The organism is Flavobacterium sp. 90 (assembly GCF_004339525.1).
Lineage (GTDB): Bacteria > Bacteroidota > Bacteroidia > Flavobacteriales > Flavobacteriaceae > Flavobacterium.
On sequence record NZ_SMGE01000001.1, the window covers coordinates 3,344,945 to 3,402,229 of the forward strand.

The 57,285-nt window shown below is 32.8% G+C and carries 59 protein-coding genes, 6 tRNA genes and 1 riboswitch (2 of these 66 only partly in view); of the genes, 20 read left to right on the forward strand and 45 right to left on the reverse strand.

Annotation, left to right across the window (positions count from 1 at the left end; all coding sequences use genetic code 11):
- A protein-coding gene (locus tag C8C83_RS13940; RefSeq protein WP_233209678.1) for an N-acetyltransferase crosses the window boundary here: on the forward strand, positions 1–4 show its 3' portion. It extends 308 nt beyond the left edge of the window; only the last 4 of its 312 coding nucleotides appear in the window; the start codon falls outside the window, past its left edge; it ends in the stop codon at positions 2–4.
- Here the strand turns inward: C8C83_RS13940 and C8C83_RS13945 are convergent.
- Genes C8C83_RS13945 through C8C83_RS13955 form a run of 3 tightly spaced genes read right to left on the reverse strand, consistent with a single transcriptional unit; the run spans position 1 to position 3,926 of the window.
- Positions 1–1,431 (reverse strand): anion permease, encoded by a 1,431-nt coding sequence (locus tag C8C83_RS13945; RefSeq protein ID WP_121329089.1) that lies wholly within the window; start codon positions 1,429–1,431, stop codon positions 1–3. The genes C8C83_RS13940 and C8C83_RS13945 overlap by 4 nt on opposite strands.
- A gap of 21 nt (positions 1,432–1,452) precedes the next feature.
- Positions 1,453–2,613, reverse strand: a complete 1,161-nt coding sequence (locus C8C83_RS13950; protein ID WP_121329090.1) for a porin — start codon at positions 2,611–2,613, stop codon at positions 1,453–1,455.
- 53 nt (positions 2,614–2,666) lie between these two features.
- The gene (locus C8C83_RS13955; RefSeq protein WP_121329091.1) at positions 2,667–3,926 is read right to left on the reverse strand and encodes a hypothetical protein; all 1,260 of its coding nucleotides are present in this window, start codon (positions 3,924–3,926) and stop codon (positions 2,667–2,669) included.
- 266 nt (positions 3,927–4,192) lie between these two features.
- Between C8C83_RS13955 and C8C83_RS13960 the strand changes: the two genes are divergently transcribed.
- Genes C8C83_RS13960 through C8C83_RS13970 form a run of 3 tightly spaced genes read left to right on the forward strand, consistent with a single transcriptional unit; the run spans position 4,193 to position 7,702 of the window.
- Complete coding sequence (locus tag C8C83_RS13960; protein WP_121329092.1) at positions 4,193–5,575, forward strand: TolC family protein; 1,383 nt, start codon at positions 4,193–4,195, stop codon at positions 5,573–5,575.
- A gap of 13 nt (positions 5,576–5,588) precedes the next feature.
- Complete coding sequence (locus tag C8C83_RS13965; protein WP_121330045.1) at positions 5,589–6,542, forward strand: biotin/lipoyl-binding protein; 954 nt, start codon at positions 5,589–5,591, stop codon at positions 6,540–6,542.
- 2 nt (positions 6,543–6,544) lie between these two features.
- A complete protein-coding gene (locus C8C83_RS13970) occupies positions 6,545–7,702 on the forward strand; it encodes an ABC transporter permease (RefSeq protein WP_121329093.1) in 1,158 nt (385 codons plus the stop codon).
- Positions 7,703–7,819: 117 nt separating this feature from the next.
- Here C8C83_RS13970 and C8C83_RS13975 read toward each other — a convergent pair whose 3' ends face one another.
- The 8 genes from C8C83_RS13975 to C8C83_RS14010 all read right to left on the reverse strand — a co-directional run bounded on the left by C8C83_RS13975 (position 7,820) and on the right by C8C83_RS14010 (position 16,307).
- The gene (locus C8C83_RS13975; RefSeq protein ID WP_132011792.1) at positions 7,820–8,863 is read right to left on the reverse strand and encodes a hypothetical protein; all 1,044 of its coding nucleotides are present in this window, start codon (positions 8,861–8,863) and stop codon (positions 7,820–7,822) included.
- Positions 8,864–8,867: 4 nt separating this feature from the next.
- A complete protein-coding gene (locus tag C8C83_RS13980; protein ID WP_121330046.1) occupies positions 8,868–10,721 on the reverse strand; it encodes a TonB-dependent receptor in 1,854 nt (617 codons plus the stop codon).
- 26 nt (positions 10,722–10,747) lie between these two features.
- Positions 10,748–10,948, reverse strand: a riboswitch (cobalamin riboswitch).
- Positions 10,949–11,015: 67 nt separating this feature from the next.
- Positions 11,016–11,552, reverse strand: coding sequence for an alpha-ribazole phosphatase (gene cobC / locus C8C83_RS13985; RefSeq protein WP_121329094.1), 537 nt, complete (start codon positions 11,550–11,552; stop codon positions 11,016–11,018).
- Positions 11,537–12,328: an adenosylcobinamide-GDP ribazoletransferase gene (locus C8C83_RS13990; RefSeq protein WP_121329095.1), complete on the reverse strand. Its 792-nt coding sequence runs from the start codon at positions 12,326–12,328 to the stop codon at positions 11,537–11,539. The genes cobC and C8C83_RS13990 overlap by 16 nt, the downstream gene beginning before the upstream one ends.
- Positions 12,329–12,376: 48 nt before the next feature.
- The gene (locus C8C83_RS13995; RefSeq protein WP_121326054.1) at positions 12,377–13,351 is read right to left on the reverse strand and encodes an integrase core domain-containing protein; all 975 of its coding nucleotides are present in this window, start codon (positions 13,349–13,351) and stop codon (positions 12,377–12,379) included.
- A 161-nt stretch (positions 13,352–13,512) separates the two neighbouring features.
- Positions 13,513–15,192: a nicotinate-nucleotide--dimethylbenzimidazole phosphoribosyltransferase gene (cobT, locus tag C8C83_RS14000; RefSeq protein ID WP_121329096.1), complete on the reverse strand. Its 1,680-nt coding sequence runs from the start codon at positions 15,190–15,192 to the stop codon at positions 13,513–13,515.
- Positions 15,193–15,315: 123 nt separating this feature from the next.
- Entirely contained in the window at positions 15,316–15,822 is a 507-nt protein-coding gene (gene cobU / locus C8C83_RS14005; protein ID WP_121329097.1) for a bifunctional adenosylcobinamide kinase/adenosylcobinamide-phosphate guanylyltransferase, read from the reverse strand.
- Positions 15,823–15,944: 122 nt separating this feature from the next.
- Entirely contained in the window at positions 15,945–16,307 is a 363-nt protein-coding gene (locus C8C83_RS14010) for a DUF5522 domain-containing protein (RefSeq protein WP_121329098.1), read from the reverse strand.
- Positions 16,308–16,486: 179 nt separating this feature from the next.
- Between C8C83_RS14010 and C8C83_RS14015 the strand changes: the two genes are divergently transcribed.
- The 3 genes from C8C83_RS14015 to C8C83_RS14025 all read left to right on the forward strand — a co-directional run bounded on the left by C8C83_RS14015 (position 16,487) and on the right by C8C83_RS14025 (position 19,567).
- Entirely contained in the window at positions 16,487–17,629 is a 1,143-nt protein-coding gene (locus C8C83_RS14015; protein WP_121329099.1) for an ABC transporter substrate-binding protein, read from the forward strand.
- A gap of 66 nt (positions 17,630–17,695) precedes the next feature.
- The gene (locus tag C8C83_RS14020) at positions 17,696–18,664 is read left to right on the forward strand and encodes an iron ABC transporter permease (RefSeq protein ID WP_121329100.1); all 969 of its coding nucleotides are present in this window, start codon (positions 17,696–17,698) and stop codon (positions 18,662–18,664) included.
- A gap of 126 nt (positions 18,665–18,790) precedes the next feature.
- A complete protein-coding gene (locus tag C8C83_RS14025; RefSeq protein ID WP_121329101.1) occupies positions 18,791–19,567 on the forward strand; it encodes an ABC transporter ATP-binding protein in 777 nt (258 codons plus the stop codon).
- On the opposite strand, the gene C8C83_RS14030 is transcribed toward C8C83_RS14025, so the two are convergent.
- From C8C83_RS14030 to C8C83_RS14045, 4 genes are all read right to left on the reverse strand, one after another.
- On the reverse strand, positions 19,560–20,348 hold the full coding sequence (locus C8C83_RS14030) for a hypothetical protein (RefSeq protein WP_121329102.1): 789 nt from the start codon (positions 20,346–20,348) through the stop codon (positions 19,560–19,562). The genes C8C83_RS14025 and C8C83_RS14030 overlap by 8 nt on opposite strands.
- 1 nt (position 20,349) lies before the next feature.
- Positions 20,350–20,805: a tRNA (cytidine(34)-2'-O)-methyltransferase gene (locus C8C83_RS14035; protein WP_121329103.1), complete on the reverse strand. Its 456-nt coding sequence runs from the start codon at positions 20,803–20,805 to the stop codon at positions 20,350–20,352.
- A gap of 101 nt (positions 20,806–20,906) precedes the next feature.
- On the reverse strand, positions 20,907–21,470 hold the full coding sequence (locus C8C83_RS14040; RefSeq protein ID WP_121329104.1) for a pseudouridine synthase: 564 nt from the start codon (positions 21,468–21,470) through the stop codon (positions 20,907–20,909).
- A gap of 61 nt (positions 21,471–21,531) precedes the next feature.
- Positions 21,532–21,741, reverse strand: a complete 210-nt coding sequence (locus C8C83_RS14045; protein ID WP_121329105.1) for a hypothetical protein — start codon at positions 21,739–21,741, stop codon at positions 21,532–21,534.
- A gap of 195 nt (positions 21,742–21,936) precedes the next feature.
- Between C8C83_RS14045 and C8C83_RS14050 the strand changes: the two genes are divergently transcribed.
- On the forward strand, positions 21,937–22,308 hold the full coding sequence (locus C8C83_RS14050; RefSeq protein ID WP_121329106.1) for a hypothetical protein: 372 nt from the start codon (positions 21,937–21,939) through the stop codon (positions 22,306–22,308).
- Between the two features lie 159 nt (positions 22,309–22,467).
- Complete coding sequence (locus C8C83_RS14055; protein WP_121329107.1) at positions 22,468–23,220, forward strand: glucose 1-dehydrogenase; 753 nt, start codon at positions 22,468–22,470, stop codon at positions 23,218–23,220.
- Positions 23,221–23,276: 56 nt separating this feature from the next.
- On the opposite strand, the gene C8C83_RS14060 is transcribed toward C8C83_RS14055, so the two are convergent.
- The 4 genes from C8C83_RS14060 to C8C83_RS14075 form a co-directional block, all read right to left on the reverse strand.
- The gene (locus C8C83_RS14060) at positions 23,277–23,804 is read right to left on the reverse strand and encodes a MepB family protein (RefSeq protein ID WP_121329108.1); all 528 of its coding nucleotides are present in this window, start codon (positions 23,802–23,804) and stop codon (positions 23,277–23,279) included.
- Between the two features lie 25 nt (positions 23,805–23,829).
- Positions 23,830–25,596, reverse strand: coding sequence for a hypothetical protein (locus C8C83_RS14065; protein WP_121329109.1), 1,767 nt, complete (start codon positions 25,594–25,596; stop codon positions 23,830–23,832).
- Positions 25,593–26,144 (reverse strand): sigma-70 family RNA polymerase sigma factor, encoded by a 552-nt coding sequence (locus tag C8C83_RS14070; protein WP_121329110.1) that lies wholly within the window; start codon positions 26,142–26,144, stop codon positions 25,593–25,595. Before C8C83_RS14070 ends, C8C83_RS14065 begins: the two co-directional genes overlap by 4 nt.
- A gap of 207 nt (positions 26,145–26,351) precedes the next feature.
- Positions 26,352–27,233, reverse strand: a complete 882-nt coding sequence (locus tag C8C83_RS14075) for a protease complex subunit PrcB family protein (protein ID WP_233566077.1) — start codon at positions 27,231–27,233, stop codon at positions 26,352–26,354.
- 187 nt (positions 27,234–27,420) lie between these two features.
- Between C8C83_RS14075 and rmuC the strand changes: the two genes are divergently transcribed.
- The 5 genes from rmuC to C8C83_RS14100 all read left to right on the forward strand — a co-directional run bounded on the left by rmuC (position 27,421) and on the right by C8C83_RS14100 (position 31,189).
- A complete protein-coding gene (gene rmuC, locus C8C83_RS14080) occupies positions 27,421–28,794 on the forward strand; it encodes a DNA recombination protein RmuC (RefSeq protein ID WP_121330048.1) in 1,374 nt (457 codons plus the stop codon).
- A gap of 6 nt (positions 28,795–28,800) precedes the next feature.
- Positions 28,801–29,166, forward strand: coding sequence for a 6-phosphogluconate dehydrogenase (locus C8C83_RS14085; protein WP_121329111.1), 366 nt, complete (start codon positions 28,801–28,803; stop codon positions 29,164–29,166).
- Between the two features lie 6 nt (positions 29,167–29,172).
- Entirely contained in the window at positions 29,173–29,721 is a 549-nt protein-coding gene (locus C8C83_RS14090) for an acyl-CoA thioesterase (RefSeq protein ID WP_099709282.1), read from the forward strand.
- 25 nt (positions 29,722–29,746) lie between these two features.
- Positions 29,747–30,142 carry a VOC family protein gene (locus C8C83_RS14095; RefSeq protein WP_121329112.1) on the forward strand — a complete coding sequence of 132 codons (396 nt, stop codon included), beginning with the start codon at positions 29,747–29,749 and terminating at the stop codon, positions 30,140–30,142.
- A 477-nt stretch (positions 30,143–30,619) separates the two neighbouring features.
- Entirely contained in the window at positions 30,620–31,189 is a 570-nt protein-coding gene (locus C8C83_RS14100; protein ID WP_121329113.1) for a YceI family protein, read from the forward strand.
- 2 nt (positions 31,190–31,191) lie between these two features.
- Here the strand turns inward: C8C83_RS14100 and C8C83_RS14105 are convergent, their stop codons facing one another.
- Positions 31,192–32,103, reverse strand: a complete 912-nt coding sequence (locus C8C83_RS14105; protein ID WP_121329114.1) for a TIGR01777 family oxidoreductase — start codon at positions 32,101–32,103, stop codon at positions 31,192–31,194.
- A 96-nt stretch (positions 32,104–32,199) separates the two neighbouring features.
- Here C8C83_RS14105 and C8C83_RS14110 point away from each other — a divergent pair, with 96 nt between their 5' ends.
- Together C8C83_RS14110 and C8C83_RS14115 are read left to right on the forward strand one after the other, a co-directional pair.
- Positions 32,200–32,862 (forward strand): TetR family transcriptional regulator C-terminal domain-containing protein, encoded by a 663-nt coding sequence (locus tag C8C83_RS14110; protein WP_121329115.1) that lies wholly within the window; start codon positions 32,200–32,202, stop codon positions 32,860–32,862.
- A complete protein-coding gene (locus C8C83_RS14115) occupies positions 32,859–34,163 on the forward strand; it encodes an AarF/UbiB family protein (protein WP_121329116.1) in 1,305 nt (434 codons plus the stop codon). Before C8C83_RS14110 ends, C8C83_RS14115 begins: the two co-directional genes overlap by 4 nt.
- A 179-nt stretch (positions 34,164–34,342) precedes the next feature.
- On the opposite strand, the gene C8C83_RS14120 is transcribed toward C8C83_RS14115, so the two are convergent.
- The 16 genes from C8C83_RS14120 to C8C83_RS14195 form a co-directional block, all read right to left on the reverse strand.
- On the reverse strand, positions 34,343–35,638 hold the full coding sequence (locus C8C83_RS14120) for a deoxyribodipyrimidine photo-lyase (RefSeq protein ID WP_121329117.1): 1,296 nt from the start codon (positions 35,636–35,638) through the stop codon (positions 34,343–34,345).
- A 103-nt stretch (positions 35,639–35,741) separates the two neighbouring features.
- Positions 35,742–36,206, reverse strand: coding sequence for an SRPBCC family protein (locus C8C83_RS14125; RefSeq protein ID WP_121330049.1), 465 nt, complete (start codon positions 36,204–36,206; stop codon positions 35,742–35,744).
- Positions 36,207–36,353: 147 nt separating this feature from the next.
- Positions 36,354–36,794: a sterol desaturase family protein gene (locus tag C8C83_RS14130; protein WP_121330050.1), complete on the reverse strand. Its 441-nt coding sequence runs from the start codon at positions 36,792–36,794 to the stop codon at positions 36,354–36,356.
- Positions 36,795–36,958: 164 nt separating this feature from the next.
- Entirely contained in the window at positions 36,959–37,798 is an 840-nt protein-coding gene (locus C8C83_RS14135; RefSeq protein WP_121329118.1) for a phytoene/squalene synthase family protein, read from the reverse strand.
- A 3-nt stretch (positions 37,799–37,801) separates the two neighbouring features.
- Complete coding sequence (crtI, locus tag C8C83_RS14140; RefSeq protein ID WP_121329119.1) at positions 37,802–39,268, reverse strand: phytoene desaturase family protein; 1,467 nt, start codon at positions 39,266–39,268, stop codon at positions 37,802–37,804.
- A gap of 37 nt (positions 39,269–39,305) precedes the next feature.
- A complete protein-coding gene (locus C8C83_RS14145) occupies positions 39,306–40,205 on the reverse strand; it encodes a MerR family transcriptional regulator (protein WP_121329120.1) in 900 nt (299 codons plus the stop codon).
- A 75-nt stretch (positions 40,206–40,280) separates the two neighbouring features.
- Positions 40,281–41,240, reverse strand: coding sequence for an ion channel (locus C8C83_RS14150; RefSeq protein WP_121329121.1), 960 nt, complete (start codon positions 41,238–41,240; stop codon positions 40,281–40,283).
- Positions 41,241–41,374: 134 nt separating this feature from the next.
- Positions 41,375–41,875, reverse strand: a complete 501-nt coding sequence (locus C8C83_RS14155) for a hypothetical protein (RefSeq protein WP_233566078.1) — start codon at positions 41,873–41,875, stop codon at positions 41,375–41,377.
- A gap of 163 nt (positions 41,876–42,038) precedes the next feature.
- A complete protein-coding gene (locus tag C8C83_RS14160; RefSeq protein WP_121329123.1) occupies positions 42,039–43,193 on the reverse strand; it encodes an acyltransferase in 1,155 nt (384 codons plus the stop codon).
- 101 nt (positions 43,194–43,294) lie between these two features.
- A complete protein-coding gene (locus C8C83_RS14165) occupies positions 43,295–44,200 on the reverse strand; it encodes a LytTR family DNA-binding domain-containing protein (protein ID WP_121329124.1) in 906 nt (301 codons plus the stop codon).
- Positions 44,201–44,585: 385 nt separating this feature from the next.
- Positions 44,586–45,638 carry an AraC family transcriptional regulator gene (locus C8C83_RS14170; RefSeq protein WP_132011793.1) on the reverse strand — a complete coding sequence of 351 codons (1,053 nt, stop codon included), beginning with the start codon at positions 45,636–45,638 and terminating at the stop codon, positions 44,586–44,588.
- Positions 45,632–45,714, reverse strand: a tRNA-Leu gene (locus C8C83_RS14175). The genes C8C83_RS14170 and C8C83_RS14175 overlap by 7 nt, the downstream gene beginning before the upstream one ends.
- A gap of 44 nt (positions 45,715–45,758) precedes the next feature.
- Positions 45,759–45,831, reverse strand: a tRNA-Lys gene (locus tag C8C83_RS14180).
- A gap of 42 nt (positions 45,832–45,873) precedes the next feature.
- Positions 45,874–45,946 (reverse strand) — tRNA-Lys (locus C8C83_RS14185).
- 262 nt (positions 45,947–46,208) lie between these two features.
- Complete coding sequence (locus tag C8C83_RS14190; RefSeq protein WP_121329126.1) at positions 46,209–47,027, reverse strand: 1-acyl-sn-glycerol-3-phosphate acyltransferase; 819 nt, start codon at positions 47,025–47,027, stop codon at positions 46,209–46,211.
- A 463-nt stretch (positions 47,028–47,490) separates the two neighbouring features.
- Entirely contained in the window at positions 47,491–48,636 is a 1,146-nt protein-coding gene (locus C8C83_RS14195; RefSeq protein ID WP_121329127.1) for a DUF6438 domain-containing protein, read from the reverse strand.
- Between the two features lie 339 nt (positions 48,637–48,975).
- Between C8C83_RS14195 and C8C83_RS14200 the strand changes: the two genes are divergently transcribed.
- Together C8C83_RS14200 and C8C83_RS14205 are read left to right on the forward strand one after the other, a co-directional pair.
- Positions 48,976–49,407 carry a hypothetical protein gene (locus C8C83_RS14200; protein ID WP_121329128.1) on the forward strand — a complete coding sequence of 144 codons (432 nt, stop codon included), beginning with the start codon at positions 48,976–48,978 and terminating at the stop codon, positions 49,405–49,407.
- A gap of 500 nt (positions 49,408–49,907) precedes the next feature.
- Entirely contained in the window at positions 49,908–50,846 is a 939-nt protein-coding gene (locus C8C83_RS14205) for a hypothetical protein (RefSeq protein WP_121329129.1), read from the forward strand.
- A 192-nt stretch (positions 50,847–51,038) separates the two neighbouring features.
- On the opposite strand, the gene C8C83_RS14210 is transcribed toward C8C83_RS14205, so the two are convergent.
- From C8C83_RS14210 to C8C83_RS14220, 3 genes are all read right to left on the reverse strand, one after another.
- Positions 51,039–51,121 (reverse strand) — tRNA-Leu (locus tag C8C83_RS14210).
- Between the two features lie 42 nt (positions 51,122–51,163).
- Positions 51,164–51,236 (reverse strand) — tRNA-Lys (locus tag C8C83_RS14215).
- Positions 51,237–51,276: 40 nt separating this feature from the next.
- Positions 51,277–51,349 (reverse strand) — tRNA-Lys (locus tag C8C83_RS14220).
- A gap of 127 nt (positions 51,350–51,476) precedes the next feature.
- On the opposite strand from C8C83_RS14220, the gene C8C83_RS14225 reads away from it, so the two are divergent.
- Entirely contained in the window at positions 51,477–51,995 is a 519-nt protein-coding gene (locus C8C83_RS14225; RefSeq protein WP_121329130.1) for a shikimate kinase, read from the forward strand.
- On the opposite strand, the gene C8C83_RS14230 is transcribed toward C8C83_RS14225, so the two are convergent.
- Entirely contained in the window at positions 51,987–52,487 is a 501-nt protein-coding gene (locus tag C8C83_RS14230) for a phosphoribosyltransferase domain-containing protein (protein WP_099709258.1), read from the reverse strand. The two genes, C8C83_RS14225 and C8C83_RS14230, sit on opposite strands and share 9 nt — an antisense overlap.
- A gap of 152 nt (positions 52,488–52,639) precedes the next feature.
- Complete coding sequence (locus C8C83_RS14235; protein WP_099709257.1) at positions 52,640–53,029, reverse strand: S4 domain-containing protein; 390 nt, start codon at positions 53,027–53,029, stop codon at positions 52,640–52,642.
- 109 nt (positions 53,030–53,138) lie between these two features.
- On the opposite strand from C8C83_RS14235, the gene C8C83_RS14240 reads away from it, so the two are divergent.
- Complete coding sequence (locus tag C8C83_RS14240; protein WP_233566079.1) at positions 53,139–54,260, forward strand: FKBP-type peptidyl-prolyl cis-trans isomerase; 1,122 nt, start codon at positions 53,139–53,141, stop codon at positions 54,258–54,260.
- Between the two features lie 205 nt (positions 54,261–54,465).
- Here the strand turns inward: C8C83_RS14240 and C8C83_RS14245 are convergent, their stop codons facing one another.
- The 4 genes from C8C83_RS14245 to C8C83_RS14260 form a co-directional block, all read right to left on the reverse strand.
- Positions 54,466–55,419, reverse strand: a complete 954-nt coding sequence (locus C8C83_RS14245; protein ID WP_035679818.1) for a transketolase C-terminal domain-containing protein — start codon at positions 55,417–55,419, stop codon at positions 54,466–54,468.
- Between the two features lie 77 nt (positions 55,420–55,496).
- The gene (locus tag C8C83_RS14250; protein ID WP_121329132.1) at positions 55,497–56,345 is read right to left on the reverse strand and encodes a transketolase; all 849 of its coding nucleotides are present in this window, start codon (positions 56,343–56,345) and stop codon (positions 55,497–55,499) included.
- Between the two features lie 241 nt (positions 56,346–56,586).
- Positions 56,587–56,886, reverse strand: a complete 300-nt coding sequence (locus C8C83_RS14255) for a hypothetical protein (protein ID WP_121329133.1) — start codon at positions 56,884–56,886, stop codon at positions 56,587–56,589.
- Positions 56,887–57,054: 168 nt separating this feature from the next.
- Positions 57,055–57,285: the 3' portion of a polysaccharide deacetylase family protein gene (locus tag C8C83_RS14260; RefSeq protein ID WP_121330051.1), read on the reverse strand. 630 nt of this gene lie beyond the right edge of the window; 231 of the gene's 861 nt are visible here — the last part of the coding sequence; the start codon falls outside the window, past its right edge; it ends in the stop codon at positions 57,055–57,057.

A 57,285-nucleotide genomic window follows, 5' to 3' on the forward strand; every position in this document is an offset into this window, starting at 1 on the left:
TTAAAAATCACCAATTAATCGCAGCCACAATCCTCCTATAACCATATAGATCAAGAGCATTGTCAATCCTGTTATTAATCCTTTGACCCACCAGCTTTTCAGGTCGACGTAACCGCTTCCGAAGAAAACTGGTGCAGGCCCGTGTCCATAATGCGTTAAAGTTCCGTAGATTGAACCCACAAATCCAAGCATAAAAGCCAATAGCAATCCGGGAACTCCAAGTGAAACTCCAACGCCTAATAGTGCTGCATACATTGCTGCTACGTGCGCAGTTGCACTTGCAAAAAGATAATGACTAAAAAAGTAGACTAATACAATAATAGGAAAAGCCATTTGCCAGCTTAATCCGCCAATCTCAGCTTTTATCAAACCGCTGAACCAACTAATAAATCCAAGTTCGTTGAGTGAACTTGCCATCATTACTAATACCGAAAACCAAACGATAGTATCCCAGGCACCTTTTTCGGATTTGACATCATCCCAAGTCAAAACTGATGTTAGAAGTAATATAACCAAACCAATAAATGCGGTCGTAGTTGCATCAATAGAAAACAAATCGCCTGTCATCCAAAGGAATAATAAGATGAAGAAAGTCAATAACATCATCCATTCGTCACGAGTTATTGGCCCCATTTCTTTAAGTTTCTGAGCTGCAATCTGAGGTGCATCACCAGTTTTCTTTAGTTCTGGCGGATAAATTTTATACAATACAAGTGGAATTACAAAAAACGCCACCAAACCTGGAACTATTGCTGCTGTTGCCCAGGAAATCCAACTAATTTTAATACCTAAATTAAGGGCAAATTTTTGACACATTGGATTACTCGCCGTTCCGGTTAAAAACATAGACGAAGCAATTAAATTTGCATTATAACTGCTTAATGTAAGATATGAGCCTAGTTTTCGATGTGTTTCGGGCTGATCAGGCATTGAGCCAAAACTCATTGACATAGATTTCATAATAGGATAAATAATTCCTCCGCCTCGTGCTGTATTACTTGGTACAGCCGGAGCTAAAACTAAATCTGCTAATCCTAAACCATAGGCTAATCCAAGTGAGCTTTTACCAAATATTCTAATAAATAAGAAAGCGATTCTGTTTCCTAATCCTGTTTTTATAAAACCTCTGGCGATGAAAAATGAGATTCCAATAAGCCAAATTACTTTATCTCCAAAGCCTTTTAAGGCGAGCGTGATTGATTTTCCAGCTTCACCTGGCGCCAATACTTGTGAGAAAGCGGTAAGAGCAATTGCGATCATACACATTGTTCCCATTGGTGCTGCTTTCAAAATAATTCCTAAAATTGTTGCGACAAAGATGGCAAACAAATGCCACGCTTCAATTACTACACCATCTGGCGCCGGAATAAACCAAATTGCTACTCCAACAGCAAGCGTAATTAAGGTTTGAGGAATTTTTACTTCTTTCATAACAATAAAAATTAGATTAAATTATAGTCTGCACTGAAACTGAATTATAAACAAGTTGTCATTATACATTGATGTATCAGGAATGTTTTTATCATAACGATCGATTTCGAACCCTAACTCAATTCTTCCAGTATAAGCTTTCCCAAATTCAAGGCTGATCATTGGTGTGTAGGTTTGTCTAACATTTGAATCGATTTTATAACTTGGATCAAATCTTTCATATCTACAAGATACTTCTAGTGAAGTTAATTTTTTATAATCGACTACATATCTCAAATTAGGCAGAAAATAAATTCCTCGCATTTGATAATCGGAAACGTTTGGAGTTCTTGCTGTAGTTGGCAGAGAATAATATAAATTATGATTGGTTCCTTGTTTATATTCTATTTGTAAATCGAAAGTAAACTTGTCATTTAATTTAAAATCACTGGTGATATCTGCTCCCAAAGCGAAAACATTTTTTTTGAAAACTTTTCCGGAACCTCCATTTAGTCCTAAATTAATTTTGTGTTCTTTTGATAATGTAAAAACGAAACGTGCCGAATATTGTTTCCCGTTATCCTTATCCGTTTCCTGATTTTTCCCGTTTCCGTTTAACATAGAGATAGCATAGTTAAAAGGAATTTTTCCAAGATCAAAAGCTCCGGTTGCAGAAGCTCCAATTTGGAAACTGGTCCAGCCATTTTTTCCAAACTCATAATATTGATTTGAGAAATCAAATGATTTGATGATATCTACGGGAACTAATTCTTCAATACCAAAAGCTGGTCTGAATTGTCCTCCTGTAACTGCAAAATATTTACTAAAAGTGTATTTTGCGTATGCATTTTCTAAAACCTTCCCTTTAGGATCAGATTTAAAATCGGCAAGATTCACCAAAATTACAACTTCTGTAGCTTCACTTAATTTGGTATTAACACCAACACGCATTCTTTTGATATCAAATGTACTTTGAACAACATCGCCTGTAGAATGGTGAACTCCCATAACATCGACACCATCTTCTAATGCTTGTAAATAACGTGCCTGAAATAATCCTTTAAATTGAAATTGTGGATATTTAACGGTACTTTCAGGTGGTGTTTCTGGTGCCGGAGCAAGAACTGCAGGAGTCTGAGCATTTGCAAAAAACGGCATTATAAAAAGAATAAAAGCAATTTTTACTAGTAAAGATTTATTCATAGTCTGCAAATAAAAAGTTTGTCTATTATCGATTCTTTATAGAATTTTAATTTTTATCTTCTTCCATTAGAACTACCGCTTGCTGGACTTGGCGTTGCTGTGTTTCTACTTGGTGCTGGTCTGGTAGCAGGGCGTGTTACCGGTTGTGTTGCCGGACGAGTTACAGGTTGTACCGGACGCGTTGCTGGACTTGTTGGGCGCGTCACAGGTTGTGTTGTCGGACGTGTCACAGGTTGCGTCACAGGCTGCGTTGGCTTAACAACAGGTCTTGTTGATGGATTAGTTGGAGTTACCGGACGTGTCACTGGAGCTGGTCTTGTAGTTCCGGGTTTCGTCGACGGATTTGTTGGACGAGTTACTGGTCTGGTCGATGGATTTGTTGCGCCAGGTCTGGTTGATGGATTTGTAGGGCGAGTTACTGGTCGCGTTGTCGCCGGTCTGGTTGGTCTTGTAGTTGTAACAGGAGCCGGTCTTTTATAATCTCTTCCATTGTACGTAGTATTATAACGGCCACTAGCTCTATTATCTCTTACAACAACTGATGTATTTCTTCTTGACGCATAGCGATTATAATATGTTGGATTTCTTATAACAGCTGTTCTTCTATAATAATCATTGCGATAATAATGTCCATGATATCCCCAGTAATCCTGATAGTAAACAGGACGCCAAGGTCGCCAATACGAAGGATAATATCCCCAATACCAAGGAGATCTGTATGGTACATATATAGGAGAAAACAAAAACAATACAACTGGCCACGCATTCACACTTGTGGTAACATAACTTGGATTGCTTGTTGTTGTATTGTAATTATTGGTGGTATTGTTGTTTACGATTACAGTTTGGTCTCCTTTATAGCCCGGATTTGGTGTTCCTGCAACAGTATCTGAAGGTTCTACAATGTAATTTTTTCCATATAAATCTTCATCTCCAATAATCTGAACGTGTATATTGTTCTTTTTGTCTTTTTCTACTTCAATAACAGCCACATCTTGTTTCTCAGTACTATTTATAGCAACCTGAAGTACAATCGAATGTATATTTCCATCTTTTTGACTTTCGATTTCAATATAATCAATGTCGCCATCATTATTTAAATCCAAATTATTAACCTTACTGTCTTGTTCATTTAGTACTTTTTCAAACTCTTCTAAGGTTTTAGATTTTTGAAAAATATCTAAAACTGCAAATAAATTAAGATTATCTCCTGGTAAACCTAAAGCAACAGGTTCATTATCTGTTTGAGAAAATACAGGAATAGAAAACAAACTAGTCATTAAAATTGTAAAAAATAAGAAGTTCTTTTTCATACAAATATTTTGTTAATTCAGAATTATAGTTACTAAGGTATGAAAAAACAGACAAAGTTCAACAGTGCGTCATAACTTTCTGTTTTACAACTATAAAATATTAAAAAAGTTTTAAACCTTCTCTATGTTTTCCTTGCTGACAAGGTGATATTGTAAGACTTATATTCTTAACTTTGTAATTAAACGTTATTTACGTCTGTTTTTCCTTTTAGGATATCCTACAAATTTTGTTTCAGAATTTATCAAATAATAGATACAGAATTGCAATGAAAAAACATTTATCTTTTTTACTTTTCTTCTTTTATCTAACTTATGGATATGGTCAAATTGAGGTTTCTTCAAGCTTAGAAGATGCAATTCAGAAGGCGATCGAGAAAAGTACTTCGCTGAAAAACAAAGATCTGGATATTGAAAAATTAAATCTTCAGGAAAAAGGAGTCTGGAACAAATACATTCCAACGGTTGAAGCGAGTGCATTGTATTCTTATTTTGACAATAAACTAACTGTTGATCTTCCTACGGCTACAATACCAATTGTAAATTATCCTTTGTTTGATGGAAAAACAGCTTTTAAAAACTACGGAAATATTTTTAACGGAAGTGTAATGGCAAAAACCGTATTGTTTAGCGGAATGCAAATTCCAAACGGAGCAAAAGCTATTGCAGAAAAAACGAAAGGAACTGTATTTTTAAAAGAGTCAGAAAAAGATCAAATCATAAAAGATGTGATAAACACTTTTGATCAATTAGAATTATTGAAAGAGATTGACAAATTAATACAGGAAAGTGAAAAGCGATTAGATACAGAAACGAAACGTGTAACAAAAGCAATTGAACAGGGACTTGCAATACCATACGATCGGGATAAAATTAAACTGGCATCGCTGGAACTGGCTTCAAAAAAAATTGAACTGGACGGAAAACGAAAATTAGTCTATAAAAAAATTCAATACCTAACAGGTTATTCTATTGATGAGATTGAGAATGTTCATTATGAATTGGCTCCATATATTATAGCTGATGAGAAATTAAGCACTGAAAATAAACAGGAAATAAAAGCACTCGAATCGTTTAAAACTGCGTATGAATATTTATTAAAAAAAGAAAAAGGAACTTATTTGCCTACTTTGGGTGCTTTTGGTGGAGTTTCGTACTCGAGTTTATTCAATGCAAGAGCTACAACTCCCATTATTACCGGAATAAATCAAGCATTATATTTAGGTTTAAACGAATTAACTATAAGCAATAACTGGATGGTTGGAGCTGCCATGAAATGGGAAGTTTTCTCAGGTTTTGAAAGAAAACATAAAGTACATGAAGCCAAAATAAATATTGAGCAAGTACAGAACCAAATTGACGATACGAAAGAAAAACTGGAATTACTTCTTGAAAAAAACTTAGTTGATTACAGTGTTCTAACACAAAAAATTGATATCACACAACAACAAGAAAAAGTCGCAGGCAATAATTTAAATCTGGCGATAAAACAATATAAGGAAGGTCTTATCAATATATCTGAACGCCTTGAGGCCGAAAATGATTCGTATAAAGCATCAGTAAACAAAACCACGACTTTGATCGATCAGCGACTGGCAGCTATTGAAACTATAATTGCTACTGGCGATTTATCAAAAAAAATATCCAAATAAAAAGTTCTATTTTATGAAAAAAGCAATCCTTATAATTCCCTTAATTCTACTTTATGTAAGCTGTCAAAAAGCGCAGAAAGAAAATATAATTCAAGGAAAAATAGAAAAAGAACAAATTGCAGTTGTGAGCAAGATTCCCGGCAAGATTTTAAAAATCTTTGTTAAGGAAGGTGATATTGTTCGGAAAGGAGATACGCTTGCAATTCTTGATATTCCTGAAGTTGATGCTAAAAAAAGTCAGGCCGAAGGTGCCGTTACTTCCGCAAAAGCGCAATATAAAATGGCTGTAAAAGGAGCAACTGAAAACCAAATCAAACAGCTTGAAGCAAAAAAAATGGGATTAAAAGAACAATATGAATTTGCTCAGAAATCTATTAAGCGATTGACTAATATGCTAAAAGATTCTTTGATCTCACAACAAACTTACGATGAAACATTTGCTAAATACCAAGGAGCTCAGGCGCAATATAATGCTGTTATTGCCGAATTAGACGATGCTAAAAAAGGCGCGCGTATCGAACAGCAAACAATGGCTTTAGGACAGCAAGACAGAGCTCTTGGGGCATTGCAGGAAGTAGAAACCGCCGATAAAGAACGCTACATTTTTGCGCCACAAGATATGAGCATAGAAACGATAACGCTAAATCTTGGTGAACTTGCCTTGCCGGGTTATACTTTATTTAATGGTTATATTGCCAACAGCGCATACTTTCGATTTACGATACCAGAAAATCAATTAGCAAAATTTAAAAAAGATCAGGAAATAAATGTTCATATTCCATATTTGAAAAAAGATGTAAAAGGAAAAATATCAACTATAAAGCAACTGGGAGCTTATGGAAATATCGCAACGGCTTATCCGGATTACGAAATGCAGGAAAGTTTATTCGAAATAAAAATAACGCCTGCGAATAATGACGAAACAAAAGATCTTATTACGAAAACAACGGTTACTTTATCTCTCTGATTATGCAAAACTTCTTTTCATTGCTTAAACGGGAATTCCGATTATTTTGGAGTAATAAAGTACTTCGATTGCTTTTTATTGGAGCGCCAATTCTTTATGGCGTTTTGTTGGGATATGTTTACGGAAAGGGCAAAGTAACTGATTTGCCAATTTTAGTTGTGGATCAGGACAGATCTGAATTAAGTTCAAAAGCAATTCAAATGTTTCAGGACAATGAGGTTTTGTCTATCGCTTCGATTTTGTACGATCAAAATAATCTTTCGCAAATTGCCATCCAAAAAGAAGCAACTTGTGTAGTTATTATTCCAAAGGATTTTGAGAAAATGACACTCACAAAAAAATATCCCGAAATTACAACGATCGTAAATACCTCTAATGTTTTAACGGCAAATTATGCTTCGACGGCGATACAAATTTGCCTTGGAACATTAAAAGCAGGCGTTCAAATTGAAACATTAAGAAAACAAGGCGTTCCTGAGAATTTACTTGCTTCACAATATGAACCTTTCAAAACAACTTTTATAAAAAAATACAATCGAAGCACTAATTATATGTACTTTCTATGGCCGGGAGTTCTTGCGACAGTTTTGCAGCAAGTTTTACTTTTAGGATTAGCACTTTCTTTTGCTTCTGAATTTGAAAACGGAACTTTTAAAGATTTAGTCAAAAAATGTCCTTCGGTTTTAAAGCTTTTAGCGGTAAAAATTATTCCTTATATGATTATGAGTTTCGGAATTTGGCTTATTTATTGGCTTTTTACTTTATGGTTTAGATTGCCTTTTTACGAAAACTTACTTCCGCTTACTTTTATTGCAGGGATATTTGTACTCTCGGTTTCTTTTATAGGGATTCTGGTGAGTATTTTGGTTCCAAGCCAATTAAAAGCGACAGAAATTTTAATGGTTATAGCAACTCCCAGTTTTATTCTAAGTGGTTTTACATGGCCATTAAGTCAAATGCCACAAGCAGTTCAGGCAATTGCCAATGTAATTCCGCTGACACATTTTTTGAAAGCTTTTAGAATATTAATTATCGAAAACGGAACTTTTTCACAAACCACAAAACCTATTTGGAATATGATAATTATAGGTTTGGTTTGTTTTATTTTGGCTTTTATTACTTTATACTTCAAAAAGAAAAGTGTTCTTAAAGAAGCGTAATTCCATAAAATAGGTTGATTTTATATCAACTTATTTCAGAACTAGACATAAAAAAAAAGGCTTTCAGAAATGAAAGCCCTTTTTTGGTAAAAATCCAAAAACTAATTCTAAAAAATATTAATCGTTAAAGTAAAAACCATTACTTCCTATACCGGTAGCTATTTCTTTTTGTAATGCACCAGTTAAATTATAAACGTAAGCTGTACCATCTGCCTTAAAGTTTCCTTGTGCAACATAAATACGATTGTTTTTAACTGCAAATCCATATATATTAGTTGCTGCAGAAGTTAAAAGTGGTGTTGTTGATGGAGCCGTAGCATTAGTATTTATTACATAAACAGCACTTCCTACTGTATAGTAAATTTTACTGTCATTAACATCCATAAATCCTGCTTCTTTTAAGCTTTCAGGAAAAGCAAATTCAGTAAATGTTTTGTCTGTTATTTTTACTTTTACAAGTCCGCTGCTATTTCCATAACCACCTTTTAAGATGTAAAGAATTCCGTTTTCTTCTTCAATACAATCACCGGTTTTACCAATTTGTACAGGAGTATCCAGTTTTTTTGTCGCAATATCAACAATCGATAATTTATCACTGTAAGAATCTGTGATATATAATTTTCCATCTTTCAAAACCACTCTGTTAGCAGTTGTGTTCAAGTCAATTTTTGACTCATAAGTATTAGTTGCAAGGTTAATTATGGCAACATAATCATCTGTATCTCCTGTTGCAGCATTTTCGTATGAATACGTATTTGCATTTGTAACATACGCTTTACCATCTTTTACAACTCCGTATCTTGGGTTTTTTAAGCCAGTTTCGATCTTAGTAATTAATTTAAAAGTGTAACGATTAACTACTGTAATATTGTTGGCTCCACCTGAAATAATATAAGCGTTGTCACCACTAAAAAATATATTTTGAACAAATTTTCCAAGCACATCAGTTCCATTTGCAGCAGCATAAATATCTTTGGTAGAAGAAGTTAAATCATCACTTGAGAATGAAACAGTACCTTTTGTAGTTCCTTCATTTAAGATAAAAAAACCATTGTCATAAACTCCTTTTGGAGTGTCATCATTATTATTGTTATCATCGTTTGAACACGAAACAAATAGCGAAACGCTAAGTGCTACTAAAAATAATTTACTAAACTTCATTATATTAAAATTTTAGGGTTAGGTACATATTAAAATTGCGACCTGGCTGAGGTCTGTATTCCAAACTTTCATATTCTTTATTGAAAAGATTTAATACTTGAAAACCAAGTTTGAAAGTGTCCAGAAATTTAAAATCATAGTCAATTCCGATATTCGAAACATTATAATCATTTATTATATCCTTCGGGTCATTGTTTTCTGTTGTATAAACAAAACCATTAAACATAAATTGATAATAAGCTGAAATTCTATTTCTGGAATAAGAAACAGATCCAGTTACTTTATTTAACGGAGTATAGAAAAGCTGTTTTTTGGTTTCATCATTTTTTGAAGCCGTGTAAGCATAAGTTGCATTTGCAGCGAAGATATTTTTACCAAATTGTTTTTTCCAGCTTAATAATGTTTCAGCACCATAACTATTTACTTTATCTGTATTTTGTGGAGACCAAATGCCGTTGCTTCCCGGAATCCATTGCAATAAATCTTTTATTTTCATGTAATAAAAGGTTTGAGTCAATGATATATTTTTGAAAGTGAAAACATTTCCAATTTCTGCCTGATAAGAACTTTCAGGTTTCAAATTCGGATTTCCTCCTTGTTCCCAGTACAAATCATTAAAAGTTGGGATTCTAAAATTTCGTGATAAATTCAATTTCAAATTATACAATTTGCTAAATTGATACGAAGATCCTAAAGAGAATAGAAGAGGAGATTGATAATTGTCTGTAAACTCTTTTCTGATTCCGAATTCATTTTTCCAATCCGTCGAAATATCTTGTTTTACCAATAAAGCAGCCGAACTAATTTCTCTAACGTGATCTCCAAAACCAGTTCCGTAACCTTTAGTTCTGTTGTAATCCAGAACTCCGTTTATTTGTGTTGATTTCGAAATTTTATAACCTAAATCTGCTTTCGTGATAAAGCTTTCTGTTTTTCCGTAAGTGAAAAAATTAACCGCATTATCTGGATAATATTGATAGTTTTCGAAAATATATGCCGCTTTCAGATTAGTGGTAAATTTGCCATAATCACCGTCATATTCTAATAAGTTTCGGTTAAAACCATTTACATATCTGGTTTTAGTTTCCGTTTCAGATACTAAGGAAGTGTTTCTGTCGGTATTTGAAGTTTGAGAGTATAATTTCAAACTATTTTTTGCGTCAAATTTGTAACCAACATTCGCGCTCATAGTTATTACATCATATTGACCATTTTGGTTCCAGCGTTGTTCGCCTTTCCAGTTGTGTTTATTGATGTATTTGTAATCATTTGTCGAACTATTTTTAGAAAAGCCAATTTGTGCGCTCCATTTTTTATTCGAAATATTGGTTTTAAAATTGATTCCAATAGTATTGAAACTTCCGTAATCAAGTTTTAAATTAGTCTCAAACCGATTATAAAATGCCAAATCGTTGTTTAAATGTACGGTTCCTCCAACGGCTCCACTTCCGTAAAGGACACTTCCTCCGCCGGCTTTTATACTTATCGAATTATAATCAGAGCCGGAAATAGTATTAAAATCAGTACTTCCGTTCATTTGAGAATTGATATTAATTCCGTTCCAGATTACCGCCGTTTGTGATGCCGTAGTTCCTCTAAAAGAAACTGTTGAGAGCATTCCACGCCCATATTCTTTAAAATAAATAGTGGAATTAAAGTTTAAAAGATCCGTCAATAAAGCCTCATTTTTATTAATGACAGAATCATTGAGTTTTAAAACGGATTGTGAATTGGAGTATTTTTTAAGATTTGCGTCAGAAACTACAACTTCTTTCAGTTTGGTAATAGAGTCGTTCTGCGCCGAAATAATTTGGCACAACAACAATAAACAAAAAGCAAAACGTTTTTTTAAAGTCATAATTTCTAAACTCTTTTTCCCGAGAGCTCGATATTCGTTACAAAGGCAGGTCTCCTGGCTTGCGTCTTGTTGTTTACCTTCCCATTCGCCGGGGCGAGCAGTGGTTTTGTAGTTACAACAAGCATTCTTTTCAGAACAAAGCTTACAGTTGCGGGTACAGCTCAAGAATTATTACTTGATTCCCTTTTAATGTGTTAATGAACACAACCTTAATTTCGTGCAAATATAAAGTTAAAATTATCGAATTTTCAAATTTGTTTCACTTTTTAAAACAAATTCTAAACAAAACGGCATTTAAAGTACTATTTTTATTACTTCGCCAAAGTCTACTTTATTATTAAAAGCATCTTTTAGAGGTAAAGAAGTTTGATGACATAAAATGCTTCTTATAACGCCGGCATGTGCTACAAGTATAATAGGAATTGTTATTTCTTTTGAAACCAAATCAGCTAAAAAACCTTCAACTCTCTGATGTAATTCAACAAAAGATTCTCCGTTTGAAACCTTAATAGTGACAAAATCTTCCATCCAGGGATTAAGTTCTTCTTGTGGAATATTATTCCAGTTTTTCAATTCCCAATCGCCAAAATTCATTTCCATTAAGCGGTTTTCTTTTTCAAAAGAAATGGTTTTGATGTTTCTCCCGATATATTCAGCCAGAATAACACAACGTTTCAAAGGACTTGAAAAAATAACAGCTTCTGAAGGTAATTGCGAAAGAATATTTTCGAAAACTAAGTCAAAAGGTTCTGCCAGATCAACATCAGATTGTCCGTAGCAAATACCTTTTTCACAAACGGTTTCAGTGTGACGAACTAGATAAATTTCCATACCAATAGAATACTTAAATAATAAACAACTTCACAAACCTGTTGCGTTGCACCAAGGCAATCTCCGGTATAACCGTCAATCCATTTCTGGAAATAACGCGCCAAAAAATAACGCATTATAAAAACCGGAATTATAGCCAAAAGAAATTTATATTGAAAATAAGAGAAAACAAATAGTGGGAGTAATCCGAAGAAAAAGGAACCTGAAATTTCTTTCCAAGTATGTTTTTTAGCAATAGGTTTGCTTTTACTTGAAGCATCATCACGAGAATACTCATGCGTGAAAATAATAGAAATTGCTGCCAAACGACTCAAAGCGTGAGCTGAAATAAATAAAAGAAAAATGAGAAGATAAGAGTTCTCACTGTTGAAAAGCAAAATCGATTCTGAAAGCAATTTAAATTTCAATAAAAAAAGCAAAACTAAGCCAATTGCTCCATAAGCACCAATGGCGCTATCTTTCATAATCATTAGGATTTTTTCTTTGGTCCAGCCTCCGCCAAAACCATCGCAAACATCAGCAAATCCGTCTTCGTGAAAAGCTCCGGTTGTCAATATCGAAGCAATAATAGCCAAAATTACAGCAGTTTCAGTAGACAAAAAAAGAGAAAAAAGATAAAATGTCAAAAAAGAAATGCTTCCCACAATCCAACCAATGAAAGGAAAATATCGAGTTGCTTTATTCAGATAATCAGGATCGTGATTAATGTTTTTTGGACATGGAATTCTGGTGTAAAACATTAAACAAGTAAAGAAGATATGTAGTTCTTTTTTCATTATTAAGATAGATTTTTAATTCAGTTTTGTCATTTCTGTAAAGGTTACTTATTTCGGTAACGGATTTATCATTTCGATTGGTTTTTTTCCATCAATACCTTGATGTGGTCTTTCATGATTATAATAATATAAGTATTGCAATAATTCTTCTTTTAATTCTTCATGAGAATCAAAATCTGTGTCTCTCAATAAATCATCTTCAAGAGTTCTCCAAAAGCGTTCAACTTTACCATTAGTTTGTGGTCTGTAGGGTTTTGTGTACCTATGAACAATACCTAATTCCATTAACATCCTCTCAAAAGGGTGATTATTTTTCACTTTGCTTGTTTTAGGTCCAAATTCAGCTCCATTATCAGATAATATCTCTTCAAATTTTATTTCATAATGATCACTTAGGATGTTTAAACATTTCAATGCCGCAAACATAACTGTTAAACTGGTAATATCAGAAACTAATTCAGCCCAGGCAATTCGACTGTAATCATCTATTACACAAACTAAATAGCGATTTTTATTTTCCCCTTTAATTATACTTTTGCTCAAATAATGACAATCAATATGACCAAGTTGTCCCATTCTTTCCTTGATTATTTTTTGATGATTCTTTTTAATCTTCGGAGTTAATCTATTTATTTTATTGCGTTTTAAAATATTATAAACTCCTGAATATGATGGTGTATGCTTCCCTAATTTGGGCCTTAAGATACTAACAATTTCATATTTGTTGTTTCCTTTTTCTCGTAATGCAATTACTTTTTGCTCTATAAAAGGCAAAGGACGTCTTGTTTTATATTTGGGACCTCTTTTTTGGGGCAATAAATCAATAGATTTCCCACTTTGTTTAAAGCGATTATAATACTTTAAAAAACTCTTTCGGCAAGTATTATTTGCTGCATAAAAATCCATTGCTTTTTTATACAAAGGATGAGTTTTATTTTTTACCTGTTCATATTCTTTTATTAGAAAACGATACTTCTCTAAGTAGTTCCGCTCTAAAGTGGAATCCTGACTATTATTTCTCATCGTAACAAAATTTATTAAAGTTAAATTTTGTTACCGAAATATCTAACATCTACAATTTCGACGTAGGAGAAATCTTCGCAAGAAACTGTGCAAAGAAAATCGCCAATCTTTGTCGAGCTGTAAGTGTGGTTGCTTCGTTCCTCGCAATGATAATTTGGGGTTTACTTCCTACTAACTCCAGCACTTTCAAAACTCGCCATTTCGTTCAAAAAAGCTTCAGCCGATTTTAAAATTGGGAAAGCAACAGCACAACCTGTTCCTTCGCCAAGACGCAAATCGAGGTTTAGAATAGGTTTTGCATTTAAATAATTTAATAGTTTTTGATGTGCTTTTTCAGCAGAGCAATGACAAAAAATGGCATTTTTATGTATATCAGGATTTATTTTTGAAGCAATTAAAAAAGCAACGCTGCAAATAAAGCCGTCTACCAAAGTAAGCATTTTGTTTTCAAAAGCTGTTAACATTCCGCTTGCCATTTGAATGATTTCAAAACCGCCAAAATAGGCAAGTTGTTGTTTTAATTCGGCTTGACCGGAATAATTTTCAATAGCTTTTTTCAGTAAATCTTGTTTCTGAAGTAATTTCTTGTCTTCAACGCCAGTTCCTTTTCCAACGCATTCTTCGATAGAAAAACCAGTTAGCAGACTCATTAAAACAGAAGCTGTAGAAGTATTTCCAATTCCCATTTCACCAAAACCAATGCAGTTAGAACCTGTTTTGGCAATGTTATCAACGATTGATTTTCCTTTTTCGAAGCACAATTGTAATTCGGTTTCACTCATTGCGGGAATATGCAAAAAGGATTGAGTTCCTTTTGCAATTTTAGCAGAAATCAAATTGGCATTTGTTGGGAAATCATAATTAACACCGGCATCTACAATTGATAATTGAATGTTATTTTGATTGCAAAACACATTTATTGCGGCTCCACCTTCTAAGAAATTACCAACCATTTGCCGCGTGACATCTTGCGGATATGCACTCACGCCATGATTTGCAATACCATGATCAGCGGCAAAAACGACAATATTTGGATTTGTTATTTTTGGGTTTAAAGTTTCAAAAACCGTTGCCATCTGAAAAGCTAACGTTTCCAGAGTTCCCAAAGCGCCAATAGGCTTTGTTTTAGAATCTATTTTGTCTTGTAAAAGTTTGCTAAAATCATTTTTACTTTCAGCGGGAATTTGAACTTTTGCTTCAAAATCTAAAACAGGATTCTGAATGATGCTTTTAATTTCTTTACAATCCGGAGCTTCAGATTTTTGTTTCCAATGTAATTGTTGCAACATCGGTTGATTATCGTAATTTGTTGCAGGTTTTCCAATACAGAAATAACCTAAAGGCTCAATATTATCAGGTAAATCCAGAATCTTTTTAAACTGATAGTAATTCAAAATCGAAACCCAACCCATTCCGTAACCTTGCTCTGTAAGCGAAAGCCAAATATTTTGTGCCGCACAAACCGAACTAAATTTAACCGCTTCGTTACTTCCAACGGTTCCAATTGTAAACTGATTTAAAACAGATCGATCATAAGCAATGATAAGTCCAATTGGAGCTTCTTCGATTGCCTCAAGTTTCAACGATTTATAATGTTCTTTTTGTTCCGGATTATCAGTAAGTTCTTCTGCTTTTTTATTGTAGTCTAAAAATAGATTTTTTACAGCATTTTTAACCTCGGCAGATTTTATAATATAATATCTTGTAGCATCCGTTAACCCAACCGAAGGCGCCCAATGTCCGGCTTGTAAAGCCTTCTCGATTACTTCATCAGGAACTTCATCCGTCGTGAAATGTCGGGTATCGCGTCGGGATTTTAAGATATCGTCTAAATAGCTCATAATTTTTAATATCAATTACAAAGTTCAATTTCAATTTCAAAAATCAATATTGAAGATTATGTAAAGGTAAAGTATAGCTTTGGAATTTGGTCCCGAAGTTTCGGGATAAAATTTGGAATTTGCTTACTTTATCTTAACCGGAATTCCAGAAACCATCAACACAACTTCATCAGCATTTGACGCAAGAAACTGATTCATCCAACCTTGTAATTCTGTAAATTTTCTGCCAATATGGGTTTCGGCATGAACGCCCATTCCAATTTCGTTTGTTACAATAATCAAAGTTGCATTTTCCTGAGCGGCGATCGAGAGAAATTCTTTTTTTGCGTCTTCCAAACTTAAAGTGACATCATTTTTATGGTCGATAAAAAAGTTCGTCAGCCAAAGTGTTACACAATCAATCAAGGCAACTTTTCCAGTAAAATCAATTTCGCTTAAATGCTTTTCCTTCTCAATATTCGTCCAGCGTTCATCACGTTCTTGCTGATGTCTGTCGATTCGATTTTGAAAATCTGAATCCCATTTTCTGGCCGTTGCCACATATATTGGAGCGTTTGAAAGTTGTAATGCTAAGTTTTGAGCGTAACTGCTTTTTCCTGATCTTTCGCCTCCGGTAATTAAGTAAATCATTTTTTTTAATTGTGAATTGTTAGTTGTGAAATGTGAATTGTTTAGGACGAAAGTTAATAATGTTTTGGATGAATTCGATCATCTGACAATTCACATTTTACTTTTTACGGCAAAAAAACAATTCAATAAGGGCAATGACGACAATCGTTTCCGCAACAAGTTCCTCTTTTTAAGTGAAACCAGGGTTTAAAAACGTAATTGCCATTTTCGATATAATAGTCAATTCCCTCGATTAGTTTTTCTTGTTTGGGTAAAGATATCGCTTTATTTTTAAGGGCTTTCTGGGGAGTCATTGTTTCTACATACGCATCAATTTTGTCTTCGCAAGCTTCTTTAAAGCATTTAGGACAAAGGCAATCTCCTCCTTCTGAAAGATTGAAAATAGGAGGAAAGTCATTACACCAACACTTGTTTTCGGTCGATGTATCTCCACAACTAAAAGAAGAATCACAACTCGAGCAAACTTTTGTTTTTGTGGTATTCATATGGTTAAGATGGTATTTTTTGGGTTTTGTAAGAATAAAGGTAAACAAAAAAAATAGAAATTACCTTACCTTTGTCACTATTGAAAACTTAAATTATGAAACTGTAAAGATTCAAATTACATGCCATAATAGAGGAGAAACCAGACCAAATTCCATTAAAAAAACAATAGAACCTATATATGAGACATTTACTACCTAAATTTATTTTTATTTTACCTTTTTTTCTTCTTGTAGCATGTAAAAAAAATGAAACAACGGAGATTACAAAACCTGAAATTGCAAAAAATAGTATCGAATATGCTTCCGGACTTTCTATTGTAAAGCATGATGGATACTCGGTTGTAACGGTTTCTGATCCGTGGCCAGATGCCAATACAAAATTCACTTATGTGTTAAAAGAGAAAGACGCAAAAGTTCCGGATAGCTTACAAAAATATACTACAATTAAAATTCCTTTAGAATCAATTGTCGTGACATCAACTACAAGCATTCCATTTCTTGAAATGTTGGAAGTCGAAAATAAACTGGTTGCATTTCCTCATACGGATTATATTTCTTCAGAAAAAACAAGAGCATTAATTGACAAAGGTTCTGTTAAGAATGTAGGCGAAAATGAGAAATTAAATATCGAGCAATTAATAGAATTATCTCCGGATCTGATTGTAACTTTTGGAGTAGATAATAATAATCCAACATTGGATAATTTAAAGAAAAGCGGACTTAATGTTTTTGTTCAAGCCGATTGGATGGAGCAATCTCCGCTGGGAAAAGCAGAATGGATTAAACTTTACGGAGCTTTGTTTGGTAAAGAAGATCAAGCTAAAGAATTGTTTGATAAAATTGTTTTAAGTTACGATCAGGCAAAGAAATTAGTAGCTGATAAACCTGCGACATCTACTGTCTTATACGGTTCTATGTATCAGGATATTTGGTATGTAGCCAAAGGGAATAGTTGGGTAGCTCAGTTTATGAAAGATGCTCATGCTAATTATTTATGGGCAGATTTAAAAGGAACCGGAAGCGAAGGTTTGTCTTTTGAAAAGATATTGGTAAAAGCAAAAAATGCTAACTTTTGGATTGCTTCAGGATCGTTTAAAAGCTTAGAAGAATTTGGAAAAACGAATCCGCATTACAGTCAGTTTGATGCTTTTAAAAATAAAAACGTTTATACTTTTGAAGGAAAAGTTGGAGCAACCGGCGGAACCGTTTACTATGAATTAGCACCAAGTCGCCCGGATTTAGTTTTAAAAGATTATATCAAGATATTTCATCCTGATTTATTGCCAAGTTATGAGTTTACTTTTGCATCTAAATTAAACTAAGAGCAATTGGTCAATAAAAAGCGAAATATAATCCTGTTTTCCATACTTGGTTTAGCACTGCTGTTTATGTTTTTTCTGGACATTAGTCTGGGGTCGGTTACGATTCCGTTCAAGGAAGTTTATACCAGTTTAACAGGAGGCGAGGCAAGTAAATCGACCTGGGAATATATAATAATTAATTATCGTTTGCCCAAAGCTATTACAGCTGTTTTGGTTGGCGTTGGATTGTCTATAAGCGGTTTGCTGATGCAGACTTTATTTCGAAATCCTCTTGCAGGTCCAGATGTTTTAGGATTGAGTTCGGGAGCAATTTTGGCAGTAGCAATTGTAATTTTGGGAGCAGGTTTATTGCCAGCATTTCTAAATTCAATTTTGTTATCTCCATACGGAATTGTATTGGCATCAACCTTAGGTAGTGTTGCTGTTTTAATGTTAGTATTATTAGTAGCACAGCGTTTACGAAATACAATGGCAATTTTGATTGTAGGACTTATGTTTGGTAGTTTTACAAGTGCCATTGTTGGAGTTTTAACCTATTTTAGTTCCGCTGAACAATTACAGAAATTCACCTTTTGGTCGTTAGGAAGTTTAGGAAATCTATCTTGGACTTCTATTTCTATTTTGGCAATTTGTGTTGGTTTTGGTTTGCTTTTGAGTGCCAGTAGTATAAAACCATTAAATGCATTGCTTTTAGGTGAGAATTACGCGAAAAGTATGGGTTTAAATTATAAGAAAGCCCGACTTACGATCATTTTTGCAACAAGTATTCTGGCAGGAAGTATTACTGCTTTTGCCGGACCAATCGCTTTTATAGGTTTAGCAGTTCCGCATATCGCAAAGCTGACTTTTCAAACCAGTAATCATGCAGTTTTATATTGGAGTACTTTTTTTTACGGAGGTATAATTATGTTGTTTTGTGATATCGCATCGCAATTACCGGGATTAGAAACCACATTGCCAATCAACGCAATCACGTCTATAATTGGAGCGCCAGTTGTAGTTTATTTGCTAATGCGAAAAAGAAATTTTCAGTAAATTTATTGGCCACAGATTTTACGGATTAAACAGATTTTCGCAGATTTTAAATCATTTTAATCTTTATAATTTGTGGCAAAAAAACTTAGAACCTTAGCGTCTCAGAACCTTAGTACCTTTAAAAAAATGAACACAATTCTAAAAACTTCAAATCTAACTATTGGCTACAAGTCCAAGAAAGAAACTGTGACTATTGCTCAGGATTTAAATTTGAATTTAAGTTCCGGGAAACTCATTTCTTTAATTGGAGCAAACGGAATTGGGAAATCGACTTTGCTGAGAACAATCACAGGAATTCAGCATCCGTTAAGGGGAAATGTTTTTCTAAACGATAAAAATATAAGTGATTATAAACCTTTAGATTTAGCTCAAAATTTGAGTTTGGTTTTAACCGAAAAATTGCCACCAAGTAATTTGTCTGTTTTTGAATTAGTGGCGCTCGGACGTCAGCCTTATACAAATTGGATTGGTACTTTGACCCAAACCGATATAGAAAAAGTTCAGGAAGCTTTAGAACTAACTCAAATCGAACATTTGGCACAAAAAAGACATTTCGAAATTAGCGACGGACAATTGCAAAAGGTTTTAATTGCAAGAGCTTTGGCACAGGATACTCCATTAATTATTTTGGATGAACCTACAACACATCTTGATTTATTACACAAAGTTTCGCTTTTTAAATTGCTGAAAAAGCTAACACAAGAAACTCAAAAATGTATTTTATTCTCGACACACGATATTGACTTGGCAATACAATTAAGTGATGAAATGATTATTATGACACCGGAAGTTGTTGTACAGGACGAACCTTGTAATTTAATTTCGAATGGAAGTTTTGCGACTTTATTCAAAGATGAACATATTGTTTTTGATGCCGAGAAAGGGAAGTTTGTAATTACTTAAGATTGTTGTTTTCGAAGCGAACTCTATAGACATGAAGTAAGTTTTCTAATTCGTCATTTTTAATGTTAAGGTACTCAATTTCAATTTCGGTATTATTAAAAACGAGATAATTGTATAAGACTTTATCATTACGAATCTTATTCCAGGGGATTACTTTTTTATCTTTTAATTGAATTCCTAGGCTATTAATTATAAGTTGAGGTTTTCTATCTATAATTTTTTTGAAATGATTATAAGTCAAAAGAACACCAACACCAACTACCGTTATTATTATCCAAATATTTTCAAAAACATAATAAGCTATAAATCCAAACGAGAATACATAGATGAGCGTGTTAATTATTGAAGTACTTATTGAATAGTAAATCTTTGTCTCTATTGGTACAGTATTATCATCTGTGTAGATATCTTTGGTAAGAAATTTCTTTTCTAATGATTTTAGTTTAGTTTTTTGTTCAGGACTTTTAAATTCAGTTTTTTCAAACCAGCTTCCACTTTCCCATATTAATTTTTCTTCAATTGCTTTTCGCTTCAATTCATGAACATTTTGTACATTTTCGAATGCCCATATTTTCCATTTGTTGACAAAATAACTCCAGGCAATCCATCCAAATACAAATCCTAAAATTAAAGTTAAGGGAAAAATCCAATTTCCACTTAATTGATTTTCTTTTAATATAATACCAAGTCCAATAAATCCTGTAATGATTAAAATTGGTAAATAAACAAGTTTTAATCTTCCTTTATTTAGAGCTTCTCTTACGGTAATCGTTTTTTCCATCTTAGATTTTCAATCCAATTTGTCTCTTTGCTTCACCAACTACAAAAGCCACAGAATTAGCGATATTAAAGCTTCTGATTAATTTTGACATCGGAATGGTTAAATGGTTTTCAAAACGCGCTAAAACTTCTTTACTTAAGCCAACACTTTCTTTACCAAAAACCAACCAATCTCCGTCTTGAAAATCAGTTTCAAGATAAGATTTCTCTGCATGAGAACTCATCAGGAAAACACGTGATTGATCCGGAATCTGAGCAATCCATTCTTCAATATTTTGATATTCGGTTACGTCAAGATGTACCCAATAATCCAATCCGGAACGTTTCAGGTTTTTATCATTAATCACAAATCCAAAAGGATGAATCAAGTGTAATCTACTTTCTGTACCTACACATAATCGACCAATATTTCCCGTATTATTTGGTATTTCAGGTTCTATAAGAACTACGTTTAGCATTATTTTTTTGAATTATGAGTTATGAATTATGAGTTATGAATTATGAGCTATGTGAATTATTAGATTGCAATAATTATCTAATTTTCACATTGGCACATTATCTAATTAAAATTATCAACTTCGAGAACTTCTCCCGCTTTTAAGTCCTGCAAATATACATTTCCTATACGAACGCGAACTAATCTCAAAGTAGGAAAACCAACTGCGGCAGTCATTTTTCTAACCTGGCGAAACTTTCCTTCATTTACAGTTATCGAAGCCCATGAAGTTGGACCATGTCGTTCGTCTCGTATTTTTTTGGCTCTTGGACCAAAGTCTGGAATTTCGGTAACAATAAAAGCAGAACAAGGTTTGGTTTTGTATTTTCCGCCATCAAAACCAATTTCAACACCATTTTGTAATTGCTCAATCGCTTCTGGCGTAATAACTCCGTCAACTTGAACATAATATTCTTTGTCGACTTTTTTGCTTCTGATTTGTTCACTTACTTTTCCGTCAGTAGTTAATAAAAGCAATCCTTCAGAATCTTCGTCCAAACGACCAATCGCCATTGTTCCTTCTGGAAAATCATATAATTCGCCCAAAAGCTTTTTCTTTCTTTTTAGCTCATATATAAATTGACTCAGATAGCCGTAAGGTTTAAAAAGAATAAAATGTTGATGCATGCTGTATTTTTAGACTGCAAAGATAGTTTTGTTTGAGAAAGTAAATAATTCCGGGCTGTATTTATTGTTGTTTTGAAGCTTTCATTTTCTTTAACCATGCAAAACAGAACCAAATTGCAGTTATCCCAAATAAAATAAATAGTAGTAAATAATAATCTTTGAAAAAATCATGAAAATAGCTTCCAATTAAAATATAAGCAGAAGCGATACAAAGTTTGATTAAAATAAACTCAGCGTTTGACCAACTTGTTTTGATTTTGAAAAAGTTCATTTCAAGTGATTTAGAATTTTATTAAAGTTACAATTTTGAATGAGAATTTTGAATGTTTTTAATTTTAATAAATTGAATTTTAAGTCTTTAATATTGGAAGTAAAAGCGATTTAGAAACCCAAACCTATGTTAAAGTGCCTATTTTCTATTCTTAAAATTCGTAATATTATATAGTAATGAAAAAAATGTAATGTTATGGAAAATAATAATTTAGGTTCCAAAAAGATAAATGGAACGCAAAAAGATAGCGAAGAATTAAAAGGAAAAAATGTTTCTCATGATAAAAAATCTGATTCAAAAAAGCTCAAAAAAGAAGTTGTAACAGATGCCGATGGAAATAAAGAAATTGTGGACAGAGCAAGAAATGTAAACGAAAACATTAAAGACGTTTCAAAGGAAATTGATCCGAATAATCCAAATTCAAATCGCGGTGTTTCGACAGATGAAGAAGCGAAAAAAACGGTTGAAAACAAAGACAGAAATTCTGATGTAAATCCAAATCGTTATCCAAATTCTCATCCGGACAATCATAAAGATCGGGGAAATATGAAATTAGATGATGAATGATTTTCTTTTAAATAGTAAATTTTTGGCTGATTTTAGTCCTTTTTTTCGAAAATAACATTTGATTGGCAAAGTGCGTTAATGTTATTTTAAAGCTTGTTTTTAGACAGGTTATCCGTTAATATCTTCGTAAATTGTAGTTCAATTTTAAATATATTAAAAATGGCACTTTTAGAAAACAAAGTAGCTTTTGTCTCTGGTGGCGGTTCAGGAATTGGACGCGCTGTTGCAGAAGCTTACGCTCGAGAAGGAGCAAAAGTAGTACTTTCGGATATTAATGTAGAACACGGTGAAGAAACCGTAAAAGTAATAAAGGATAAAGGTGGAGAAGCTTTATTTGTAAAAGGTGATTCGTCAATCGCAAGTGATAATAAGCGTATGGTTGAAGCTATCGTTGCTAAATACGGACAGCTTGATATTGCCTGCAACAATGCAGGAATGGGAGGTCCGGCAAAACCAACTGGTGAATATGAGCCGGAAGCTTGGGATAAAGTAATTGCATTGAATTTAAGCGGTGTTTTTTATGCTTGTCGTTATCAGCTCGAGCAAATGGAGAAAAATGGCGGAGGAAGTATTGTAAACATAGCTTCAATTCACGGTCAGGTTGCGGCTCCAAATAGTCCGGCTTATACAGCGTCGAAACATGGAGTTGTAGGATTGACAAAAAATATTGCTGCCGAATATGCATTGAAAAACATTCGCTGTAATGCAGTTGGTCCCGGTTATATAGAAACAGCTTTGCTAAAAGATCATATGAATAAAAGTACAATGGACGCCATTGCTGCAAAAGCACCGATGAATCGTTTGGGTACAGCTGAAGAAGTTGCTGAATTGGTTGTGTTTTTAAGTTCAGAAAAATCTTCTTTCACAACAGGAAGTTATATTATTGCCGATGGTGGATATACGGCGATTTAGATTTTATATAGAAAAGAGAAACGGCAATCTGAAATTTTCAGGTTGCCGTTTTTTATTTAAGGTTGAAACAGTCTTGAGAAAGTTTCAAGGTCAGTTTCTGGTGTTATTTCATAAAAATAATGCAACTGCCATTGTTGCGTTTTTTTAGCTTGTGCGCTCGTTGTTTCGTACCATGGCGGATAAACGCGTATTGCTCGTTTGCCTTCTTTTGTTTTTGTAGAGAAAACACCTTTCTCTAACAAAATGGACTTCGGAAAAATAAATTGTCCAAAAAGATCTTCTTTTCTTGTACTAATAATTACAAAATCTATTTCGTCAGCAAAATCAAAAGGTTCGATTGTTCCGGAGATATTACGTTTCCATAAAGTCACAAACTGACCTGTTTTTTTGGGAGTTATTTTTGCTTCCCGATAGCAAATAAGTTTTTCGTTTAAGTGAAATTGATAACCATTGTATTCTGCGCTTTCAGTTATTGCCTCAGGTTGTGAACAATTAAAATCAAAACAATCATAAACCATTTCTTTGGCTAAACTTAAATCTTTGGAGATTGATTCTTGATTTGACCATTGATTTTTAATTGCCATTTTTTAGAAGATTGGTTTAATTTTTTTAGAAAGAGACATTTAATCCAAAATTCAATCCCCATTGAAATTGGTTGAAAGATTGATTATTTAGAGGATTAAGGTAATAATTTACCGCAGGTTCAGCAAAAACATTTGTCTTTTTATAAATGCGATATTGTAACGTAGTACTCAAAGTCGAACCATAAACAAAATCATTTGCATTGACATTATCACCAATAGACTTGCCATTAAGAGCGACATCGTTAGAAATCAGCTTACCTACAAAACCTCCGGTATTCAAACTAATACTTGCTTTGTTTTTAGTAAATACCGCGTATGAAACTTCCAAAGGCATTTCTAAATATCTCAGACTTTGGTCTATATTCCCGCTTTTTAAATTTTCACTTTGTATATCATTCATTTTTAAAGCATCTGTAGTGCTGTTCGAAACAAAAATGTAGCTCGAATTATTTGTTATTCGTGCTGGCGCAATTGATTCACTTGCAACATAATAATTTGCAGGACTTAACGAAGCAACAGTTTTTGTATCTATATACGAAACATTTGCAACGCTCTGACCAAGTTCATTAATCTTTAACCCAGAACCAACAGCCCATTTATTATTAATTTTATATTTTGTTTTTACACCATATGTGCTACCTTGTTTAGAATCGTTTGCATAACCTAGTGTTTTGTCATTTTTGGTGTTTTCAGAATTTGCTATACCGGCAAAAACCTCTACTGCCCATTTTTCGGCATTAGAAAGAGATTTGTTCTTTTTGTCTTTTTTGGTTTCAGGCTCTGCGATTGCAATACCTTTTTCTAAATTTTGAAGCTGTAACAATTGAACAGAGTCTATTTTGCTTTCTGAATTATTTGCTTTTGAATTATTCACTTTCGAATTGCTCAATTCAGCACTTGCAAGAACATCTCTTTTAGAATAGTCGATTGTTGTTGTCCCATTTTGAACTTTACTCGTATTTGTTACATTATTATTGCTTTTCAATGTTGGATTAGAAGAAGTAAAAGCAACATTACTGCTGTTTTTCGAGCTTGTTTTATCTTCAAAAATAGAATTTGACAATTGACTTTTTGTGTTTGAATTAAATCCGTTTGTTTTACCAGAATTAAATGTCTTCTCAGCAAGAATCTTATCTGTAGCAGTTTTTTTATGATTTGGAAGTTGGTCCCGAAGTCTCGGGATAGAAACAGAATTAAAAGAATCTCCTTTTCCTGTTGCAAATGTTTGTTCCGCTACAGCTTGACGCGTGTTTTTCTTTTCAATATTTGATTTAGAATTTTTTTCAGTAACTGATTTTTCAATATCTAATTTAGAAGATGTACTATTATTGATGATCTTATTTTCAGAATCAGCCTGAGCTACTGCGGTTTCTGATTTTGGGTAAATAGTAGTAGGTTGATTGTTTACTTTTTTTGATGATGGTGAAACTCCTTCGTTTGTATTTGATTCTTTTTCAACACCATCTTTCAAAGCTTTATTTTCCTCAGTTGGTATTGCGGTATTATTCAAGTTGTTTCTATGCTCTTCATTTTTCTCTTCGATAACAACCTTATTGGTTTCTGAAGAATCGGTATTTAAATTTTTGATTCCAGAATCAGAAGTAAAATGTAAAACAGAAGGAAGCAACAAACCTAGTAGTAAGCATGCCGCAGCCGACCACCAAAGAATAGCGCTCTTTTTCTTTTTAGGTTTATCTAGTTTTTCCTCAATTTGCCCCCATAATTCAGGAGGCGGAACACTTGAAAAGTCTTCCATTGATGAAAAAATATCTTCTATGTTTTGCTTTTTCATGCTATTTTAAAATTTTTTATGCTCAAAATTCTTTTCTGCAAAATGTGCTTGGCTCTATTTAAATTTGATTTTGATGTTCCTTCAGAGATCTTTAATAATTCGGCAATTTCTTTGTGTTTCATTTTTTCAAAAACATATAAGTTAAAAACCGTTCGATATTGATCTGGTAAATCCCTAATATATTCTAACAGTTTTTCTTGTTCAATTGGGATTCCTTCTAATTCTTCCTCTTCGACAAAATCTGTGTCAGGATCAAAAACATCGAGAAAGAAACTTTCTTTCTTCTTTTTGTTTAAAGTTTCAATCAGTTTATTAATAAAAATTCGCTTTAGCCAGCCTTCAAAACTTCCTTCGAATTTATATTGACCAATTTTCTGAAAAACAATTACAAATGCTTCCTGAAATACATCTTTGGCATCGTCTTCGTTTTTCATATATTTTAGACAAATACCATATAAAACAGGAGAGAACAACTGATAAATTTTCAGTTGTCCTTCTCTGTCATTTTTAAGGCAAAGCTTTATATATTTTTCTAAATCGTCTTTCAAGAAGTGGTTAAATTTGGTTTTGCAAAAATAGTTTTTATAAGCATATAAAACTATCTTTTAGAATAGTACGGGTTGCGTCTTGATTATGATTTACGATTGTTAGATTTTGATTGTCAGTATTTTCTATTTTGTAAGTCTTGCTTTCAAAGTAAATCTATTCCTAATTTTGACGGATCAAAAACATCAAAATCTTTCCTCGTAATTTGATTATTTTAAAGTCGCGATTTTATCTTTAATTGATTTCTTGAACAATTTAATTTCACTTCCCTGATCGTCTGTGTCGTTATTGTCGATATAAATTCTGGTAGTTTTTAAACCTTTACGAAGTTCAAAATATACACCACCCTGACCAGCTGAATCCGGAGTACCGTATGTTTTTGTTTGCCCTTGGTTGTTTAAAATTTCAGAAGGAACACTTGATAACAATGCAGCATAATCGCCTCTTTTAGCTTTTGCAGTGTATCTGTATTGGTTAAAATCATAACCTCCAGAAACTACATTTTGAAACTTTAGAATACTATAATCATTTATTTGAAAGAAGTTTTGACAATCTCCTCCGGTACATTGTGCTTTATAAGTTCCAATAATAATATTATCCGGATTTTCAGTAGCTTTAATAAAGATGATTGGTTTTGAAGTTTGAGGAATCAAAGCATAATCTGCCGGATAAGTTGAAGCCGGTGATGTTGTTTCGCCTGGCAACGGCTGTTTTTCGTAAAAGCTAACTACCATTTGACAGCTGTTTTCAACTATATTAGTAATTTTAATAGTATAACCGCTTGAAGGTTTTATTCCGGAGAAAACTCCAATTAGATAGTATTTAGTAAAATCTATAGTAGAATCGCTTGAGTTAGGACATGAGTTTGTAGTTTTTTTGAAATACTTATCCATTTTTTCCTGTGAACTTGCAATAAGTGCCGCAGGCGTAGTTTGGTTTGTTATCATGCTATAATTGCATGTAAGCGGATATCCTGTAAACGAAACATCAGCATAAGTTCCGCAATCTATATTCATTTTATCATCGTTACTAAGAGAACACGCGCTAAATCCAAAAGCTATAAATAAGCTCAGCATTAATTTTTTCATCATTTATAATATATAGGTTATAATTGGTAGATGAGTTTCTATTAAAAAGGTTGCGTTAAAAAGAATATTTTTTATTTAATTTTTTTTTAGTTCAACTGTTTTAGAATCAGTACAAATGAGTAAAAATTTGATTTTAAAAATTATCAGCTACTTATTATTGCTTACTTTTACTCTAAAAATAAACTCAGTTATGTTTGATTTTCTTCCGCTTTTATTGGCCTTTGTTGTTGCATTATTCCTTGGAATTTATTTAGGGAAATTGTTATTTGCGGCAAGAGCCCAAGCAGAAAAAGTAAGTTTAGAAGAGCGATTAAATGCAAATGCAAATCAAATGCAGTTGCAAAAAGAACAATTCGAAAACGAAAGAAATAACTTTCAGAAGCAATTTCAATTATCAAATGCTGAGAAAGAAAATATCCGGACAGAAAAAGACAGTTTAGCCATTCAGCTTTCAAAAAAAGAAGTTGATTTCGAAAATCTTTGGGAACGTCATAAAGAGCAAAAAAATGAAATCACAGAACTTCAGGAGAAATTCACGAAGGAATTTGAAAATTTAGCCAATAAAATCCTCGAAGAAAAATCAGCCAAATTTACAGAACAAAATAGTGAAAACATGAAGAATATCTTGTTGCCATTGCAGGATAAAATTCAGGGTTTTGAGCAAAAAGTAGAACAAACACACAAAGAAAGTATCGATTATCACGCCGCTTTACGTCAGCAAATTGTTGGTTTAAGTGAGATGAATGCACAAATGAGCAAAGAAACACTGAACCTGACAAAAGCGCTGAAAGGTGATAGTAAAATGCAGGGAAATTGGGGAGAATTGGTCTTGGAACGTGTTTTAGAAAAATCAGGATTAGAAAAAGGCAGAGAATATGAAGTTCAGCAGAGTTTTACAAATAGCGAAGGAACGAGATTGCTGCCTGATGTTGTAATTAATTTGCCTGACGGAAAAAAGATGATCGTCGATTCTAAAGTTTCTCTTGTTGCTTATGAAAAATGGATCAATGAGGAATCAGAAATTCTTAAAATTGATTTTCTAAAAGAACATGTAAACTCCATTAAAAGACACGTAGAACAACTTGGAAGTAAAAATTATCATGATTTATACCAAATAGAAAGTCCTGATTTTGTTTTGCTTTTTATTCCTATCGAGCCCGCTTTTGCAATCGCTTTAAATGAAGACGCGACTTTATATAACAAAGCATTTGATCGCAATATTGTGATCGTTACGCCAACAACATTATTGGCGACTTTGCGCACGATTGATAGTATGTGGACGAATCAAAAACAACAGGAAAATGCTTTTGAAATTGCCAGACAAGCCGGAGCATTATATGATAAATTCGAAGGTTTTGTAACAGATCTTCTTAGAATTGGAAATAAAATAAAAGACACCAAAACGGAATATGAAAATGCTATGAGCAAATTGGTTGATGGCAGAGGAAACCTGATTTCGAGTGTCGAGAAATTAAAGAAAATGGGAGCAAAGGCAAAAAAAGCGCTTCCGGAGAATATTATTGCAAGAGCATCAAATTCAGATGAAAATCAATCTTTAAACTAAGATCTAATGAAAAGAATTTTATTAATAATTGCTGCAGTTTGTGTTTTGGGTATTTCCATTTATTTTGCCTTTATCTATTTTATTCCTTATAGTGAAGGATACCGCTCAGGAGAATTAATAAGAATGAGTCATAAAGGTGTAATAATGAAAACCTGGGAAGGAGAACTTAGCCAAGGCGTTTCGGGTTCGCAGATATTCCGATTTTCAGTATTAGACAGTGACCAAAAAGTAATAGATCAATTGAACGAATTAGAAGGTCAATATGTAAAGTTGACTTATGTTGAACGCTATAAAACATTTAGCTGGTGGGGAGATTCTCGTTTTTTCATCACAGCCGTTCGAAAAGAAACATCCCCATTTAAATACAAATAAACAATTATGACCGCAGATTTTAAACCAGTTTCCTCTTCAAAAATTAGTATTTCAGAATTAATGCTGCCTTCGCATACCAATTTTAGTGGTAAAATTCACGGAGGGTATATATTACAATTACTAGATCAGATTGCCTTTGCATCAGCCTCAAAATTTAGTGGCAATTATTGCGTAACAGCTTCGGTTGATACTGTAAATTTTTTGAAACCTATTGAAGTGGGTGAATTGGTTACAATGAAAGCTTCCGTAAATTATGTGGGAAGGAGTTCTATGATTGTCGGGATTCGCGTTGAAGCTGAAAATATTCAGACTGGCGCGATTAAGCATTGTAACTCTTCTTATTTTACTATGGTTGCTAAAGACAAAGATGGAAAAAGCGTTCAGGTTCCCGGATTAATTTTGTCTAATTTAGAAGAAGTTCGACGCTTTAGAAAAGCAATTAAACATATCGAAGTTAGAAAAGAAGTAGAAGAACATGAAAAAGCTGCAAATGTTAGTTCTATAGAAGATCTGGCAAGTTTAGATAAATACAATGTGTTATTAGAGATTAGTTAGAATAGTTTCATTAAAATAAATTGAAATGGTAAAGTTTGGATATACGATTCTATATGTAGAAGATGTTGAGAAATCGATAGTATTTTATGAAAATGCATTTGGTTTTTCGAGAAAATTTATAGCACCGGGAAATGATTACGGTGAATTAAGCACTGGCGAAACAACACTTTCTTTTGCTTCGAAATCATTAGCACAACAAAATTTAAAAGATGGTTTTCAGGAAAGTAATATTGCTGAGAAACCTTTTGCAATTGAAATAGGTTTCATAACTGATAATGTTGAAGAACTGGCGCAAAAGTCAATCTCTTTTGGAGCAATCTTAGTATCTGAACCAAAGCAGAAGCCGTGGGGACAAATTGTAGCTTATGTTCGTGATTTAGATGGTTTTTTAATTGAGATTTGTACAGAAGTGCAAGGATAGAAGATGTTTATTTTAGAGTTTGTTTTGAAGAAATATTTGTGTAGTCCCTACGGGACATTTTTTTGTATTCGGTTATTTTTTTTACCAACATTTAATTCCTAACGGAATATTTTGAAAGATTTAATATTATTCTTCAAAAGAATATCTCGTAGAGATTACATATTGGTAAAAAATAAAAATAGTGGCAACGAATTTTGTCCCGTAGGGACAACACATTTTTAACACATTTAATATTTCACAATCAACATTTCACCTCTCACAAATTCCCCATTTCACAATCCAAAAAACATTCACAAATATTTAGGATAAATACGCAACCGTATTCCTTAAAATTTCGTAACTTTAAGTATAATCAATGAGTTACTGTTTTTCACGGAGTACTGCCATTCTATTTTTTAAAACATTGTATTAAGTCCAGTTTTTTCTCTTCTTAAAATAAAAAATATGAATGACATAATTGTTTAATTATTAACGATTATGAAAAAAATTACTTTTCTTATTTTGCTATTTACTGCTTATTCCGTTATTGCACAGGAAAAATTCTTTACAAATACAGGAACAATAAACTTTGAAGCTTCAGTTCCATTTTTTGAAGAAGTAAAAGCCGTAAACAGACAGGTTGCAATTCTTTTGGAACCTAAAACAAGTACATTTATTTGTACTGTTATTGTCAAAGATTTTCGTTTTAAATTAGACCTGATGCAAGAGCATTTTAATGAAAATTACTTGGAGAGCGACAGATATCCTAAAGCGGTTTTTAAAGGTAAAATTCAAAAATTTGATTTAAAGGATATTTCCGATATTGAAAAAGAGTATCAGATAAAAGGAAAACTTATAATGCACGGAAAAACGAAGGAAGTTATCGTAAATGCTTTAATTAAAAAATTGGGTGATGGAATCCAAATAGTATCTGATTTTCCTATTTTAGTAACTGATTTTAATATTCAAATTCCAAGCAGAATTGCGACTAAAATTTCACAAACTGCAAACACAGAATTAATAGGTGTGGTACGAACAGGAGATTCTATGTATTTGACTTTAAAATAAAATTAATTCAAACAAGTTACCAGCGTTTTTTCTAAATCAGTAAATTGAAATTCGAAACCAGTTTTCTGGATTTTTTCAGAGGAAACTCTTTGACCTTTTAAAATGGCAATGCTCATTTCTCCCAAAACTATTTTTAAAACAAAAGCAGGAACTTTAGGGAGCCAAATCGTGTATCCAAATAAGTTTGCCAATACTTTAGAGAATCTTGAGTTAGTTGTAGTATCGGTTACGCAGGCATTATAAGCACCTTGTATTTCTTCGTCCTGAATTGCTTTTAAGTAAATCTGGCATAAATCGTCGATATGAATCCAGGGTAAATATTGTTTTCCTGTGCCTAATACTGCTCCAAAACCAGCTTTAAAACTTGGAACAATTTTTTTAAGGAAACCTTCGTTTTTGCCCAGAACAATTCCGGTACGGATTTTTACGGTTCTAATATTTAAAGTAGCGATCTGGTCAACGGTGTTTTCCCATTGCTGACAGGTATTGCCCAGAAAATCATTTGCAGGAGGTGTCGTTTCATCACATATTTTGTGGCTTGTAATAGCGCCATAAAATCCAATGCCCGACGCCGAAATAAAACCATCCAAATTTTTATTTTGTTCTTTTAAAATAGAAAAAATAAGATCAATTGGTTTTGTACGACTTTCAAGTATGGCTTTCTTGCGTTTTTTAGTCCATCTTTTTTCTACAATACCTTCACCTGCCAAATGGATAATATAATCTGCTTCCAGAATAGCTTTCTGATCAATAAAGTTTTTCTTTAAATCCCATTTGTAATAGGTAATTGAAGACGTATTTTTTTGATCCGAACGGCTTAAAATAGAAACCAAAAAGCCATTTTCGATAAGTACATCCGTAAGATGTTTACCAATAAATCCAGTACCTCCGGTTAGTAAAACATTTTTTGCCATTATATTATAATATATTTAACAGTACATCCAGTTTAAGCATAAGTAAAGGTACTTAAACATTGCTTACCTTTAAGGCAAATTCTAAATTTTAATGAAATGACAACTAAAAAACAAGCAATTACAAGAGATGATATCGTTTCAAAATATATGGATGAGGTTTTAGAAAAAGGACAAAAGCCAAAGTCAGTTTATCATTTTGCAAAAGAAAATGATTTTACAGAAGCTGAGTTTTATTCCTTTTTTGGAACATTAGAAGGTTTAGAAAAAGAGATATTCAGACTCTTTTTGGTGAATACACTTGATTTGTTGCATAAAAATGCCGATTATCAGGAATATGATATGAAGAATAAAATGTTGAGCTTTTATTTTACCTTTTTTGAGATTTTGACAGCTAACAGAAGTTACGTTTTACAAGCCTTAAAAATTGATAAAAATCCAATTAGAAATTTAGTACAATTAACATCACTTCGAGAATCATTTAAAGAATATGTTTCTGAAATTCTAACGGATGATTACAGGCTTAATCAGGAAAAGTTTCAAAAATTTCAGGAAAAAGCCATTCAGGAATCCGCTTGGTTACAATTGATGATGACTATAAAATTCTGGATGGAAGATGAGTCGGCGGCTTTTGAGAAAACCGATATTTTTATCGAAAAATCTGTAAATGCGTCATTCGAATTAATGAATGTTGCGCCGATGAATCATCTTTTGGATTTTGGAAAATTCCTGTTTAAAGAAAAAATATACAGCAAACAATGAAAACGATCGATTATATACCAACATCAAAAATAGAAAGAGCGGGAAAACTAGTGCAAACAGGCGCAAAAATTGGTGTAAACTATGTGAAGCATTATGCTGAGAAAATAGTAAATCCCGATTTAACGCGTGATAAACTAAATGAAAACAATGCAGAGGATATTTACGACGGATTAAAAAGTCTAAAAGGAAGTGCATTAAAAGTAGCTCAAATGTTAAGTATGGACAAGAACTTTTTGCCTCAGGCTTATGTTGAGAAGTTTTCATTGTCGCAGTTTTCAGTTCCGCCACTTTCGGCACCATTAGTATTAAAAACTTTCAAAACCAATTTTGGTAAAACTCCTTATGAAATATTTGATGAATTCAATGCAAATTCTGTAAATGCAGCAAGTATTGGTCAGGTTCATTTGGCTGTTAAAGATGGCAAAAAATTAGCCGTAAAAATTCAATATCCGGGAGTTGCCAATAGTATTTCGTCAGATTTGGCTTTGGTAAAACCTATTGCGATCAGAATGTTTAATTTGCAAGGAAAAGATTCTGATAAGTATTTTAAGGAGGTTGAAGATAAACTTATTGAAGAAACTAACTATTTATTGGAACTCGAGCAAAGTCAGGAAGTTGTTAAGGCTTGTAATAAAATTGAGAATATATTGTTCCCAAATTATTATCCGGAGTTTTCATCAGAGAAAATTATTACAATGGATTGGATGACTGGAATTCACCTTTCAGAGTTTACCGCCAAAAATACAGATAAGGAAGTGGGCGATAAGTTAGGGCAGGCACTTTGGGATTTTTATATGTATCAAATTCATGTTCTTAGAAAGGTACACGCTGATCCGCATCCGGGAAATTTTTTGGTAGACGATCAAAATAATCTGATTGCTTTGGATTTTGGTTGTATGAAGCAAATTCCGGATGATTTCTATGTTCCTTATTTTGAGCTAATCAACAAAAATGTGATTACAGATCAAACGCTTTTTAATCAAAAATTATTCGAATTAGAGATTCTTCGTCCAGATGATTCACCTTCGGAAATTGAATATTTTACCGAGATGTTTCACGATTTGTTATCACTTTTTACGAAACCTTTTCAAGATGAAACTTTCGATTTTGCCGATGAGACTTTCTTTGACAGTATTGCCAAATTAGGAGAGCGTTTCTCTAATGATACGAATCTTAAAAAAATGAATGGGAATCGCGGTTCTAAGCATTTTATTTATATGAATCGTACTTTCTTCGGACTTTATAATTTAATGTTTGATCTAAAAGCTAAGATTGTTGTGACTAATTATTTGAAGTATTAAGAGTCTTTGCGAGGAACGAAGCAATCTCATCCGACATTTTTTTAGTTTGCTTTTAGTTAGTGTGGTTGCTTCGTTTCTCGCAATGACTTTGCATGTGTAGACCTTTGTCAAAGTTTTAAACTTTGACAAAGGTTTTTCAGTAATCGCGAAACCTGAAACTTGAAGCCTGAAACAAAAAACTATTTCAAAATCCCTGCTTTATAAGTTGAAATCGCGCGATCTCTTGCAAAAGCATGATCGACCATTGGTTCGTTATATCCTAAGTCAAATTCAGGAATCCATTTGCGGATGTAGATTCCTTTTTCGTCAAATTTCTTTTGTTGAATTTCTGGATTAAAAACTCTGAAATATGGCGCAGCGTCACAGCCTGTTCCTGCTGCCCATTGCCAATTCCCGACGTTTGATGCTAATTCGAAATCTAATAGTTTTTTGGCAAAATAAGCTTCTCCCCATTGCCAGTTAATCAACAAATGTTTGCATAAAAAACTCGCAACAACCATTCGAACGCGATTGTGCATATAACCGGTTTCGTTTAGTTGACGCATTCCGGCATCAACCATTGGATAACCTGTCGTTCCGGAACACCAGCGTTTAAAATCTTCTTCGTTATTGCGCCATTGAATTCCATCATAAGCTGATTTGAAATTGTGATTCACACAATTAGGGAAGTTAAACAGGATTTGGATAAAAAACTCTCTCCAAATCAATTCGCTTAGAAAAGTTTGATTCTTTTTATTTGCCCAATTCACAAGTTTTCTAATACTAACGGTTCCGAAACGTAGATGTGGCGAAAGATAAGATGTGCTGTCTAAAGCCGGAAAATCTCGGGTTTCTTTGTAATTGGCAATTTGAGTTAAGTTATGTGGAATGACTTTTATGGTGCTTTTTTCAAAACCAATTTCTGATAAATCAGGAAATGGGAATTGATTTTCGGCAAAGTTTTTTAAGAATGGTTTAGTATCGTATTCATGAACTTGTCCTGCGAGAAGGTATTTCTCTAGCCATTTATTTTTATAAGGTGTATAAACGGTATAGGGAAGTCCATCTGATTTTGTGATTTCTTTTTCTTCAAAAATTACATGATCTTTAAAGGAAGTGGCTTCGATATTGTTTTGTTTCAATAAATCAGAAACAGCGATGTCACGTTTTATGGCGTAAGGTTCGTAATCTTTATTAAAGAAAACGTGCTGAATATCGAATTCTTCAACGAGCGATTTCCAAACCTCAAAAGTTTTCCCTTTTTTGATTAAGATAGAAGAGTTGATTGTGTTTAATTCTTCATTTATTTTCTCTAAAGAATCGTAGATAAAACTAACTCGCGCATCATCTTTAGGAAGATTATCGAGAATGTCTTCATCAAAAATAAATAACGGAATTACAGGGAAATCAGATTGCAAAACATTGAATAATCCAATGTTATCGTCTAATCGTAAATCGCGTCTAAACCAGAAAAAATTTGCTTTTTGTTTTGTCATTATAAGAGATTCTACTTTTTGTTTTTTTTGCCACAGATTAAAAGATTTTTAAAGGAGTTTAATCTGTTTTAATCTTTTAATCTGTGGCAAAATATTTCTATAATTATGCTTTTGAATTGAATATTTCTTCGATTTTTTTGTGACGGTACTCAAAAATGGATTTCAGTTTATTCCTGACCATTATTTTATTGGCGAGTTGCCCTAAGATACCAAAGGGTAGAGCATAATGTACGACATCTGTCATTTTTGTACCGGTTTCTGTTGGTTCAAAAAAATGCTTGTGGTGCCATAAAGTATAGGGACCAAAACGTTGCTCGTCTACGAAATATTGATTTTCTGAAGAAACTGTTATGATTGTCATCCAATTTATTGTAATGCCCAAAAGAGGTTTTAAAGTATAGGTAATAACTTGTCCCGGATACATTCGTTTGCCGTCGAAATCCTGAATGACAAAACTCATATCATCAGGTGTTATCGTTTGCAGGTTTTGCGGACTCGAAAAAAAGTCCCAACATTTTTCGATACTGGCGTTTAAGTGTTGTACGGTTTCTAGTTTATATACTTTCATAAAATCAATTATTACGGATGGTTCTTGAAATACGTTTACGTTAGGGGTTGTAGTGGAGCTCTTTTTTATCAGGCTTTTTTTGACTGATAAAAAAAGCGGGAATGGAAGACCTGACCCGCTTTTTCTGCGGGGAACGCCCAAATTATTTTACATTTTATAATATTTAAAAGGAACGAATAACATTCCGAAACATTCTCCATCTTCTTTTCCTAAATGCTTGTGATGTATTTTATGTGCTTTTCTTAAACCAATCAGATATTTGTTTTTTGTGTTTTTGAACCATTTAAAACGTTGATGTATCAATACATCATGAACTAAAAAGTAACATAAACCATATAAAGTTATGCCACAGGCAATAAAAAATAAATAATTGAATCCGCCCTGAACTCCAAAATAAAACAGAATTATACTTGGTGTGGCAAAAATCACAAAGAATATGTCGTTTCGCTCAAAAGTGTTTTCGTACTTTGGCTGATGATGATCTGCGTGAAAATACCACATTAATCCATGCATAATATATTTGTGTGTAAGCCAGGTAACACATTCCATGAAGAGAAAAACGCCTAAAAAGATTAAAAAAGAAATCATTTTTTTATTTGTTGAATTGTTGTGATTATCAATTTTTGCTGGTCTTGTCATTTCGACGGAGGAGAAATCTTCGTTGCTAGGTCGACAAAGATTGGTGATTTTCTTTGTGGAGTTTCTTGCGGAGATTTCTCGTTCCTCGAAATGACAATAACGAGGGATAAAATCTATACCAGTTTTAGTTTGTAAGTTACAAAAGATTGGGCCAAAAGTCCTGCTTTGGTATAATTTGAAACTCTGATTCTTGAGTTTCCTATTTCGTAATAAGGTGTGTTTTTCAGCTTTTTTAATAGTTTTTTGTAATAAATAAAAGCAGTATAAACACCAAATTGTGCTTCGATAGGTAATTTTACAATTCCTTGATAAGCGATTTTAAAGTCTTCTTCGATTTCGTTGACGATAGCTGTTTTAGTATTTTCATCGAAAGAATTTAGGTTAACGCCGGGAAAATAATTTCGGTTTAAAACCAAAGTATCGTCTTTTAGATCTCTCAGGAAATTTACTTTCTGAAAAGCCGATCCTAATCGCATTGCTTCATTCTTAAGTTGCTCATACTTTTGATTGTTTCCTTTTACGAAAACTTTCAAACACATTAGACCAACAACATCGGCGGAGCCGTAGATATAATCTTCGTATTCTGTTTGGGTGTTGTAATTTGATTTAATGAGATCGAGTTTCATGCTTTTTAAAAATGCCTGAACAAGATCATCTGTAATATTATATTGTTTTACCGTGTGCTGAAACGAGTTAAGAATTGGATTTAAACTTATACCAGCTTCGAAAGCTTTGTAATATTCTTTTTCAAAATCATTGATGAGGTTTTCTTTGTCATAATCCTGAAAAGAATCGACAATTTCGTCTGCAAAACGAACAAATCCGTAAATGCTGTAAATCGCATCACGAATACTTGGTGACAGCATTTTGACGGCCAACGAAAATGAGGTGCTGTAGTTTTGAGTAACTAACTTGCTGCATTTGAAAGAAACGGTGTCGAATAGTGATTTCATTTTTTAGGATCTAAAAGATTTTTGAATTAATTCAGCTACTAGTTTTCCAGATATTAAAGCAGGCGGAACTCCTGGTCCGGGAACTGTTAATTGTCCTGTGAAATATAAATTCCTGACTTTTTTGCTTTTTAGCTTTGGTCTTAAAAAAGCCGTTTGCAATAATGTATTAGCCATTCCGTAGGCATTTCCTTTATAGGCGTTGTAATCGGTGACAAAATCGTTCTTGCAAAATGATCTTTTAAAGATAATATTATTTTTAATTTTTTGCTGTGTAAGCTTTTCAAAACGATCTATTATCTTTTCAAAATATTCTTCTCTAAGCGCTTCATTATCTTTGATTCCAGGAGCAAGCGGAATTAGGAAAAAACCGGATTCCATTCCTTCCGGAGCTGCAGATGGATCTGTTTTTGATGGAAAGTTGGCATAAAATAAAGGTGCTTCAGGCCATTTTGGAGCGTCATAAATATCAATTGCATGTTGGTTAAAATCAACATCAAAAAACAGGGAATGATGCGAAATGTTTTCTACTTTTTTATCAAATCCAACAAAAAACAATAGGGAAGAAGGTGCGAAAACACGACTTTCCCAATATTTTTCAGAATAAACGCGGTATTGGTTGTCTAATAAAGTTTCGGTATGATGATAATCGGCTCCGCTTAAAACAATATCTGCTTTTATATGCTTTCCGTTAATTATGATTCCGGTTGTGGTTTCATTTTCGACAACTATTTTTTCAATTGGAGAATTTGTTTGAATTGAAACTCCAAGTTCTACAGCTAGTTTTTCGATTGCCTTTACAACATCAAACATTCCGGTTTTTGGATGCCATGTTCCCAATCCAAAATCGGCATAATTCATAAAATTATAAAACGAAGGTGTATTGGATGGTTTGGCTCCGAGAAATAAAACAGGAAATTCAAGGATTTGAATTAGTCTTTCGTTTTTGAATTTCTTGCGGATATCATTACTTACAGTACTAAAAAACTGATTGAGTTTTAGCGTTGTTTCCAATGTGATTAATTCGAGTGGTGAAATTCCCGGACGGTAAACAAGATCTTTGATCGCAATGTCGTAATTGCTTTTGGCTTGTTTAATAAAGGTTTCAAGTTTTTTACCACTTCCAATTTCTATGGATTCAAAAGTGGTTTTTATGGCTTCTAAATTGTCATAAATGCTGATGAAATCTTCAACGCCAAAATAAACCCTATAAGCAGGATTTAGTTTTATAAGCTCGTAATAATCGGTTGTTTTTTTATTAAAATCCTGAAAGAAACGTTCAAACACATCGGGCATCCAATACCAACTTGGTCCCATGTCAAAGGTGAAACCATCTTTTTTGAATTGCCTTGCACGTCCGCCAATAGTTTCATTTTTTTCGTAGATAGTTACAGTGTTTCCTTGTTTTGCCAAGTAACACGAAGCAGCTAAAGCTGAGAAGCCGGACCCTATTATTGCTATAGTTTTCATAATTTGTTTAACAAATATAAGAAAACTTTAAACAAAAATATTATAACATGCTAATTGTTTCGTCCATAGTGTCGAAAATGCGAATTCTCTCCGGTAAATTTTTCTGCTCAATATACTCTGTCATGTTGCCCATAAGCCAGATTTCGTTGTTTTGCTGCAGTAATTTTTGCCCCATTGATTTTACATATTGATTAATTACAGTGCGATCTGGCTGAACGGTCATGAAAGATACAAATGTAATGTTCTCAAAATGACGTGTTAAGTCTTGTAAGTTTTCGATAGGCATACTTTCTCCTAGATATATAGCTTTGTAGCCTTTTGACAAGATTTCGTATTGTAGGTATAACAAACCTATTTTGTGGATTTCGTTTAATGGTAACGAGAGTACAAAAATGCGATCAGTTTTGGTTGGTTTTTGTATTTGAAGACTTTCTGTGTAAATTAAGATTTTTTGTTTAATCAAATGACTCATAAAGTGTTCATTTGCCGGAGTAATAGTTTCAGATTGCCATAATAATCCTAATTCTTTTAGTAAAGGCAAAAAATGATCTTTGAAAACTTCTTTAAAGCTTTTTTCAGAAATCAACCAATCAAAAGTATTAAAGAACAATTCCTGATCAAAATTCATCATTGCCATTTTGAATGATGTAATGGCGTAGTTTTGAGAATTTTTCTTAGAAATGATTTCTCGCACAAGTTGCGGAATTTTTTCTTCAGGATACGTAGCGATCTTAGAAATTTTATAACCGTATTCGTGTAATAGTGTAATATTAAGGAGCTTCTGTAGATTTTGTAAATTATAAAGTCTAATATTAGTGTCCGTTCGCATTGGTTCTAAGATGTTGTATCTCTTTTCCCAGATGCGAATTGTGTGTGCTTTTATTCCAGATAAGTTTTCAAGATCTTTAATGCTAAAGACCGTTCTTATGTTGTTCACCATTATAATACGATTTGATAAACAAAAATAGAATAAAATCTGAAAAAAACTTTAAAACTTGATTAAAATGATGGATTGTTAGAGGTTTACCATCTCATATTGGTTTAGTTTGTCTAAATGTAGAATGGTTTTTGTGTTGTCTTTGCTTCTGTTGTACATCGTTTCGAATTTTGCTCCATAAACTATTTCTTCAAAAGTATAGGAAGTTCGCGCTGCGACAGTATTACTAAACATATCATCAAAAGTGGTTATGAAAACCAATACTTCACCATGTGTTTTTTTGAAATCTTCTTCGGTAAAATTATAAAGTGGACTGTTTTCTGTAATAGGATGCACCAAAGTCCAGCTTAATGAAAGCGCATTTATTTGATCAAGTTCTAATTCTAAATTGTAGAATTTATTCGTTTTATGACCGTTTTCTTCAATGCTTAGTCCTAAAGTGACTTTTGCTTTGGCATCTGTAAAATTGGTATTTTTAAAAGGAACAAGACGAATCATTAATCCTTTGTTTTTTCCGTAAGGAGAAATTAAGGCGTGATGTGCAAATTTTAAAAATGCTGTTGGTTTACTAAATCTTCCAAAGAACAAACCAGTTGCAATGGCAAAACTTAAGAGACCAATTAAGGCTTCGGCTGCAGAAAGCGCGCTGGTCAGAAATCCGGTTGGACTTATATGGCCGTAACCAACTGTGGTAAAAGTTTGTGCACTAAAAAAATAAGCTTGTCCAAATTGGATTAGTAAACTTTGCGATTGCGAAATTCCATCAAGATGCTGAATCCCGATTGCGTAATAGATAATTGCAAAAACAAAGTTGATTGCTATATAAAAGGTAAACAAAATGAGCATGAATTTCCAGTTTGGCATATCGATCATAGTATGATACCAACTGATTCGGCGGAGTAAATGCATTCCGCTTTTTTCGATATTTGGAGTTCCGTTTTTATTTACAAATCGTCCTCCGTAACTGCCGGCATTGGTTCCAAAACCTGAATTTTTATCTGCTTCGACGCGATGGTTTATTTTTTTTAAAAGTGCCATTTTGGTTTGGTTTAAAGAGCAAATGTAAGGATATCTTCAATATGAAATTAAGGTGTTGTCAGAATCAAAAAAAGCAATCTGAAAATTATATTTTACAGATTGCTTTTGTAGTGATGCTTTAAGTGATTTTGTTTTTATCTACAAAAAGTAGCTTTGTTTTTGATAGCGCTTTGGCTCCCTAATTCGATTGCTTTTGAGAAGTCTTTGCAGGCATTCTTTTTGTCTCCGCTTTTATTATAGGCTAAACCTCTTAAGTTATAAGCGATATAATCTTTTGGATTTAAACCAAGAGAAGCGGTGCAATCTTCTATTGTTTCTTTGAAATTAAGTAATTTGTAGTTTACGTTGGCGCGACCAGTAAAAGCATCGGCGTTCATGTCGTCTAATTCGATCGTTTTGTTAAAATCGGCAAGAGCACCTTTTAGATCGTTGAGTTTTACTTTTGCAACACCACGATTTTGATACGCTTCTACAAATTTAGAATTCATGCCAATGGCTTTTGTGTAATCTGCGATTGCACCTTTTGTGTTTCCGGCTTCGGCCTTTTTCATTGCTTTGTCAAAATAAGCCGTTGCAGATTGTGCCCAGGTTGAGCAGCTGATCATAATAAGTAATATAGGTAATAATTTTTTCATAAACCAATTTGGGATTAGGTTAGTAGGTTAATTAATTTTGAAACGAATTTATGAAAGTTTTATTTTGTAAGAGAAGTTCTTTTGTGAAATAACGATTATTTTTTTCGCCGAAATATATTTTTATAAATAAGGTATTCGAAATTAAACTTTTAAGTTGGTTTGACTAAATAATTTTCTTGACTCCCGGAATCAAAAGAATAAGCGAACCAAGTAAAAAACTGCCTAAAACTATTAATGGCGCTGCTACAAGAAGTTTTATTGCAGGATCAATAGCCCAGTTTCTTATTGCTAAAGTGAATCCGACAATTACTAAGGGATGGAAAATGTAAACTGCAAAACTACAGCGGGATAATTTACTAAGCAGTTTAGAAGGAGTATTCCAGCTTCTTTTTCCTTTACTTAATAATGTTGTTAGAATAGAAATTCCAATCCATTGCTCCCAAACGGCATATAATAAAGCTTGCCAATGAAAACCGCCAGAAAACCAAGAAGAATCGCAGTTGAGTTTGAGTTTAATAATAAGAAATGCAGGAAAAAATAATAAACATATTAAAGCTGATCTTTTAAGTTGTTTGCCTGTTTTATCAGAAAGTTGCTCGAACCAATTATTTTTAGCCGCTAATAATCCAATAATAAAAAGAGCGATGTATTGTGGGAAATGCCCAAGTTGAAATCCGATTGGTTCAAGAACCCATCCCACGGGAAAGTGTATTCTGACTAAAAAGCTAATGATTCCCAATATAAACGCAAACAATAATATGGTTCTCGAATTTGGTGTTGCCAAAGATTTTGCGAAGCTGATATTAAAAACTTTTTTCACTCCTACATAGATTAAAGAAAAAAGTAATAATGCGGCCAGAAACCAGGTTACGCCTAAATCTATCCAGCTGTCATATCCGCTTAAATATTCAAAATAACTAATATGTTGTTCTTTGGCAAAGTAGTAAACAAGATAAGAGATGAATGGCGAAAGAATAAAGGAGTTGAATAAAATAGGAATTCCTAATCTAACAAGGCGGTCTTTGGTGAATTTTGAAGCTCCTTTTCTTGTATAAGAAGAACCGGTAAAGTAGGCTGCAAGCATAAAAAAATACCCCATAAAGAAGGATTGATTAATGCTTATAAACATTGTCATAGGAATTCGGGCTCCTAGAAGATTGGTTTGTTCTGTATAGTACCAACCTTCAGAAGTACTGTAAGCGATAAAAGTGTGATGAAGAACTACTAGAATTGTTAATAGTATTTTGATATTGTCTATGTACGATAGTTTGTTTGAAGTATTAAAATCTGGATTCGTGTTCGCAATTGTGGTTGACATAATAAATTGGTTTATTGTTATTGATGGCAAACCTACAACGAGAAAAAGCAGTAAAAATAAGGCTTGTTACTGGTAACTAGCTTTTGTGACGAGCAACAAGCTTAGGCAATATATTTACTTTGAAGTTCTTGGTAGCGGTTGTTGAAACTGTCGATTTGTTTTCTGGAAACCGGAATTTTTATATCTGTTTCATGAAACGATAATAGATAGCCTTGAGAGTTTCCAGTCATTTTTTTTATCTTAAACATATTTACCAGATAGGCTCTGTGACATCTAAAAAAGTGTGGGTAGTTTATTATTTGAGCTTCAAATTGTGTTAAAGAAATTCTTTTTACTTCAGTGGTAATTTTGTTTTCGTTTGATTTTGTTAGTTCGACATAATTACCATCTGCTTTTGCAAAGAGTAATTGGTCAATATCTAAGCTAAAATCATCTTGTTTTACATTTGTATTAATAAAAATATTAGATTCTAAAGTTGTTTTTGCAGGCTCAACTGTTAGCGGAGTAAATTGAAGGACAAATGGAGATCCATTTTTTGATTCGAAATAAAAACTTGATAATCTCAGAAAAAAGTAGAAAAATGTGCCTGCAATAAGACAATTTCTAATTTCTTCAAAAAAATAATTCCATGACCAATTGTTTGGATTATTATAAAGTAAGTCCCGCATTAAAAAGCTCGTTGTGCCCATTAATATTAGTATTAATCCAATATGGATATATTCTTTGAGTAAAGTCCATTTGATTTGATCTTTTGCTTTTTTAGAATAATTTAATATTCCAAAGTAAGCGAATAGAATTAGTGCCGGAGCTAAGGCGTGAAAAAAGCAAATGAGTAAGTAATGCATTTTGAGTTCCGGATCGTAAACTCCAAATGGTTTGAATAATAAAAGAAATGCTAAAAGGATAAGAAATACAGTAACTGAGCTTTTGATTAGGTTTTGAGACTGATATCTTTTGGGATATTCAATTTCTTGTGTCAAATGCGCTGTGTTGATGTAAAATATCATGATTAAAACTTATTAGGGATTAAAAATAAGAAAAATAATGACCTTGATATTTATTGGTTGAAGGTTATTTATAGTAGGAGGGGAAAAGGCATAAAAAAGGTAAAATACATAAAAATGCATTTTACCTTTTTTGTGATCTTGACGATACAGAATTCGAATCTTTTATTAAGAGATTTAAGGATCTTGAATAAATTTTAATTTAATGGCTATTGCTATATTTCGCTAACACCTTGTTTCGTTTATCTTATATGTTTTTTTAGAAATAATTTATTCTAAAATTAAATTGCAAGCTATTAGCTGTAAGAGAAAATGAGACTTTAAATGACAATTTCATAAATTAGAATTTAGAAGTTTTAATTCTATTTGAATTTACATTTTTTGATTTTTACAGTAATTTTATAGGTATATAGATATCAATAATGTGAAGATTTTCGGGATGCGATTTAGGATCATTTAAATGATTTAAAAAGAAATTTCTATTATCTGGCTGATAGCCATTTTCTTCAAACCAAACTTCATAAATATAATTCCATGTTTTGAAACATTCAGACATTGGTGCTTCTTTATGGAAGATAGCGTATAATCCACCGCTTATTGTTGTATTTCCTATTATTCCTTCGCCGACTATTTTTTCAGGTACAGATAAACAAACATCTGCCTGAAGCATTCCGGATAAATTAGCATTACTTCTATAAACGGTTAATGCTTTGGTTTCGGGAAAATTTACTAAATTTCTAGGAGAAGCCCAACTAAAAAGCTGCTCAAACATTTTGCCAAATGTTTCACTATCATGATTCTGGATATTGAGGTTTCTGATGTAAATAACATTAAATTCCTTCATTTTTTTGATTTCAAAATCAAGTTTTACTATTTCACTCATTTCAGTTTTTTTAAAATTATTTAATTTGAGTGCAAGATAGTCTTCGATTTTTGACTGCATTTTTCCAATATTGCTATCAATTATACCAATATTGCTATTTTTATGTTGCTTTCGCCATTCACTTGGTGTCACATGTTTTGCTTCGCGAAAAGCTCTTGAAAAAGATGAAATACTTAAAAAACCACAATCAGCGGCAATTTCACTAATCGTTTTTGATGGATTATTCATTAAGAAAAACAAAGCTCTCTCTATTTTTGCATTTTTTATAAATTCATTGATTGTCGTTCCGGTGACAGACTTAAAAATTCTGTGAAAATGAAATTTAGAAAAATTAGAAAGCCCAGCCAATTTTTCTAAAGAAAGTTCTTCATGAAGGTTTTCTTTAATGTAATCTATACTTTTATTGATTCTAAAGTAGTATTCTTTAATGGACTCTTCTTTGGTCATACTTATGGATCTTATAGTGTCTTTTTGATTATTTTTTGTAAATACACAAACGAATAGTGAAGACAAAGTTAAGAATGTATTAGGAACATCTTTTGCTTTTATTGTGACCACGGTGGGATTTGAACCCACACGTCTTTACGAGCACCACCATCTCAAGGTGGCAAGTCTGCCGTTTCTCCACGTGGACTTAAAAGAAAAAAGGTCTAGTAAAATAAATTACTAGACCTTTTGTGACCCGACTGGGGCTCGAACCCAGGACCCCATCATTAAAAGTGATGTGCTCTACCGACTGAGCTATCGAGTCATTGCTATCAAGGAAAGTATTTTTGTTAAATCACAAATTTTGTGACCCGACTGGGGCTCGAACCCAGGACCCCATCATTAAAAGTGATGTGCTCTACCGACTGAGCTATCGAGTCATAATTCTTTCCTTGAACGCGGGTGCAAATATAGGAAGTTATTTTTGATATAACAATACCTTATTTTAAGATTAATTTAATAATGAATTAATATGCTGAAATGGAGGTTGTAAGCATAGTAAGATAGTCTTCATAGTGTAAAACATGAATCTTTTGCTTGAAGTTTTTTTATGTTTTAAACAGCTTGAAAGAGGTTTGAAAAGAAAAGATATTTAATTTTTAAGGTTTTTTGTAAGCTTCAAGTAGATTTAATCTACATTTTTTAATTGTGTAGTTGATTTTTGAGAGCGTACAGTTTAGTTCTGAGGTTTTTTAACATTTGAGGATCGGAAACTTTACCTCTGACTCTGTCTAGAAAAATAGGCTTTCCGATAGTCATCTTCAAATTATGTCCTTGTTTGTTAAAGAGTTCTGAGATCAGTTTTGAAGTTTGTAACATGGGATGGATCGATTTTAACATACTAAAGAAAAAACCATTATTTCCATGAAAATATATAGGCAAAATAGGAACGTTTGCTTTGCACATAATTTTCCCTACCACAGGATGCCACTCGGGATCTGTGATTTTATTCGTCTTAAAATTAAAAGATGATACTTCTCCTGCGGGAAATATTGCAACAGGAACACCTTCTGATAAAACTTTAAGCGTCATTTTTAATCCTGTAATACTGGCAGAATTCTGTACGTTTTCAAATGGGTTTACGGCAATGATACATTTTTCAAGATTTGGAATTTCCTTTAATAGAAAATTTCCCATATACATTGTATCAGGACGTATTTTTGCTATGGTATTTAATAAGGCTAATGATTCAATGCCTCCATAAGGATGGTTTGCAACAACGATAAAAGCTCCTTCGCGAGGAATATTTAGTAATTCGGCAGCATCATATTGAACATTCACGCCAATTTTATTTAAAGCATAACTAGCAAAATCAGCGCCCTCAAGATTACCTCCTTCTTTTACCATCTCATTTAAATTGTTAATTTTCATTACTTTCATTAAATAAGAGGATAATCCAGGGATCGGAATTTTAGAAAGGCCGGCAGCTTCAGAAAATTTTTCTTTGGATATCAATGTCATATATTATAGCTATTAAGGTTGAATGCAAAAACTAATAAAAACCTAAAAGGGATAGAATTAGTAATGGATAATGTTTATTTGTTAAATTTTGTTATTATAATTTTATGACATGAAGCAAGAATTTTGAAGAGAAGAGACCGTTAATCATCTACAAATTCTTATGCAATCGAGGGTAAAGATACTCGGATTTTATATGTGAAAATTGAATATGCGAATAAAAGAACTATGAAAAGTAAGGAGATACTTTTTCTTAACGTTGTCTTTGTGTTTTCTTTATAAATTGAATAAGAAATGAGTGAAGAAAGTGTAATTTAGTAAAAAGTCTAAAAAAAAGTATATAAAAAAGACCTGTTTCATAGCGAAATAGGTCTTTTGTTTTAAGTTTTATTACAACGAATTTGAGTCTTCTGTGAAATCATTTTTAGATTTTAAGTGAAGTACAGCTTTCTTGTTAAGATTTTTATCAGTCGTATTTGTCCTTCTGTCTAAATTTGTCAGTCAGGTCATTTTTGGTCAAAAAGTTATAACCAATATCAATAATTTTATCCCTGTATTTAAAATACCTGCCGTCAGTAGTGATTCTTTCTTTTTTATCTTCGTCATTCCAAAATTCAATCTGGTAGCGATTTTCAAATTTACAGATTGTTTCTTTGCCTTTAAAAATTTCGGTTAAAAGGTAAAAGCTATCAGATTTTGTTAAGTCGCAAATTTGATTTCCTTTTGTAAAGCTTATTCTCCATAGTGATAATAAAGGTTTTTCCGCTTTCAAAGGGGTTAGCTTTATTTGTTGGTATAAATATCTAACGGGTGTATAAGCCCAAATTAAATCAGTCGGCGATGTTCTTCCGTAATCGCTAATAGATTTTACTATTTTATCGTTTTTGATAAATGTTATACTGACTGTCTCGTCATCAGTCCAATTTGCTTCATAATTATTTTCAAGATTCTTTATATCGGCTTTCTTAAAACTGGTTTGAATTTTTTGATATTCATTTTTCGAAATTTTAGATTTAAAAATTCCATTTTTAGTATTATAGTGCTGACCATAAAAGAGAATATTGCCACTATTGTCAATGCTGATGTTTGAAACAGGGCAAGAGCCATAACAGCCCGAAGACGAAACTATAATTTTGTCATAATTTTCATTAGGGTCGATTTTGTATTTTGTTCTTGCGTATTTTGCAAAGATGCTGTCGCTTATTTGTGTTGTCAATGTGTCTCCAATAATCGAATGTATTTTTTGACTCTCCCAGGTTTTGCTTAGTAGATCTAAAATTTTTAGACTATCATTTTCGATTTTATATTTAGTTGTAGTTCCTAAAAAAAATGTCTTCCTGTCTTCTCTCTCATTTGCTTTAATAAATTTAAAATAACCAGATTTGTTTTCGCATAAATTATTTTCTAAAAAGATGTAGCCTGGTATGTGGTTGCCAAAAGGAGCGGGCGGTGGGAATTTTATATCGCTAATTTTTTGCGGTTTTCTTTGGTCTTCTGTTTTGATGTAAGTCCACTCGCCAAGAATATTTGTATTCAATTGAGCGTCATTATTTTTTTTGCAAGAGTATAAAAGGAATACAGTTAAAACGTAAAGTAAAATTTTTTGCTTCATAAATTATTTCTACGATTAATATTATAATATTGTAAATATAGAAGATTTTTGAAGTAATATCTGGATAATATATGAAGTTGGAGTGATCTAGAATTAAAAAAGCGAAAACCTTTAGAATAAAGATTTCCGCTTTTTTGGACCCTGATGGTGTAGAATTCGAACCTTTTGTTGGAGGATTTAAAGATTTTAAATGAAGTCAATTAATCTTATCTTTTAAAAATAGTAATATCTTAGCTATAAACTAAAATTTGCTTAAATTTCTGAAGCAATGAGATTGAATTTATTTAAAGTATAATTAATTAGTAGAAGGTCTTCACAGAATATCTAAACAAGCACAATATGAAAAGCATAATTTTTATACTTATTAGTTTTCTTATTATAAGTTGTAGAACAAACTCAAAACTAAGAGGAGAGTATCAAGCTAATTTGTCTGACAGTACAAATTATACCTTTAATTTGTCTGCTAAACAATATACTCACAAATGGCCCAGTGGAAAGTTTTCAAAAGGGAAGTTCAAAATTTTAGATTTAAGTTCGAAAAAAAAATTACTGGTGTGTAACGAATTCGTTTTAATAAGAGTCAACGGAATAATTAAAGAAGCAAGTGGTTCTGGAGATTCTATTAATATAGGTACTTATTCGGGTTATAAGAACTTTGGAGCGACAGTTTTTGAGATAACTTCAAAAGAAAAAACTTTACAATACAGAAAAACATATGCAAACGACTTAAAGAAAACGGAAAGTGAAGGAGTTATGTTGAAAATGAAGTAATATGTTTGACATGTAGGTAATTATGTATGTTTGAAAGTGTGGTTCTAATTCCATTAGGTCAACTTTATTGGATTTGTAAACCGCCAGTATTTATAAACCAAAACTTATATCCAAGACAAAAAGACATAAATAAAAAGTCTATTTCATATTGAAATAGACTTTTTATTTTGTGACTATAGTGGTACAGAATTCGAGCCTTTTATTGGAGGATTTAAAGATTTTAAATGATGTGAGATTTTGTTATTTGAATTTAATATCAGTGTTGGCTGGAGTCGCGTTACCGTCAATTCATCAAAGTGCAAGACCATCCAAATTTCCACTCATGTTAGCACGAAAAGCCTTCAATAAATAAAAAGTCAGTTTGGTGGTTTATGAAATAAAAATCCTATTTTTGAAAACAACTAAATACTGACATTTGTCAGGCATAGCGACCTGATTTGGGGTGGATAAGTCGGATATTATAAGGTGTATGAGTTATTAGCCATTTTACCAGACTCCTAATGAAAGCAATCCTGATATTTTTGATTTCTATCGCTATCTTATCTTGTAAAGATAGTCACGATGAATTGCACGAAGAGATGGATAAAATTTCTGTAGAATTAAGAAAATTTGACACACTGCTAGTTGAACTTTACAAGAAATCAGAAAAAGATCCAAATAAGGTTATCGCAATAGTTGATAGTTTGTTAATCGCAAACACTAACGAAACTGACAAATATAAATCCCAAATAAAAACCAATATTGAAGGGGATTTACATTATTTCAAAGCTGAATTGCTATATAGAATGGGTAAATACAATGAATCCATAAATGAACTAAATTCAAAAGGCAATCAAATAAAGATTAAAGGTGATGAAATAAATATTAATAAAACTGGAACCTCTGCCATTGCTTATGTGGCAAACTATGTTAAATTGAAGGATCTTAAGGCTGCAAAATCTTTTCTTGATAGCGTTGGTAATTCGAACGGAAATTATTACGCACTTGGAAATTATTATGAAAGTATGGGAGACAAAGCTTCCGCTCTCAAAACCTATAAATATAATCTTGAAGAAGACAAATCGAGAAAGCATTTTATTTATTACATATGGGCTCAAAAAAGAGTTGAAGAGCTTGAAAAGAATAAACCTTTATTGAAGGAAGTCTTTTTTCCTTCTGGAAATCCTAATTTTGAAATTTGTGAGATTTGTAATGTTGACAATGAAAAACGAGAAAAGATTACTCAATTATTGTTAAAAATGCCAGAAAATCAAGATTGGTTTTCAACAGCGATTTTAGAATCTCCATATGATAGTGGAAAAGATTACTATTGGGTTAGGGTGAAAGTTGGAGCTAAAGAAATAAACTACTATGTTTATCCGAAGAATTATGAAATAAAATACTTTGATCCAAAAACTAAAACTGTAATCACCTTAGAAGATTGGCGGAAGAGAAAATAAAACGACTTATAACAGCGATTTTGCACCATAGCTAATGAAAGAGAATCGTAAAACTTAACAGATTCATGATGGAGTTCGAACCAAAATCTCCCTTAAACATTGGTGTTTTTAAAACTAGAAGAAAGTCTTAAGAATTTCCGAACCATAAAAAAAGCCTGAGAATCTAGATTCTCAGGCTTTTTCTTTTTAAAGTGACCACGGTGGGATTTGAACCCACACGCCCTTACGAGCACCACCCCCTCAAGATGGCAAGTCTACCGTTTCTCCACGTGGCCTTAAATAAAAAAAGGTCATTCGCCATGGCGAACAACCTTTAGTGACCCGACTGGGGCTCGAACCCAGGACCCCATCATTAAAAGTGATGTGCTCTACCGACTGAGCTATCGAGTCATTGCTATCAAGAAAAGTATTTGTTAAATCACAAAATTTGTGACCCGACTGGGGCTCGAACCCAGGACCCCATCATTAAAAGTGATGTGCTCTACCGACTGAGCTATCGAGTCATATTCTTTCCTTGAATGCGGGTGCAAATATAAGGAGTTATTTTTGATATTTGCAAGCAATTTTGTTTTAAATTTGTGTTTTTTTAATCAAAATTTACAACGCCTTAATTTATAGGTTCTTATTAAAATGAAAAAGATTATATTATTAGGATATATGGGGTGCGGAAAGTCCACCATCGCTCAAAATCTTTCAAAATCTACAAATATTCCGTTTCTGGATTTAGATAAATGCATCGAAAAAAGAGCAAATTTGTCTATAAATGAGATTTTCGAACAACATGGAGAGATATATTTTCGAAAATTAGAACACGAAATGTTTTTGGAATTACTTCAATCTTCAGAAAACAGTATAATTGGTTTGGGTGGAGGAACGCCATGTTATGCCAATAATCATGAATTATTAAAAAGTGATGATGTTACTTCAATATATTTAAAGGCTTCAATAGAGACTTTATATGATAGATTGGTACATAACAAGAGTAAGCGTCCGTTAATTACTGATATGAATGAAGAGGAAATGAAAGAGTTTATTGCAAAACATTTGTTCGACAGAAGCTTTTATTACAATCATGCGCAACATAAAGTTACAGTTGATAATAAAACTGTCGAAGAAACTGTTGATGATATTTTAGATATTTTAGCTTAAAAAAGCATAATCGTCGCCATTCTCGTCAAAAACAACCTGAACATGCTCCAATAGAGATGTAGATAATGAAATACCCTTAAAGTCCGCTTTTACAGGGTATTTTTTATGATTTCTATCAACGAGCACTGCTGTTTTGAATTTCTTAAGCGGAACGTCTAAGAAATGACGAACAGCATAAATTAAGGTTGTGCCTGAATTTAAGACGTCATCAACAAGAACCAATCCTTTGTTTTCGTATTCTGAAGCTGTCAAAGATGTTTGAATTGGTAATTGTGGATTTTGTTTGTCGACTTTGACTTCGCAAAGTGATACTTTAAGTGTTGAAATATTACTTAATGCCGAAGCAATTTTTTGGGCAAAAACAGATCCGTTAGAAGCGATTCCGGCAATCACAATTTCTTCTTCGTCTACAAACGTTTCGTAAATTTGGTATGCAATACGTTTTATTTTGTGTTCGATTTCCTGATTGGTTAAAATGATGTTTTTGCTCATGATTTATTTTTTTGCTAAAGTACAAATTTAAAATTCCAATATAAAAATTCCAAATTCCAATGTTGAGGTTTTGTTTTTAGAATTTCCTGAGATTTGAAATTTCAGTTTGAAATTTTGTTATTCAGTTAATTTTTGAATTTGAAAATTGGATTTTATTCTGTTTCGTCCTCGTCAAAGATTTCATTGCCATATTCGTCAATATCTCTTCGGTCTTTTTTGGTCGGTCTTCCGGTTCCGCTCTTGCGATAATGTTCTTTAGATAGTTTTAATAATTCTAAATGTGCATAAGCTTCGGCCGGAGTTTCATTTTTTCTATATATATCAACGAGTTTTGCTCCAACACGACTTTCGGGAATATCGAGTACAGTTATAATTTGTGTAATCTGGTCTTTTCTAAAAGTGATTTTGTCCGTTGGAAAAACTTCTTTAGAAGGCTTGGCAACTTGCCCATTTACAGTGATATGGTTTTTTTTGCACGCTTCAGTTACCATGTTTCTGGTCTTGTAATAGCGCACGCACCATAAGTATTTGTCTATTCTCATAATTTTTCTAAAATCAAAGTTAAATTCTTTACAAAAATAAATCAATATTGTATCTTGCGCACCTAAAAAATTAACAATAATGAATAAATTTAAATTTTATTTTATTTTATTGCTTGCGGGTATTTCTTTCGTTTCTTGCTCTAAAAAAGATGATGATGAGGTAGTTACAGTTCCATTAAGGGATTATGAAACACAGTATAAAGCTGATAATGATTCGATTGAGAAATATCTTAAAACTCATTATATTAAGGAAGTCACTGCTAATTTTGATATTACTTTTGAAAAAATCCCAGCTAATGGAACACAAATATCTATTATGGACCAAAAGGATTATGAATTAGCAACCAGATCTGTTTACAGTCGTGGTGTTAATTATAAAGTTCGTTATTTAATTTTAAATAAAGGAACAGGCCTGTCACCTTGTAATACTGACCGAATTAATGCAGCTTATTCAGGGAATTTATTAGATGGAACTGTCTTTGATAATTCTTATGGTATAGGCAGAAGTTTTGAGCTATATGTATATGTGAATAGTCCTGTTATAGATGGTTGGGGAGAGATCTTTCCTCAATTTAAAACAGGTACCTCAAAAACTTCTGATAATGGTACTGTAACTTACGAGAACTTTGGAGCAGGAGTTATGTTCTTACCATCAGGGTTGGCTTATTATGCAAATACTCAGACGAATATACCAGCTTATTCTCCGTTAATATTTAGTTTTAAATTATTTGATCTTCAGAGATTAGATCATGAATATACATTTTCAAATGGTAGTGCAGTGAATGTTGGAGATGGTGTTCCTGATTATAAAGAAGATCTCGATGGCGATGGTTATTTATATGATTTGAGAGATACGGCAAGATTTCCAAATCCTCCTGATAGTTATAAGATAAATTATGATACAGATGGTGATGGAATTCCTGATTTCTTAGATTTAGATGATGATGGTGATGGATATTCAACCAGATTTGAAGTTACAAAACCAGTTGGTGCTCCAGTTACTGGTACAGGTTTAATTTATCCTTGGGATCCAATTGCAGATAATCCAGCAACACCAAATACAAATGAATCAGAAACTTTTGGTATTCCTAGAAGACCAACAGGAGAACTTACAGATCCTACTAAGCCAGAATCTATTGATAATCCACGTAAATTTGTAGATGATGATTATAAAGTTAATCCTAGGTTAAGAATACATTTGGATAAAACATATCCTTATCAAAAGAAATAAAACTTACGTTTAAATATACATAAAAACCTCGAAAGCGATTTCGAGGTTTTTTTTGTCTAAAAATATATAAAGATGAATTTAATTCGATTGAAAATGAAATACTTTTCTGCTTACGCTTTTGTTTCTTAGAAGGTCAGTTATAGTGATAAAAAAACCTCGAAAATCACTTTTCGAGGTTTTATATAAAGTAAGAAAATCTTAAAAATTATTTTCTTTTAATAACTCTTTCTACAGCTTCAACAATTGCTTGATTGTTTAATTTGTATTTATCCATTAATTGCTCTGGAGTTCCAGATTCACCAAAACTATCGTTTACGGCAACAAACTCCTGAGGAGCTGGAGTGTTTAAAGCTAATACTCTTGAGATGCTTTCTCCAAGACCTCCAAGAATATTGTGCTCTTCTGCAGTTACTACACATTTAGTTTTAGCCAATGATTTTAGAATAGCTTCTTCGTCAAGTGGTTTAATAGTGTGAATGTTGATTACTTCAGCAGAAATTCCTTTTGCTTCAAGAGCTTCAGCAGCGATAAGAGCTTCCCAAACTAAGTGTCCTGTTGCAACGATTGTAACATCAGTTCCTTCGTTTAATAAAATTGCTTTTCCAATTACGAAAGGTTCGTCAGCAGGAGTGAAGTTAGGCACAACCGGACGTCCAAAACGTAAGTAGGCAGGACCATGGTGATCTGCTAATGCTAATGTTGCTGCTTTAGTTTGATTGTAATCACAAGTATTGATTACAGTCATTCCTGGCAACATTTTCATTAAACCAATATCTTCAAGGATTTGGTGTGTAGCTCCGTCTTCACCAAGTGTTAGACCAGCGTGAGAAGCACAAATTTTTACATTTTTATCAGAATAAGCAACTGATTGACGAATTTGATCGTAAACTCTTCCTGTAGAGAAGTTAGCGAAAGTTCCTGTGAAAGGAATTTTTCCTCCAATTGTTAAACCTGCAGCAATACCAATCATGTTAGCTTCTGCGATTCCAATTTGGAAAAAACGCTCCGGGTGATTTTTCTTGAAATCATCAAATTTTAATGATCCAATTAAATCAGCACAAAGTGCTACTACATTTTCATTTTTTTGACCTAGTTCAGTCATTCCCGCTCCAAAACCCGAACGAGTATCTTTACTTCCTGTATTTTCGTATTTTTTCATTTTTTAATTTTTGAGATGCTGAGGTTCTAAGTGTCTAAGTTTTTAAGTTGAAAACTGACACTGAGACTGTGCACTTTTTAATAATCTGCTAAAGTTGAGATGTTTTGAGCTAAAGCACTTGACAACTGATCGTTGTTTGGAGCTTTACCATGCCAAGCATGAGTATGCATCATAAAGTCTACACCATTACCCATTTCAGTATGTAATAGAATACAAACTGGTTTTCCTTTTCCGGTTCTTGATTTTGCATCATTTAAACCTGCAAGGATAGCATCGATATTATTTCCTTCTTTGATTTCAAGAACGTCCCAGTCAAAAGCTTCAAATTTAGCACGGATACTTCCCATTGGTAAAACTTCGTCAGTAGTACCATCGATTTGTTTTCCGTTAAGGTCAATAGTTGAGATAATGTTATCTACTTTTTTAGCAGAAGCATACATGATAGCTTCCCAGTTTTGACCTTCTTGTAATTCACCGTCTCCGTGTAAAGAATAAATGATGTGATTATCGCCATTTAATTTTTTAGCCTGAGCTGCTCCAAGAGCTACAGATAAACCTTGTCCTAATGAACCAGAAGCAATACGAACTCCAGGTAATCCTTCATGAGTTGTTGGATGTCCTTGTAAACGTGAGTTTAATAATCTGAAAGTTGCAAGTTCTGAAACAGGGAAATAACCGCTACGTGCTAATACGCTATAAAAAACTGGTGAAATATGTCCATTTGAAAGGAAGAAAAGATCTTCTCCAATTCCATTCATATCAAAACCTTCTTTACGCTCCATAATATTTTGGTATAGAGTTACCAAAAATTCAGTACAACCTAGTGAACCACCTGGGTGACCTGAGTTGACAGCATGTACCATTCGAAGAATATCTCTTCTTACTTGGATAGTTAAATCGCTTAATTGTTGTGTGTTAGGCTTCATTTTATATGTAAAAGTTAAACTGATGCAAAAGTAATCGTTATTTTGCGGGCTCACAAATGATTTTTCGCTTTAGTTTGGCGTATTTGTTAAATTGCGGTCGTTTTTTTCTTGATATCAAATAAAAACTCGTATTCGCTTAGATTATTTGAATGAGTACTCTTTATCTGACTTAATTTTTGATGAATGTTTAAAATAAAAAAGCCCCGTTTGGGACTTTTATATCTAATTGTTTTTGAAAAGATTATTCTGTGTCACCTTCGCTATAGAAGTTGTTTTCTTCGTCTTCAGATCCAATTTCTTCTTGTTCGTCATCAAGTTCAGAACCCGGAATATCCAAATCATTTCCTAGTTTATCGCTATTTTGTTTCCATTCATGATCGTCGGGAATGATGGTTTCGTCCGTTGAAATTTCTTCCAGATCAATGTTTTCCTGTTTGTTTTCATTATTGTAAATATCTTCGCTTGCCGGATAATCTAAATTTTCCAGATTTTTTTCGATTTCATTTTCGTTTGCTGAGTTTTTATCTTCTGAATTTATCATAATTTCTACTTTTTTAAATGGATACTAAAGTTATGAAATTATTGAATTCAGAATGTTATATGTTTTAAGGACAAAGTTTTAGTATTTACATTCTTTTGAAAAAAAGTAATTTTTTAAGTTTCAATTTTCAGGTTTAGGAAATAATTATCTCATTTTCTAATTGATGCATTATTTAATTGACGAAATCTCTTTCCATGTTATTAATTGAATATTATTTTCCTGAAGTATCGATTTGCATTCTTCACTTGTAAAGAAATCAAAATCAATCTGACGCCATTCTGAACCAAAATTTGGGTGATCTACGGTAATTCCTTGCATTTCAAAATCATCAAAAGCGGGATGAAGCAAGAAGACATTAAATCCTGGTTTTGTGTTTTCTAAAGCTTTTGCGTAAGATCT

Bases quoted from the DNA above. Each gene is read 5' to 3' on its own strand.
- C8C83_RS13945 (WP_121329089.1), bottom strand. From the start codon at position 1,431: ATGAAAGAAGTAAAAATTCCTCAAACCTTAATTACGCTTGCTGTTGGA.
- C8C83_RS13950 (WP_121329090.1), bottom strand. From the start codon at position 2,613: ATGAATAAATCTTTACTAGTAAAAATTGCTTTTATTCTTTTTATAATG.
- C8C83_RS13955 (WP_121329091.1), bottom strand. From the start codon at position 3,926: ATGAAAAAGAACTTCTTATTTTTTACAATTTTAATGACTAGTTTGTTT.
- C8C83_RS13960 (WP_121329092.1), top strand. From the start codon at position 4,193: ATGAAAAAACATTTATCTTTTTTACTTTTCTTCTTTTATCTAACTTAT.
- C8C83_RS13965 (WP_121330045.1), top strand. From the start codon at position 5,589: ATGAAAAAAGCAATCCTTATAATTCCCTTAATTCTACTTTATGTAAGC.
- C8C83_RS13970 (WP_121329093.1), top strand. From the start codon at position 6,545: ATGCAAAACTTCTTTTCATTGCTTAAACGGGAATTCCGATTATTTTGG.
- C8C83_RS13975 (WP_132011792.1), bottom strand. From the start codon at position 8,863: ATGAAGTTTAGTAAATTATTTTTAGTAGCACTTAGCGTTTCGCTATTT.
- C8C83_RS13980 (WP_121330046.1), bottom strand. From the start codon at position 10,721: ATGACTTTAAAAAAACGTTTTGCTTTTTGTTTATTGTTGTTGTGCCAA.
- cobC (WP_121329094.1), bottom strand. From the start codon at position 11,552: ATGGAAATTTATCTAGTTCGTCACACTGAAACCGTTTGTGAAAAAGGT.
- C8C83_RS13990 (WP_121329095.1), bottom strand. From the start codon at position 12,328: ATGAAAAAAGAACTACATATCTTCTTTACTTGTTTAATGTTTTACACC.
- C8C83_RS13995 (WP_121326054.1), bottom strand. From the start codon at position 13,351: ATGAGAAATAATAGTCAGGATTCCACTTTAGAGCGGAACTACTTAGAG.
- cobT (WP_121329096.1), bottom strand. From the start codon at position 15,192: ATGAGCTATTTAGACGATATCTTAAAATCCCGACGCGATACCCGACAT.
- cobU (WP_121329097.1), bottom strand. From the start codon at position 15,822: ATGATTTACTTAATTACCGGAGGCGAAAGATCAGGAAAAAGCAGTTAC.
- C8C83_RS14010 (WP_121329098.1), bottom strand. From the start codon at position 16,307: ATGAATACCACAAAAACAAAAGTTTGCTCGAGTTGTGATTCTTCTTTT.
- C8C83_RS14015 (WP_121329099.1), top strand. From the start codon at position 16,487: ATGAGACATTTACTACCTAAATTTATTTTTATTTTACCTTTTTTTCTT.
- C8C83_RS14020 (WP_121329100.1), top strand. From the start codon at position 17,696: ATGTTTTTTCTGGACATTAGTCTGGGGTCGGTTACGATTCCGTTCAAG.
- C8C83_RS14025 (WP_121329101.1), top strand. From the start codon at position 18,791: ATGAACACAATTCTAAAAACTTCAAATCTAACTATTGGCTACAAGTCC.
- C8C83_RS14030 (WP_121329102.1), bottom strand. From the start codon at position 20,348: ATGGAAAAAACGATTACCGTAAGAGAAGCTCTAAATAAAGGAAGATTA.
- C8C83_RS14035 (WP_121329103.1), bottom strand. From the start codon at position 20,805: ATGCTAAACGTAGTTCTTATAGAACCTGAAATACCAAATAATACGGGA.
- C8C83_RS14040 (WP_121329104.1), bottom strand. From the start codon at position 21,470: ATGCATCAACATTTTATTCTTTTTAAACCTTACGGCTATCTGAGTCAA.
- C8C83_RS14045 (WP_121329105.1), bottom strand. From the start codon at position 21,741: ATGAACTTTTTCAAAATCAAAACAAGTTGGTCAAACGCTGAGTTTATT.
- C8C83_RS14050 (WP_121329106.1), top strand. From the start codon at position 21,937: ATGGAAAATAATAATTTAGGTTCCAAAAAGATAAATGGAACGCAAAAA.
- C8C83_RS14055 (WP_121329107.1), top strand. From the start codon at position 22,468: ATGGCACTTTTAGAAAACAAAGTAGCTTTTGTCTCTGGTGGCGGTTCA.
- C8C83_RS14060 (WP_121329108.1), bottom strand. From the start codon at position 23,804: ATGGCAATTAAAAATCAATGGTCAAATCAAGAATCAATCTCCAAAGAT.
- C8C83_RS14065 (WP_121329109.1), bottom strand. From the start codon at position 25,596: ATGAAAAAGCAAAACATAGAAGATATTTTTTCATCAATGGAAGACTTT.
- C8C83_RS14075 (WP_233566077.1), bottom strand. From the start codon at position 27,233: ATGATGAAAAAATTAATGCTGAGCTTATTTATAGCTTTTGGATTTAGC.
- rmuC (WP_121330048.1), top strand. From the start codon at position 27,421: ATGTTTGATTTTCTTCCGCTTTTATTGGCCTTTGTTGTTGCATTATTC.
- C8C83_RS14085 (WP_121329111.1), top strand. From the start codon at position 28,801: ATGAAAAGAATTTTATTAATAATTGCTGCAGTTTGTGTTTTGGGTATT.
- C8C83_RS14090 (WP_099709282.1), top strand. From the start codon at position 29,173: ATGACCGCAGATTTTAAACCAGTTTCCTCTTCAAAAATTAGTATTTCA.
- C8C83_RS14095 (WP_121329112.1), top strand. From the start codon at position 29,747: ATGGTAAAGTTTGGATATACGATTCTATATGTAGAAGATGTTGAGAAA.
- C8C83_RS14100 (WP_121329113.1), top strand. From the start codon at position 30,620: ATGAAAAAAATTACTTTTCTTATTTTGCTATTTACTGCTTATTCCGTT.
- C8C83_RS14105 (WP_121329114.1), bottom strand. From the start codon at position 32,103: ATGGCAAAAAATGTTTTACTAACCGGAGGTACTGGATTTATTGGTAAA.
- C8C83_RS14110 (WP_121329115.1), top strand. From the start codon at position 32,200: ATGACAACTAAAAAACAAGCAATTACAAGAGATGATATCGTTTCAAAA.
- C8C83_RS14115 (WP_121329116.1), top strand. From the start codon at position 32,859: ATGAAAACGATCGATTATATACCAACATCAAAAATAGAAAGAGCGGGA.
- C8C83_RS14120 (WP_121329117.1), bottom strand. From the start codon at position 35,638: ATGACAAAACAAAAAGCAAATTTTTTCTGGTTTAGACGCGATTTACGA.
- C8C83_RS14125 (WP_121330049.1), bottom strand. From the start codon at position 36,206: ATGAAAGTATATAAACTAGAAACCGTACAACACTTAAACGCCAGTATC.
- C8C83_RS14130 (WP_121330050.1), bottom strand. From the start codon at position 36,794: ATGATTTCTTTTTTAATCTTTTTAGGCGTTTTTCTCTTCATGGAATGT.
- C8C83_RS14135 (WP_121329118.1), bottom strand. From the start codon at position 37,798: ATGAAATCACTATTCGACACCGTTTCTTTCAAATGCAGCAAGTTAGTT.
- C8C83_RS14145 (WP_121329120.1), bottom strand. From the start codon at position 40,205: ATGGTGAACAACATAAGAACGGTCTTTAGCATTAAAGATCTTGAAAAC.
- C8C83_RS14150 (WP_121329121.1), bottom strand. From the start codon at position 41,240: ATGGCACTTTTAAAAAAAATAAACCATCGCGTCGAAGCAGATAAAAAT.
- C8C83_RS14155 (WP_233566078.1), bottom strand. From the start codon at position 41,875: ATGAAAAAATTATTACCTATATTACTTATTATGATCAGCTGCTCAACC.
- C8C83_RS14160 (WP_121329123.1), bottom strand. From the start codon at position 43,193: ATGTCAACCACAATTGCGAACACGAATCCAGATTTTAATACTTCAAAC.
- C8C83_RS14165 (WP_121329124.1), bottom strand. From the start codon at position 44,200: ATGATATTTTACATCAACACAGCGCATTTGACACAAGAAATTGAATAT.
- C8C83_RS14190 (WP_121329126.1), bottom strand. From the start codon at position 47,027: ATGACATTGATATCCAAAGAAAAATTTTCTGAAGCTGCCGGCCTTTCT.
- C8C83_RS14195 (WP_121329127.1), bottom strand. From the start codon at position 48,636: ATGAAGCAAAAAATTTTACTTTACGTTTTAACTGTATTCCTTTTATAC.
- C8C83_RS14200 (WP_121329128.1), top strand. From the start codon at position 48,976: ATGAAAAGCATAATTTTTATACTTATTAGTTTTCTTATTATAAGTTGT.
- C8C83_RS14205 (WP_121329129.1), top strand. From the start codon at position 49,908: ATGAAAGCAATCCTGATATTTTTGATTTCTATCGCTATCTTATCTTGT.
- C8C83_RS14225 (WP_121329130.1), top strand. From the start codon at position 51,477: ATGAAAAAGATTATATTATTAGGATATATGGGGTGCGGAAAGTCCACC.
- C8C83_RS14230 (WP_099709258.1), bottom strand. From the start codon at position 52,487: ATGAGCAAAAACATCATTTTAACCAATCAGGAAATCGAACACAAAATA.
- C8C83_RS14235 (WP_099709257.1), bottom strand. From the start codon at position 53,029: ATGAGAATAGACAAATACTTATGGTGCGTGCGCTATTACAAGACCAGA.
- C8C83_RS14245 (WP_035679818.1), bottom strand. From the start codon at position 55,419: ATGAAAAAATACGAAAATACAGGAAGTAAAGATACTCGTTCGGGTTTT.
- C8C83_RS14250 (WP_121329132.1), bottom strand. From the start codon at position 56,345: ATGAAGCCTAACACACAACAATTAAGCGATTTAACTATCCAAGTAAGA.
- C8C83_RS14255 (WP_121329133.1), bottom strand. From the start codon at position 56,886: ATGATAAATTCAGAAGATAAAAACTCAGCAAACGAAAATGAAATCGAA.